40 protein-coding genes and 1 tRNA gene are annotated in these 55,676 nt (G+C 65.6%); 25 read left to right on the top strand and 16 right to left on the bottom strand.

From position 1 onward, the window contains the following. Positions 1–45: 45 nt before the first annotated feature. From ACYQ2W_RS08730 to ACYQ2W_RS08715, 4 genes are all read right to left on the bottom strand, one after another. Positions 46–1,029 (bottom strand): dimethyl sulfoxide reductase anchor subunit family protein, encoded by a 984-nt coding sequence (locus tag ACYQ2W_RS08730; RefSeq protein WP_459865346.1) that lies wholly within the window; start codon positions 1,027–1,029, stop codon positions 46–48. A gap of 247 nt (positions 1,030–1,276) precedes the next feature. Further along, positions 1,277–2,002: a 4Fe-4S dicluster domain-containing protein gene (locus ACYQ2W_RS08725; protein WP_459865344.1), complete on the bottom strand. Its 726-nt coding sequence runs from the start codon at positions 2,000–2,002 to the stop codon at positions 1,277–1,279. Positions 2,003–2,246: 244 nt separating this feature from the next. After that, positions 2,247–5,147, bottom strand: a complete 2,901-nt coding sequence (locus ACYQ2W_RS08720; RefSeq protein WP_459865342.1) for a molybdopterin oxidoreductase family protein — start codon at positions 5,145–5,147, stop codon at positions 2,247–2,249. A 468-nt stretch (positions 5,148–5,615) separates the two neighbouring features. Continuing rightward, complete coding sequence (locus ACYQ2W_RS08715) at positions 5,616–6,419, bottom strand: TatD family hydrolase (protein ID WP_459865340.1); 804 nt, start codon at positions 6,417–6,419, stop codon at positions 5,616–5,618. Between the two features lie 568 nt (positions 6,420–6,987). On the opposite strand from ACYQ2W_RS08715, the gene ACYQ2W_RS08710 reads away from it, so the two are divergent. Next, positions 6,988–7,227, top strand: a complete 240-nt coding sequence (locus ACYQ2W_RS08710) for a hypothetical protein (protein WP_459865338.1) — start codon at positions 6,988–6,990, stop codon at positions 7,225–7,227. A gap of 44 nt (positions 7,228–7,271) precedes the next feature. Here the strand turns inward: ACYQ2W_RS08710 and uvrB are convergent, their stop codons facing one another. Beyond that, entirely contained in the window at positions 7,272–9,290 is a 2,019-nt protein-coding gene (gene uvrB, locus ACYQ2W_RS08705) for an excinuclease ABC subunit UvrB (RefSeq protein ID WP_459865336.1), read from the bottom strand. A gap of 311 nt (positions 9,291–9,601) precedes the next feature. Here uvrB and ACYQ2W_RS08700 point away from each other — a divergent pair, with 311 nt between their 5' ends. From ACYQ2W_RS08700 to ACYQ2W_RS08680, 5 genes are all read left to right on the top strand, one after another. Next, positions 9,602–10,780 carry a pyridoxal phosphate-dependent aminotransferase gene (locus tag ACYQ2W_RS08700; protein ID WP_459865334.1) on the top strand — a complete coding sequence of 393 codons (1,179 nt, stop codon included), beginning with the start codon at positions 9,602–9,604 and terminating at the stop codon, positions 10,778–10,780. Between the two features lie 194 nt (positions 10,781–10,974). Continuing rightward, a complete protein-coding gene (locus ACYQ2W_RS08695; RefSeq protein ID WP_459865332.1) occupies positions 10,975–15,786 on the top strand; it encodes an ATP-binding protein in 4,812 nt (1,603 codons plus the stop codon). 31 nt (positions 15,787–15,817) lie between these two features. Then, on the top strand, positions 15,818–17,566 hold the full coding sequence (locus tag ACYQ2W_RS08690) for a response regulator (protein WP_459865330.1): 1,749 nt from the start codon (positions 15,818–15,820) through the stop codon (positions 17,564–17,566). Between the two features lie 175 nt (positions 17,567–17,741). Beyond that, a tRNA-Asn gene (locus ACYQ2W_RS08685) sits at positions 17,742–17,817 on the top strand. A gap of 213 nt (positions 17,818–18,030) precedes the next feature. Next, the gene (locus ACYQ2W_RS08680) at positions 18,031–19,146 is read left to right on the top strand and encodes a Fic family protein (protein ID WP_459865328.1); all 1,116 of its coding nucleotides are present in this window, start codon (positions 18,031–18,033) and stop codon (positions 19,144–19,146) included. Here ACYQ2W_RS08680 and ACYQ2W_RS08675 read toward each other — a convergent pair. Beyond that, complete coding sequence (locus ACYQ2W_RS08675; RefSeq protein WP_459865326.1) at positions 19,133–19,612, bottom strand: Crp/Fnr family transcriptional regulator; 480 nt, start codon at positions 19,610–19,612, stop codon at positions 19,133–19,135. The two genes, ACYQ2W_RS08680 and ACYQ2W_RS08675, sit on opposite strands and share 14 nt — an antisense overlap. Positions 19,613–19,917: 305 nt before the next feature. On the opposite strand from ACYQ2W_RS08675, the gene ACYQ2W_RS08670 reads away from it, so the two are divergent. Together ACYQ2W_RS08670 and ACYQ2W_RS08665 are read left to right on the top strand one after the other, a co-directional pair. Beyond that, positions 19,918–20,517, top strand: a complete 600-nt coding sequence (locus ACYQ2W_RS08670; RefSeq protein ID WP_459865324.1) for a NapC/NirT family cytochrome c — start codon at positions 19,918–19,920, stop codon at positions 20,515–20,517. Between the two features lie 46 nt (positions 20,518–20,563). Beyond that, the gene (locus ACYQ2W_RS08665; RefSeq protein ID WP_459865322.1) at positions 20,564–21,490 is read left to right on the top strand and encodes an ankyrin repeat domain-containing protein; all 927 of its coding nucleotides are present in this window, start codon (positions 20,564–20,566) and stop codon (positions 21,488–21,490) included. A gap of 214 nt (positions 21,491–21,704) precedes the next feature. On the opposite strand, the gene ACYQ2W_RS08660 is transcribed toward ACYQ2W_RS08665, so the two are convergent. The 9 genes from ACYQ2W_RS08660 to ACYQ2W_RS08620 all read right to left on the bottom strand — a co-directional run bounded on the left by ACYQ2W_RS08660 (position 21,705) and on the right by ACYQ2W_RS08620 (position 35,301). Continuing rightward, complete coding sequence (locus ACYQ2W_RS08660; RefSeq protein ID WP_459865320.1) at positions 21,705–23,351, bottom strand: response regulator; 1,647 nt, start codon at positions 23,349–23,351, stop codon at positions 21,705–21,707. Next, the gene (locus tag ACYQ2W_RS08655) at positions 23,351–23,953 is read right to left on the bottom strand and encodes a chemotaxis protein CheB (RefSeq protein ID WP_459865318.1); all 603 of its coding nucleotides are present in this window, start codon (positions 23,951–23,953) and stop codon (positions 23,351–23,353) included. The genes ACYQ2W_RS08660 and ACYQ2W_RS08655 overlap by 1 nt, the downstream gene beginning before the upstream one ends. Next, complete coding sequence (locus tag ACYQ2W_RS08650; protein WP_459865316.1) at positions 23,950–24,774, bottom strand: CheR family methyltransferase; 825 nt, start codon at positions 24,772–24,774, stop codon at positions 23,950–23,952. The genes ACYQ2W_RS08655 and ACYQ2W_RS08650 overlap by 4 nt, the downstream gene beginning before the upstream one ends. Positions 24,775–24,840: 66 nt before the next feature. Then, positions 24,841–29,340, bottom strand: coding sequence for a response regulator (locus ACYQ2W_RS08645; RefSeq protein WP_459865314.1), 4,500 nt, complete (start codon positions 29,338–29,340; stop codon positions 24,841–24,843). 13 nt (positions 29,341–29,353) lie between these two features. Beyond that, on the bottom strand, positions 29,354–30,313 hold the full coding sequence (locus ACYQ2W_RS08640) for a hypothetical protein (protein WP_459865312.1): 960 nt from the start codon (positions 30,311–30,313) through the stop codon (positions 29,354–29,356). Between the two features lie 36 nt (positions 30,314–30,349). Further along, positions 30,350–32,743 (bottom strand): methyl-accepting chemotaxis protein, encoded by a 2,394-nt coding sequence (locus tag ACYQ2W_RS08635; RefSeq protein ID WP_459865310.1) that lies wholly within the window; start codon positions 32,741–32,743, stop codon positions 30,350–30,352. A 148-nt stretch (positions 32,744–32,891) separates the two neighbouring features. Next, on the bottom strand, positions 32,892–33,797 hold the full coding sequence (gene asd, locus ACYQ2W_RS08630; protein WP_459865308.1) for an archaetidylserine decarboxylase: 906 nt from the start codon (positions 33,795–33,797) through the stop codon (positions 32,892–32,894). 110 nt (positions 33,798–33,907) lie between these two features. Then, on the bottom strand, positions 33,908–34,111 hold the full coding sequence (locus tag ACYQ2W_RS08625) for a PA3496 family putative envelope integrity protein (RefSeq protein ID WP_459865306.1): 204 nt from the start codon (positions 34,109–34,111) through the stop codon (positions 33,908–33,910). Between the two features lie 377 nt (positions 34,112–34,488). Continuing rightward, a complete protein-coding gene (locus tag ACYQ2W_RS08620; RefSeq protein WP_459865304.1) occupies positions 34,489–35,301 on the bottom strand; it encodes a sulfurtransferase in 813 nt (270 codons plus the stop codon). A 385-nt stretch (positions 35,302–35,686) separates the two neighbouring features. On the opposite strand from ACYQ2W_RS08620, the gene ACYQ2W_RS08615 reads away from it, so the two are divergent. The 17 genes from ACYQ2W_RS08615 (at position 35,687) to ACYQ2W_RS08535 (ending at position 54,452) form a co-directional block, all read left to right on the top strand. Continuing rightward, the gene (locus ACYQ2W_RS08615) at positions 35,687–35,935 is read left to right on the top strand and encodes a FitA-like ribbon-helix-helix domain-containing protein (RefSeq protein ID WP_459865302.1); all 249 of its coding nucleotides are present in this window, start codon (positions 35,687–35,689) and stop codon (positions 35,933–35,935) included. After that, the gene (locus ACYQ2W_RS08610; protein WP_459865300.1) at positions 35,932–36,342 is read left to right on the top strand and encodes a type II toxin-antitoxin system VapC family toxin; all 411 of its coding nucleotides are present in this window, start codon (positions 35,932–35,934) and stop codon (positions 36,340–36,342) included. Before ACYQ2W_RS08615 ends, ACYQ2W_RS08610 begins: the two co-directional genes overlap by 4 nt. Before the next feature lie 232 nt (positions 36,343–36,574). Continuing rightward, positions 36,575–37,036 (top strand): rhodanese-like domain-containing protein, encoded by a 462-nt coding sequence (locus tag ACYQ2W_RS08605; RefSeq protein WP_459865298.1) that lies wholly within the window; start codon positions 36,575–36,577, stop codon positions 37,034–37,036. Between the two features lie 386 nt (positions 37,037–37,422). Continuing rightward, entirely contained in the window at positions 37,423–37,851 is a 429-nt protein-coding gene (locus tag ACYQ2W_RS08600; protein WP_459865296.1) for a type IV pilin protein, read from the top strand. 13 nt (positions 37,852–37,864) lie between these two features. Continuing rightward, positions 37,865–38,422, top strand: a complete 558-nt coding sequence (locus tag ACYQ2W_RS08595; RefSeq protein ID WP_459865294.1) for a GspH/FimT family pseudopilin — start codon at positions 37,865–37,867, stop codon at positions 38,420–38,422. Beyond that, positions 38,419–39,051, top strand: a complete 633-nt coding sequence (gene pilV / locus ACYQ2W_RS08590) for a type IV pilus modification protein PilV (RefSeq protein ID WP_459865292.1) — start codon at positions 38,419–38,421, stop codon at positions 39,049–39,051. Before ACYQ2W_RS08595 ends, pilV (ACYQ2W_RS08590) begins: the two co-directional genes overlap by 4 nt. Before the next feature lie 8 nt (positions 39,052–39,059). Next, positions 39,060–39,395, top strand: coding sequence for a PilW family protein (locus tag ACYQ2W_RS08585; RefSeq protein WP_459865290.1), 336 nt, complete (start codon positions 39,060–39,062; stop codon positions 39,393–39,395). An 83-nt stretch (positions 39,396–39,478) separates the two neighbouring features. Beyond that, positions 39,479–40,420 (top strand): PilW family protein, encoded by a 942-nt coding sequence (locus ACYQ2W_RS08580; protein ID WP_459865288.1) that lies wholly within the window; start codon positions 39,479–39,481, stop codon positions 40,418–40,420. A 1-nt stretch (position 40,421) separates the two neighbouring features. Next, on the top strand, positions 40,422–40,889 hold the full coding sequence (locus ACYQ2W_RS08575) for a pilus assembly PilX family protein (RefSeq protein ID WP_459865286.1): 468 nt from the start codon (positions 40,422–40,424) through the stop codon (positions 40,887–40,889). Positions 40,890–40,957: 68 nt separating this feature from the next. Beyond that, on the top strand, positions 40,958–45,325 hold the full coding sequence (locus ACYQ2W_RS08570) for a hypothetical protein (RefSeq protein WP_459865284.1): 4,368 nt from the start codon (positions 40,958–40,960) through the stop codon (positions 45,323–45,325). A gap of 781 nt (positions 45,326–46,106) precedes the next feature. Continuing rightward, complete coding sequence (locus tag ACYQ2W_RS08565) at positions 46,107–46,637, top strand: GspH/FimT family pseudopilin (protein ID WP_459865282.1); 531 nt, start codon at positions 46,107–46,109, stop codon at positions 46,635–46,637. Further along, entirely contained in the window at positions 46,634–47,314 is a 681-nt protein-coding gene (gene pilV, locus ACYQ2W_RS08560) for a type IV pilus modification protein PilV (protein WP_459865280.1), read from the top strand. Before ACYQ2W_RS08565 ends, pilV (ACYQ2W_RS08560) begins: the two co-directional genes overlap by 4 nt. Beyond that, complete coding sequence (locus ACYQ2W_RS08555) at positions 47,311–48,276, top strand: PilW family protein (RefSeq protein WP_459865278.1); 966 nt, start codon at positions 47,311–47,313, stop codon at positions 48,274–48,276. The genes pilV (ACYQ2W_RS08560) and ACYQ2W_RS08555 overlap by 4 nt, the downstream gene beginning before the upstream one ends. A 5-nt stretch (positions 48,277–48,281) precedes the next feature. Continuing rightward, positions 48,282–48,797, top strand: coding sequence for a PilX N-terminal domain-containing pilus assembly protein (locus ACYQ2W_RS08550; protein WP_459865276.1), 516 nt, complete (start codon positions 48,282–48,284; stop codon positions 48,795–48,797). Between the two features lie 38 nt (positions 48,798–48,835). Further along, on the top strand, positions 48,836–53,629 hold the full coding sequence (locus ACYQ2W_RS08545; RefSeq protein ID WP_459865274.1) for a PilC/PilY family type IV pilus protein: 4,794 nt from the start codon (positions 48,836–48,838) through the stop codon (positions 53,627–53,629). 20 nt (positions 53,630–53,649) lie between these two features. Beyond that, entirely contained in the window at positions 53,650–54,135 is a 486-nt protein-coding gene (locus ACYQ2W_RS08540) for a type IV pilin protein (protein ID WP_459865272.1), read from the top strand. Between the two features lie 32 nt (positions 54,136–54,167). Next, positions 54,168–54,452 carry a hypothetical protein gene (locus ACYQ2W_RS08535; protein WP_459865270.1) on the top strand — a complete coding sequence of 95 codons (285 nt, stop codon included), beginning with the start codon at positions 54,168–54,170 and terminating at the stop codon, positions 54,450–54,452. A 322-nt stretch (positions 54,453–54,774) separates the two neighbouring features. Here the strand turns inward: ACYQ2W_RS08535 and dapB are convergent, their stop codons facing one another. Further along, positions 54,775–55,581, bottom strand: coding sequence for a 4-hydroxy-tetrahydrodipicolinate reductase (gene dapB, locus ACYQ2W_RS08530; protein WP_459865268.1), 807 nt, complete (start codon positions 55,579–55,581; stop codon positions 54,775–54,777). Positions 55,582–55,676: the final 95 nt, after the last annotated feature.

Raw genomic sequence — 55,676 nt, 5'->3', positions numbered from 1 at the left:
CCCCTCCCACTCCCGCGGCTCGATCCCCCATAGTCCGACAGGCTCCTAGGCAACCGATTGGTAGTAGAGGTTCTGCGGGTGGCTCGACTGGGCGAAGAAGAACCAGCGTTCGAGCAGCAGCCCGACGTACTGGATGGCGAACGCCGCCAGTGGCAGCACCTCGGAGGAGGCGGCGTAGGAGGCGCCGATCACCGCCAGCGGCAGCGGGAAGACCAGCAGCAGGAACGCCCAGTGGACGGTGCGCAGGGTCGCCGGGGACTTGCCGTGGAAGAATTCGCGGGTGTTGAACGAGCCGCCCATGAAGCCCATCGAGCGCTGGTTGAGCTGCGGGTGACGCATGCCGGTGGCGCTTTGCAGGGTGGAGCGGATGCGGATGCGACGGTTGCGCAGCAGGGAGGCACCGCGGGTGAGGAAGGCGGCGACGGTGAGGATCGCCCCCCAGGCGCCGTAGAAGTGGGTCAGTTCGGAGCCGACATAGGCGGAGAAGGCGGCGGTGAGGATGAAACCGGAGGCTCCGCCGAGCAGCACGTAGTTGGCCACGGTGAGCGCGCAGTACCACTCGGGGATGAACTTGACCCCGGCGTAGACCATGCCGGTGCAGACGAAGAGGACGAACGCCATCAACGTGGCGAGCGCCCCCACCACCAGGGTGAGGCTCACCGGGATGGCATCGGCGCCGACGGTGATCAGCACCGGGTTCCAGTCCATGAAGTGGAGGAGGCCGTAGAGGCCGACCAACCCCATCACCGCGGGCAGCGCGATCACCTCGCGGGAGAGCCAGGAGCTGCGCCAGCGGGTGGCGGCACGCCACGCCCGTTCGGGGTGGCCGAGGTGGAAGAACGAGGCGATCAGCCCGGCGACCAGGAAGGCGAAGGCGATGCCGCTGCCCATCCCGTAGAAGTGCTGGTGGTCCTGCACCGGCAGCAGTTCGACCAGCGAATACAACTCGCCGGTATACAAAGCCAGAAACATGCCCTGCCCGACCCCGATCAGGGTGGTCAGAAAAATCACCGAAAATGCCGGATGCATTTGTCGTTACCTCGTCAGCCGAAATCTCTACCTAAGGGTCCTGGTGACGACGCTCTGCGTCGTCACCGGCCACCTTGGACGCTCTGCGTCCGCAATGCGGCACACGCCTTTGCGCGCGGTGCCTTCGTTGCGCACGACGCAGAGCGTCGGTGAAGACGTTCCCACGCGGAGCGTGGGAACGAGCGTTTTTCTCTGCGCCCTCTGCGTCTCTGCGTTCTCCGCGCTGAACATCGAACGCCAAACAGGACTACCAGGACATCACATCGTCGAGCGTCTGCCCCTCTGCCGCCTCCGGCACCCCCTCCTTCTTCAGCGGGTTGTCGGCGCGCACCAGTTCGTCCTCGTGGATGCGGATCTCGGTCTTGCGTCGCGGCAGGTAGTGGTTGGCCGGATTGGTGCCCCACTCCGGCTGCAACGCGAAGCCGCCCCGCTCGCGGATGGCGAGGGAGGCCTCCGAGTTGGGGTCGTGCACGTCGCCGAAGATGCGCGCGCTGGTCGGGCAGGAGAGCACGCAGGCCGGCTTGCGCTCCTCCTCCGGCAGGTTCCGGTCGTAGATGCGGTCGACGCAGAGGGTGCACTTCTTCATCACCTTCTGTTTCTCGTCGAACTCGCGCATGCCATACGGGCAGGACCAGGAGCAGTATTTGCAGCCGATGCACTTGTCGTAGTCGACCAGCACGATGCCGTCCTCATCGCGCTTGTAGCTGGCGCCGGTGGGGCAGACTGGCACGCACGGCGGGTCCTCGCAGTGCAGGCAGGACTTGGGGAAGTGGATCGTCTCGGTGTCGGGGAACTGGCCGCTCTCGAAGGTCTGCACCCGGTTGTAGAAGGTGCCGGTGGGGTCCTCGTCGTAGGGGTTGAGGTCGGTGAGCGGTCCGGACCAGCCGGAGGTGTTCCACTGCTTGCAGCTGGTCACGCAGGCGTGACAGCCGACACAGACGTTGAGGTCGATGACCAGGGCCAATTGCGTCATGGTCTGTAGTCTCGTTCCAGGGCGGGCGCGGCCCGCCGTGTCAATGTTCGTTCAATCTCAGGAAAGGAAGAGTTAACCGCAGATGAGCGCAGATTTACGCAGATTCAGAAGCGAAAAATCTGCGTTCATCTGCGTTCATCTGCGTTCATCTGCGTTCATCTGCGTTCATCTGCGTTCATCTGCGTTCATCTGCGTTCATCTGCGGTTCGATCTTCTCTTTTTTCATGTGCTGAGTTGACGCGCCTTACGCCTTCTTCTTGAACTTCCCGGCGAAGTACTGCAGCCATTTCGGCCGCTTCCGCGTCATCCCGGGGGCGGCCTTCATCGGCTTGAACTGCGGCCAGCTCTGCTCCGGCTCGCCCTCCTCCGCCTTGTAGATGCGCACCCGCACGTCGTACCAGGCGGCCTGGCCGGTGATCGGGTCGGAGTTGGAGAGGTGGTCGCCCGCCTCGCAGGCCGGCAGCTCCTCGGAGATCACGTGGTTGAGCAGGAAGCCCTTCTGCGACTCGTTGGCCTTCGGGCCGAGGCCCCAGGCGCCGCTCGCCTTGCCCACCGCGTTCCAGGTCCACACCGTGCCCGGCTCGGTCGATTCGCTGTAGCGACACATGCAGCGCACCTTGCCGTGCATCGACTCGACCCACATCCAGTCGCCGTCGCCGATGCCCTGGGCACGCGCGGTCTTCGGATTGACGAAGAGATAGTTGTGGGTGTGGATCTGGCGCAGCCAGGCGTTCTGCGAATCCCACGAGTGGTACATCGCCATGGGGCGCTGGGTCACCGCGTTGAGCGGGTACTTGTGGGTGTCGGTGAGCGCGGACTCCAGCGGCTCGTAATGGAACGGCAGCGGATCGAAGTAGCTCTCGACGCGCTTGCGCAGGTGCTGGGGCGGCTGCTTGCCGTCGCTCTTGCCTTGCGCCGCGAGGCGGAACTTCTGCAACACCTCGGAGTAGATGTGGATGTTGATCGGCTCCACGTACTTGGTCAGGCCGTTGGCCCGCGCCCAGGTGAGGTAGCCCTTGTTCCAGTTGCGCATGTACTGGAACGACTTCGGCAGGTGGTGGTGGTAGTAGGCACCGTTCTGCTCGTACATCTCCCATTGGCGCGGGTTGGGCTCGCCCTTCATGAACTTCTCGCCGCCCTGGCCGCGCCAGCCGGAGAGGAAGCCGATGCCGGAGCCCGGCTCGGTCTCGAAATTGATGATGAAGTCGGGGTAGTCGCGGAACTTGCGCGAGCCGTCGGCCTGCACGAAGGCGGGCAGGCCGAGGCGGCTACCCATCTCGATCAGCACCTCCTGGAACGGCTTGGAGTCGCCCAGCCGCGGCAGGATCGGCAGGCGCACCGAGTCCACCGGGCCGTCGAACTCGGAGATCGGCCGGTCGAGCATCGACATCACGTCGTGGCGTTCCAGATAGCTGGTATCGGGCAGCACCAGGTCGGCGAAGGCGACCATCTCGGAGTGGAAGGCATCGGCGACGATGATGTAGGGGATCTTGTACTCCCCATTCTCGTCCTTGTCCTTCAGCATGTCGCGGACGTCCATGGTGTTCATGGAGGAGTTCCACGCCATGTTGGCCATGAAGATCAGCAGAGTGTCGAGCTGGTAGGGGTCGCCGCGCCAGGCGTTGGTGATGACGTTGTGCATCAGGCCGTGGGCGGAGAGCGGGTGCTCCCAGGAGAAGCCCTTGTCGATGCGCACCGGCTCGCCCTGCTCATCAACGAACAGGTCGTCCGGGTCGGCGGGCCAGCCCAGCGGCATGCCGGCCAGCGGGGTCTCCGGCTGCACGCCTTCGGGGCCCTTCGGGGTCTTCGCGCAGGGCGGGATCGGCCGCGGGAAGGGGGCCTTGTGACGGAAGCCGCCGGGGGTGTCGATGGTGCCGAGGATCGACATCAGGATCGACATCGCGCGGATGGTCTGGAAGCCGTTGGAGTGGGCGGCCAGGCCGCGCATGGCGTGGAAGGCGACCGGCGAGCCCTTGACCGTCTCGTGGTCGTTGTCCCACACGTCGGTCCAGGCGATCGGCAGCTCGATCTTCTGGTCGCGGGCGGTGACGCCCATCTCGTGGGCGAGACGCACGATGGTCTTCGCCGGGATGCCGGTGATCCCCTCGGCCCACTCCGGGGTGTACTGCTGCACCCGCTCCTTGAGCAACTGGAAGGAGGGCTTCACCGGGGTGCCGTCGGCGAGCTTGAACTCGCCCAGCAGGTAGGGGTCGGCGCCGGGAGTGTGGGTGGAGATCGGCTTGTTCAGCTCGCGGTCCCACCACAGCTTGTTCTGCGGGTCGAAGCACCCCTCCTCCGGCGGCACTTCGAAGCGCACGAACATGCCGTGCTCGGAACTCTCCTCATCCATGTTCACCAGCTCGGCGGCGTTGGTGTACTGGGTGAGGAAGTCACGGTCGTAGAGGCCCTGCTTGATCAGCTCGTGGGTCAGCGCCAGGAACAGCGCGCCGTCGGTGCCGGGCTTGATCGGGATCCACTCGTCGGCGATCGCCGAGTAGCCGGTGCGCACCGGGTTGATCGAGATGAAGCGGCCGCCGTCGCGCTTGAACTTGGAGAGCGCGATCTTCATCGGGTTGGAGTGGTGATCCTCGGCGGTGCCAATCATCACGAAGAGCTTGGCGCGATCCAGATCCGGCCCGCCGAACTCCCAGAAGGAGCCGCCGATGGTGTAGATCATGCCGGCGGCCATGTTGACCGAGCAGAAGCCGCCGTGGGCGGCGTAGTTGGGGGTGCCGAACTGCTTGGCGAAGAGCCCGGTGAGCGCCTGCATCTGGTCGCGGCCGGTGAATACGGCGAACTTCTTGGGATCCTCCTTGCGCAGCCTGCCCATCCGCTCCTCCATGATGGAGAAGGCCTCGTCCCAGGAGATCTCCTCGAACTCGGCGTCGCCACGCTCGGCGTTGGCGCGGCGCTTGAGCGGCTTGGTCAGGCGGCCGGGGGAGTACTGCTTCATGATCCCCGAGGAGCCCTTGGCACAGAGCACGCCCTTGTTCAGCGGGTGCTCCGGGTTGCCCTGGATGAAGCGCACCTGGCCGTCGCGCAGATGGACCTTGATGCCACAGCGACAGGCGCACATGTAGCAGGTGGTCTTCTTGATCTCGACCCGTCCCCGGTCGGAATCGGAAACCTTGGTGGGATCTTCCATACCGATACGTACCCGATTTGGCCGGGCGGCCCGCGGGCGGCCCGTCTGTCGTTGGGAGGAGGTCCCCGGGAGTGCGCTGGGCATGGCCCAGTCTCGCCGGGGAGCGCACGAAAGTGAGGCACTATACGGTATAGAAGAATTTTCTAATATTAGTTTTGTTTTATGTGCGGATAAGAAACCTTATCAAGCGTATGGAAATAGGACGTCAGACGTCGGGATGGTGCTGCCGCCAATTTGAACGTCAATCTTTACCCGCATCGATTTCATCCTTCCCAACATCGCTCCCGCTTTCGCAACCCACCGACATCTCTGGAGCCGTGGGTTGGCGCTACCGCGCCGACGCGAACGGGGGCAAAGGCGAGAAACCTCACGCCGAACCCAACCGAACGGTACGATTCACTCGGAAATTCCCCTGCCACCGCGCGCGCCGCTGCCTCCGTTTATGTCGCCGCGGTAGCGGCGACCTACTCAGACCGCTACCGCCTTGCGGAACAACCCGAAGAAATTCTCGGTGGTGCGCTCCGCCACCGCCTCCCAGGCGAGGCCGCGCTGTTCGGCGACGCACTCGGCGACGTGGCGGGTAAAACCGGGCACGTTGGGCTTGCCGCGGTGGGGCACCGGGGTGAGGTAGGGGGCGTCGGTCTCCACCAGGATCCGTTCTGCCGGGCACTTGGCTGCCACCTCGCGCAGGGTCTCGGCGTTGTTGAAGGTGACGATTCCGGAAAAGGAGATGTGGAAGTTGAGGTCGATGGAGCGCTTCGCCTGCTCCCAGTCACCGGAGAAGCAGTGCACCACCCCGCCCACCTCCCCGGCCCCCTCCTCCTCGAGGATGCGGATCGTATCGTCGAAGGCCTCGCGGATGTGGACCACCAGCGGCAGCCCGCTGCACTTGGCGGCGGCGATATGGCGACGGAGGCGATCGCGCTGCCACTCCAGGTCCCCTTCGCTGCGGTAGTAATCGAGACCGGTCTCCCCGATCGCCACCACCCGCGGATCGGCAGCCATCTCCACCAGTTCCTCCACCTCGGGGTCGTGCCCCTTGGTCTCGTTGGGGTGGACGCCGGCGGTAGCGGAGACGCCGAAGCCGGCCTCGGCCATCGCCTCCACCTGGGCGCGCATCTTCGGGTACGCCTTCATGTTGACGGCAACGCAGAGCATGTGGCCGACGCCCAGTTCCCGGGCGTGTTCCATGGCGTTGCCGAGTTCATTGTCGTAGGCCTTGAGATTGAGCTGATCAAGGTGGCAGTGGGAGTCGACGAGATAGAGAGACATGACGTGGATCCATCCTGGTGGTTCTCGGGCGCGCCATTCTACCCCACGCAACGGCGAATGAGACCCCCACGTGCGATTGCGCAGTTCGCGCCCCGCCTACGGAATAGACACATGGGGGAAGGTATTCACCCCCATTACCCTCCTCCACCGCCTGCTCTAACCTTCCTCGGCATGGAACGAGACCGGAGGGAGTCGAACCGCCGTCGCGCGGACAAATAACGAGAAACGATCACTCCGTAGGCGCCATGAACCCATTCACCCGAATCTCCCCGTCCCCCTCCTTCGCCATCCCGCCCACCGACCACCCCGGAGACCGCCGATTCGCCCTCCCCCCCGCTCCCCAGCCACCCTCCGTCGGTGGAGTGGGAACCCGAAGAAGGATCCATATCGGAAAACCGCTCCGGTTCGGGTAACGAATCGCATTAAGCGGGTAGAAGTTATCCGTTAAGATAAAAACCTTAGCATAATCACGCATTTTCCCAATTCACGCCGGCTCCCCGAACGACTAACTTAAGCTAGGGAGAACCCCAGCACCTGCCGAGCGAGACGAGCCCGCGATGTACCGCTTATGAAACATCAATATACCGCCCAGCCCCACCCCGCCCTGCTCGCCTGGCGGCGGAAGGCCTACCGCCCCTCCGTGGCGCTGCCGGCGGTGGGCGCGATCTACCGCGACTGGGAAAACCGCAGCCTGCTGGTGCTGACCCTCCACGGGGATCAGATCCTGATCGAGTACGCCGACGGCGAGACCCGCACCATCGGCATCACCGACTGGCACACCCTCCGCCCGGTCCGCTCGATCTGCTGAGCTTCGGTCTTACCACGAAATCCCTTCCTGGTTGACGACAGCATTCAGGCCCTCTCCGGAACCCCCAGCCCGAAGCGCTCCAGCTTGCGGATCTCGTCGCGCACCTTCGCCGCCTCCTCGAATTCCAGGTTGCGGGCGTGTTCGTACATCGTCTGCTCTAGCTCCTTGAGCTTCTTGCCCACCTGCTCCGGCCCCATGGCGACGTACGGCGCCGACTCCTCAGCCACCTTGGCGTACTGGCGCGGCGACATCGGCGCGCCGGGCACCGCCCCCTCCAGGATGTCGGCGATCCGTTTTTTCACCCCCTTGGGGGTGATGCCATGCTTCTCGTTGAAGGCGACCTGTTTCCGGCGCCGCCGCTCGGTCTCCTCGATCGCCCGCGTCATCGAACCGGTCATGCGGTCGGCATAGAGGATCGCCTTGCCGTTGAGGTTGCGCGCGGCGCGGCCGATGGTCTGGATCAGCGAGCGGTCGGAGCGCAGAAACCCCTCCTTGTCGGCGTCGAGGATCGCCACCAGCGACACCTCCGGCATGTCGAGCCCCTCGCGCAGCAGGTTGATCCCCACCAGCACGTCGAACTCGCCGAGACGCAGGTCGCGGATGATCTCCACCCGCTCCACGGTGTCGATGTCGGAGTGGAGGTAGCGCACCTTCACCCCGTGCTCGTCCAGATACTCGGTGAGGTCCTCGGCCATCCGCTTGGTCAGGGTGGTGACCAGCACCCGCTCGTCGACGTCGACCCGTTTGTGGATCTCGGAGAGCAGGTCGTCCACCTGGGTGCCCACCGGCCGCACCTCGATCTGCGGATCGACCAGCCCGGTGGGACGCACCACCTGCTCCACCACCTGGCCCGCGTGCTCCCCCTCGTAGGGGCCGGGGGTGGCGGAGACGAAGATCCCCTGGGGGGCGAGGCGCTCGAACTCCTCGAACATCAGCGGCCGGTTGTCCAGCGCGGAGGGCAGGCGGAAGCCGTACTCCACCAGGTTCTCCTTGCGCGAGCGGTCACCGCGGTACATGCCGCCGAGCTGGGGCACGGTGACGTGGGACTCGTCGATCACCAGCAGCGAGTTGGCCGGCAGGTAGTCGAACAGCGTCGGCGGCGGCTCCCCGGGGCCGCGGCCGGAGAGGTGGCGGGAGTAGTTCTCGATGCCGTTGCAGTAGCCCAGTTCGAGCAGCATCTCGATGTCGAACTGGGTGCGCTGCTTGAGCCGCTGCTCCTCCACCAGCTTGTCCAGCTCGCGCAGCCGCTCCAGCCGGTCGGCCAGCTCCACCTTGATGTTCTCCACCGCGCCGAGGATCTTCTCGCGCGGCGTGACGTAGTGGGTCTTCGGATAGATGGTCAGCCTCGGCACCTTACGCAGCACCTCGCCGGTCAGCGGATCGAACCAGGAGAGCTGCTCGATCTCCTCGTCGAACAGCTCGACCCGCACCGCCTCGAACTCCGAATCGGCGGGGTGGATGTCGATCACCTCGCCGCGGGCGCGGTAGGTGCCGCGCTTCAGCTCCAGATCGTTGCGGGTGTACTGCAACTCCGCCAACCGGCGCAACAGCTCGCGCTGGTCGATCAGGTCGCCGCGCTTCAGATGGAGCACCATCTTCAGGTAGGACTCCGGATCGCCCAGGCCGTAGATGGAGGAGACGGTGGCGACGATGATCGAGTCGGGCCGTTCGAGCAGCGAGGTGGTGGCGGAGAGCCGCATCTGCTCGATGTGCTCGTTGATCGAGGCGTCCTTCTCGATGAAGGTGTCCGACGACGGGACGTAGGCCTCCGGCTGGTAGTAGTCGTAGTAGGAGACGAAGTACTCCACCGCGTTCTCGGGGAAGAACTCCTTCATCTCGCCGTAGAGCTGGGCGGCCAGGGTCTTGTTGGGGGCGAGGATGATGGTCGGGCGCTGCACCGCCTGGATCACGTTGGCGATGGTGAAGGTCTTGCCCGAACCGGTCACCCCGAGCAGGGTCTGGTGGGCGAGCCCCGCCTCGATCCCCTCGACCAGCTTGCGGATCGCCGCCGGCTGGTCGCCGGCCGGTTTCATCGGGGCATGGAGGGTGAATCGTTTGGCCATGGGAACGGGATTTCGTTAAACGGTGGAGTATACCGCCGATGACTCCACCGCGAAGTGCCGCCATCCGTCCGACGCCACAACCGGGCAGGCGATGGACTCACACGAACAGAACAGGGGATAAACCGCAGATTTCGCAGATGTACGCAGATTTCGGACGCTCGAAAATCTGCGTTCATCGGCGAAATCCGCGGTTAAATTCCTTCCGCCCGCCCCATGGACAGGCTGGCGCACTAACTGCCATAATTATCCGGTTTTCCTATGATTTTCCGTCTTCTTCCGCCGTCCCTCCGACATTGGAGCCACGAACCAGCATGACCGCTTTCTCCCACCGCATCTCCCGCGTCAAGCCCTCCGCCACCCTCGCCGTCACCGCCAAGGCCGCCGAACTGCGCGCCGCCGGCCGCGACATCATCGGCCTGGGGGCCGGCGAGCCCGATTTCGACACCCCCGATCACATCAAGAATGCCGCCATTCGCGCCATTCAGGACGGCTTCACCAAGTACACCGCGGTGGATGGCACCCCCGGTCTCAAGCGGGCGGTGGCCCACAAATTCTCCCGCGACAACCACCTGCACTACGAGCCCAACCAGATCCTGGTCTCCTGCGGTGGCAAGCACAGCATCTACAACCTGGTGCAGGCGATCATCGGTCCCGGCGACAAGGTGGTGATCCCGGCCCCCTACTGGGTCTCCTACCCCGACATCGTGCTGCTCGCCGAAGGGGAGCCGGTGATCATCCCCACCGGCATCGACCAGCAGTTCAAGATCACCCCCGAGCAGTTGGACGCGGCCCTCGACGATCAGGTGAAGCTGTTCTTCCTCAACAGCCCGTCCAACCCCACCGGCGTCGCCTACAGCGAAGCGGAGCTGATGGCGATCGGTGAGGTGCTACGCCGCTACCCCGACGTGCTGATCGCCACCGACGACATCTACGAACACATCATCTGGGACGGCCCCTTCCGCAACATCGTCAACGCCTGTCCCGACCTCTACGAGCGGACCATCGTCCTCAACGGCGTCTCCAAGGCCTATTCGATGACCGGCTGGCGCATCGGCTACGCCGCCGGCCCGGCCGATCTCATCAAGGCGATGAAGAAGATCCAGTCCCAGAGCACCTCCAACCCCACCTCGATCTCCCAGGTGGCGGCGGAGACCGCCCTGAGCGGCGACCAGTCCTTCCTGCCGGAGATGGTGGAGAAGTTCAAGGAGCGCCACGACTACGTGGTCGACGCCCTCAACCAACTCCCCGGAATCAGCTGCCTCCCCTCCCACGGCGCCTTCTACAGCTTCTTCAACGCCCAGCCGGCGATCGATCGCCTGGAGGGGGTGGCCGACGACGTGGAGCTCTCCGCCCACCTGATCGAGAAGGCCGAAGTGGCGCTGGTGCCCGGCTCCGCCTTCGGCGCCCCTGGCTACCTGCGGCTCTCCTTCGCCACCAGCATGGAGAACCTGCGGATCGCGATGGAGCGGTTGGAAGGGGTGCTCAGCTGACCTCGCCGACGGATCGGCGAACCGCGTTCACGACCTTCCAGCGGGACGATGCGGAAAAGGGGCCACGAGAAATCGTGGCCCCTTTTCCGTTGGGGTCGCAGGCTCTTCTATCTGACATCCAATCGTCAACCCCCGTTCACATAGACGCAGTAATTTCAACAAGCAATAACAGGTCGGGATCAGGGATGAGATAAATGATAACTATCGGCAGCTCGGAACGATTCCTGGTTCCAGCGCGTTTGGAAGCGCTACTGACCAGCGTCCATTCCGCGAACCGCGAACAGGAGCTTCTGGACACATTCAGCATTCACGGAGGGGCCTGTTTCGATTTCTCCCTGGTCGAATGGGTTGATCCCGGCACCCTCGTGCAACTCGTTGCCTTGATCGAGGCGATGTTACGGCGGGGACTGCACATCGAAATCCGCCGCCCCTACCCCAAACAGACCGGGAACGAGACGGCGGCGGGCGTGCTCATCCGGCGCGACCGCCGCCGCATCGCCGCCAATACGCTGGTCTATTACGGATTCGAGCAGTCCATCACCCACGAGCACATGACGAAGCTTCGCGGAACCGCGAGATTCGTTGACGAGCAAGCACCGCAAGAGACCGTCGCGCCCGATTTCGACACCCCGGAACAAGAGCTCCCCGCCCCCCTTCAACGCGAGCACCATTTCCCACTCACGTGGCTCCGCATCCGACCGCGTCCCCACCCGGAGATCCGCAACGTCGCGGAAAAAATGTGGACCGGCTTCGTCGCGGCCCTGGGAGAGGAATCCGGCCTCGCCTCGATCTTCAACGTTCACGCGCTGAGCGACGTGGTGATGGAAGAGTTGATCGAGAACGTGCTGGCCCATGCGGACTCCGACGGCTGGGCGCTGGTGGGCGGATGCGTCCATCTTCATCCGGCAACCCTGCGAGAGGAGTGGTTCCTGAGCTGCGACCAGGATTTTCTCAGCTGGTATCGACAAATTGAACAGCCGATGATCGAACTCTACGTCGGCGACTCCGGCATCGGAATCCGCAAAACCCTGGCACAACACCTTCCGATCAGCGAAAGCGAGGACACTCCGGATATTCTGCAACGCGCTTATCGGCGCTATATCCGCCGGGGAGGGCTCGACAAGGACACCACGCAGACCGGGCTCTACCGCGTCGACCGCCTGGCCAACAACCATTCCGGAATGGCGGCCGTGCGCTCGGACGACGGCTACGCGGGATGGGATCACGGAGGCGCCGCGTTCGACGCGCCGGTCGCCGCAAGCGAGACACTGACCCACATTCCGGGGTGTATCCACCGGGTGCGCATCCCGTTGACCCGCGAGGTCTACCGTCAGCGCAAACCGGCGGAGCGCACTCCCAACCCCCCCGCGTTCGAAATCATGGGATTGACACCGAACGGGCAGGGAGCGCTGGACGACGAGGTTCTCCTGGAGATGAAGCAACGCTTCGCGGCGCGCCGTCCGCAAGAGTTCCTCTGCCTGCTGGCCCCCCTGTTGATACAGTTCGAACCGCCGGACTACAAAGTCTTCGCCGAGAACGTCCTCAACCGTCTCGCCGAGGTACCGGACCTCGGCGTCATCGTCGTCTACGGTCTCCCCGGCGGCAAGGACCTGCTCGATAGTCTGATCGCGGCCTCCCAGGTCGAACTCGGTGGCGACGAGCCGCCAACCACCGCCCCCCGGCTCGGCGACCAGGCGTTACCCAAACTCCTGGTCCTCGGCGAGCAGACCCGGGGACGCTGGTACGGTGGCTGCGCCGACGTCTGCCGTATCCTCGACGAGCTGATCTCCTCCGGCCGAAGGTTGGACGATGCCGAACTGAGATCCCTGGTAAGGAGTCGCAAACGGCGCGAAGGCGCCCTCCAGGTCCTGCTGCGCGCCGGCCACCTGGTGGTCGAGGAGCAGGGGGCGTTGCAACTGCGATTCTCTCTCAGTGACCTGTGGCGGGAGGTAGCCCAGGGTCTCGGGCAACGGATCGACGCACTCCTCGAGCAGTGGACCCCGAACAACGCCTTTCGCTCCCCTTCCCTGGTCCTGCTGCGAAAGTGGCTGCGTGTCGAAGATATCCTCCCCGACCCGCTGGAACGGGCCAAGCTATCCCTCGCCCTGGCCCTGAAGGTTCGGGAGCACCCCGCGTTCGGCAAGATTCAGGACCCCTCCGCACTCCTGGTGGACACCGGCACCAGCAACGAGGACTACCACGCCTTCGCCTACGGACTCGGGATCAAGAGCCGGATTGCCATATCGGGAGACGCCGGCGACAGCGACGAAACGCTCCCGAACAACGGACGCCTGGTCGATGCCGGCCAACACCTGGTGGTGTTCAACGAATTCCTCTACTCCGGCGAGACCGTCCAGCGATTCGGGAAACAGGCGCTTCAGGATGGGGCCCACCCGATCCTGATCGCCGCCTACATCGACGCGCGCAAGGAGAAGACCGACAGCATGCGCGTCTTCGGCAGGGAGATCCCCGTGATCAGCCTGCATCAGGTGGATTTGGTACTGGACGAGCCCGACGACAAATCAGCACTCGACATCGCCAACATCAACCCGATCGTCAAGGACACGGAGAGCGAGCTGGCCGACATCGCCTTCGAGCCGACCGATCTCGAACGAACCACCCCGCTCGATGACGTCCTGGTCGATACCGAGGCTCTCCATCTGGGGCATTTCGGTGAGCCGGGTGGGCGGCACTTCACCTTCTTCCTGAACCCTCATCAGCTGATGCGCTCCCCCGTCGTCCGCAGCCGCTACCAGACGGTGATCGAACGGTGGGCCGACGATCTGAGACAGCGCGAACCCGAGGTCTCGGTCTCCCTCCTCTATCCCGAATCGACCCATGAAGCGGCGGTCCAGGCGCTGTGCAACTGGCTACGGACACAGAACCCCGAACTCTTCCCCGCGGAGCCGCTGAAGGTTCCGCGTCAGCGCGTCAACGAACAGTTCAAGCTATTGGCGATGCGCCGAGGGGCACCGCGGCGCCACATCGTGCTGGTCGATTGGGGCGCCGTTACCGGCACCACCCAGAAGCAGATGCTGCGCATCGCCGCGCAGCTGGGGGCGGAACGGGTACTCTCCTGCGTCTACGTCTCCCAGCTCAACCTGGAGGACGAACAGTTTTTCCAAATGGTCTCGACCCTCGACGCCAATCGTACCGCCCTATCCACGCGACCGACTCCCGACCGGCGCGTGGAAGTTCAGGTGCGCATCCTGGAGCGCTTCCAGTTTGGAAAATATTCCAAAGGCTTCTGCCCCGTCTGCACCAATCTGGTCGCCCAGGACCAGCTACGCCGCCGTGGCCATCTGCCTCCGCTGATCAACGACCATCTGGTTGCGGAGCAGGAACGATTGGCGATCCGCAGCCGCATCAACATGGATGCGACCGCGCGCCTCCCCAGACCTGTAGGGGTGGATACCGCGGGCCTCATCTGGATGGTGAAGGTTCGCTCGTATCTGACCGCCTCCGCCGGCTTCACCGAAGCGCGCCAGGAGATGGTCGAGGTATTGACCCAGGTACTCGGCGAATTCGCGGAACAGTCCGAAACGGTCTCTCCGCGGGCGGTTTGGTTGATGCTTCTGTTCGCCTACGAGGGCCATTGGATGCGCCGCCCTCCCCTGCACTTCGAACAGCCGAGGCAGATGCTCAGCGACATCGCCCTGTCGATCATCCGGCACCCGCAAGCCAAGGATCATCAGAAGATACCGGCGATCACCGTGTTACGGAGTGCGGGGAAGCAACGCTTCGCCGAGCATTTCCGCGAACTGTTTGCGCTTTGCCACGACTCCCCCGAGACCTTGGCCCCCCTGCTGACCCACGCCTACTCGTATATCACACGCCCGTACCATCAAGTCCAGGCCATGCTCAAGCCGCTCTATCACAGCTTGGAGAAAACGCTGGGCGCGCTGACCCGGCGCGAACTCTCGGTCACCGAGGAGACGCGCGCCACCCTCGATCGCATGAGGTTGAGCCTGGAGCGACGCATCGAAGTGTTGAATGTGGTCGATCTGACGCCGGTGCAGGCATGGAGCAAGCTACGTAGTCGTTACGAATACCACTACGATCCAGCGGTAGCTCACCGCCGTCTGGCGGACGAGTTCGGCCGTCTGATGGTGCCGGCAAGTCAATTGGAGCGAATGGAGAGGATGATCGACCGCATCGACATCGGCACCCCTCCGCAAGCGGAAGACCTGAAATTCTTCAATGAAACCTACTTCAACGGATTGATTGCCAACTGGGAGTCGTGCCGGAGTTTTCTCGACCGGGAACTGCTGCCGTTGGTGCTGCGTATCGCACCCACCCTGAAAGGCTACGACGCCCGCACCACGTTGACGCCGCAAAACATCAATCGCCTGCTCGAAATCGCAGGGGCCTCGGACATCAGCGAAGAGCTGGAAATCGCCGGCCTGATCGCGGAGTTCGCCGCACAACCGGCTACCAAACTGACTTGGGAGAACTGGCAACGTTTCCGCGAGGAGCACGGCTGGCTCAACGACATGGTATTCCGTTACGACCGGGAGACCGGAGACCAAGCCATGTTGCACGATCTGATTCTATCCGCCCCCCAGGACTTCGGCGAGGTGTTGTCGGGGATCTGGCCACAGTGGAGAGCGCAGTGGGAGAAGGAGATGGAGCGGATCGCCGAAGTTCCCGAGGGACTGGAGGAGATCCTCAAGAGACGCCTGCAGGTCTTCCTACCCTTCAAACTGCTCCAGGACCTGATCTGGCAGATCCTGGGAAACATCCTGAAACACCGGATTCCCGGAGAAATTCCCCATATCTGGCTGACGACGGAGGCCGCAGACGAAGAGACCCAGAAGATCTCGTTCCTCAATACCGGAACAGGCCCCTCCATCAAGAGCGAGAAGGACCAAGGAGGCTACGGGCTCTCCAGCACCAAGGAGCGGCTCAGCGCTTTCGGTGGCGAAATTCGAATCGACGAGGCGCGCAGGCACGGAGAAGAGAACGCCACCTTCCGCGTCGACGTCTATCTCAAGCTGGCCGAATAGAATCCATCAACGGAGGGAGTGGCAAATGCCCATGGAAAAGACCATCCGAATACTGTACGTCGAGGACGACCCTTCCGACCGAGCCTATTTCTCCAACATGCTCCGCGACGCCTTCCGTGGGCTTCAGGATCTGGAACTGGACCTCCAGACCGTAGACAACGTGGACCAGGCCCACGATCTGCTCGACGGCACGGAAGAGAGCCCCATGGAACTCTATCTCGTGGACCTCAATTTCGCCCCTCCGGATCAACCCTATCGCTTGAACGGCCTGCCGTTCATCAACTCGCTTCGCGATCGGTTTGGCAAGGTTGCCATCATCGCGATCTCCAGCATGGATCCCAAAGTTCGGGAAAAAGCGGAAAAAGCGGGCGCGGACGACATACTCAACAAGCCCAAGCTGTGGAGCGACCCCAAGGCGACCCACATCATGCAGCAGGCCGTTCGCGGGGCCTTGGAGAAGCACGGCCTGATCGCACTGGAGCACACCCCGGGCAAAGTTGAAATAGACGAAAAGAACCGCTCCCTGATGGCGGCCCTGAAGCAGGTCGGCCTCTCCACCGTCACCGAAACGGTCACCAAGATCGAGTCCGTGGCCTACTCGCGGATCGAGATCAAGCTGGTTTCCGGCGGCATGTCCGGTGCCCAGACCTTTGCGGTGGAGTGCACCCCAAAAGCCGAGCCCGGCCTGGCGACGCCGACGAAGCACTTCCTGGTCAAGATGGACCGGGACCGCGCCGACTTGACGCGCGAGTGGAAGAACGGCCGGAAGGTCCTGTTGGAGAAGAACTTTCCCACCACCTTCGTACTCCCCCTGCTCGACACCGAGCCGAAGGAGCTGAAGAAGGATGGCTGGGTGGCGGTGGTCGGCAGCTTCGACAGCGACGCTTGCTCCTTCGAGGGGTGGCTGACGGATAACGCGCTCGGCCGTGAGCGGCTGCATTCGGCGCTGGAGCAGTTATGCCTGTTCAACCTGGGCAAGGTCTTCTCCGCCACCGCGACCGACGCCTCCTCCCCGATCGACTGCTATCGGCGCGAACTGCTCAAGGATTCACGAATCGCCCGGGTCCTCGCCGCCCTGAAGGAGCTGGGCGCGCTGATTCCGCTGGCGCTGAAGGAGGAGACCTTCACCAAGGTCGGCGACGCGGTGAAGGGTGCCGTGGATTTCGACGAACGGGTGGTCTTCAACTTCCTGGAGCGGGGCGACCTCGGCGGTATCAGCTTGCGCTCCCTGCCGGACCACACCGTGCTCTGCTACAGCCACGGCGACCTGCATGGCCGCAACATCCTGATCGCCAAGGACGCCCCGCTGCCCCTCTCGCAGCTGATCGACTTCTCCCACACCGGCACGCTGCCGCGTTGCGCCGACCTGTCGATGCTGGCCGCCTCGCTGCTCGCCCGTTGCCTGGATGCCGGCCCCCGCGGCTACCGCTGGGAGTCGATGGCGGACTGGGTGCAGTGCGCCTGCCTGTTCCTGGACGAGAACGCCGACGGCCTCGACGCCCTTTCCGGACTCCCCAATCTGGACGGCAGCGAGAAGGGCCAGGCCAGCGTGCAGACCCTCTGGACCCTCGCCTGGATCGCCCGGCACTGGCGCCAGGTCCTGCCCGAGACCCCGCTGTGGGAACTGACTCTGGCGATGGCCATCCAGTTCCTGCGTCTGAGCTACTTCCAAGACTGCACCGCGCCGAAACGGGTCTTCGGCCTGATCATGGCGAGCATCGCGCTGAAGGCCTGCGTACGCCAATTCGACGCCGGGAATATGGAAGAGATCTCGCCCTGAACGGGGCAAAACGGCCCACGGGAAGGTTTCGGCAAAGCTGTACAGCGACACGACATGACGCCCCGGCCCGTCTCCCCACGCCCCCACGCCCCAAGGTCTCCGGCAAAAAATCACTTTTTTGCCGGACCCTGTTGACCCTGAAGTAACACATGGGTATAGTTTGCGCCCTCACCGATCCCCGGTAGCTCAGTCGGTAGAGCGGGTGACTGTTAATCACTAGGTCGGCGGTTCGAGCCCGTCCCGGGGAGCCATACAAAAAGGGCCCACGAGAAATCGTGGGCCCTTTTCTTTTTTCTACGTCAATCTCGTGACCCACCATCTCCGCGGAGCTGATCCATGGCCCCGCGCTATCCCAACCCCAGGCGACCAGCTCCCTATTCTATAGTTATCGAAACACACGATTTTCGACTTATCGCATGGCACAATAGTCGAGTAATCGATCAACACAATCTTCGAATCGTCCCATGACCAAATCCCCCGACACCCTGCTGGCGGAGTCCCTGAAGCGTGTCCAGGCCAAGGCTCACCTCGGGGTGATACGCTCCAGCGAGATATCGCGGACCGACCGGGAGCGGCTGCTGCGCGGTGGCTGGCTGCGGAACGTGATCAAGGGGTGGTACCTGTTGACCGGACGACCGCTCGCCCAAGCGGACGAGGCGGGCGACACAACCCTCTGGTACTCCCACTTCTGGGACTTCGTGGGAGTCTACCTCTCCGGTCGGTACGACAACGAGTACTGCCTCTCCGCCGAGGCGTCGCTCGATCTCCACACCGGTTCCTCCACCATTCCGGCCCAAGTGGTGGCACTGGTAAAACGCGGCGGCGGCCAGCCACTGTACCTCCCCCACGACACCTCGCTGCTCCCCTACCCCGACCCGAACAATCTGCCGACCCAGTTTGAGACAAAGGCGGGGGTGTCGATCATGACGCTGCCCGAAGCGCTCTGCCGGATCTCCCCGCGCTACTTCATCGCCTCGCCGCTCAACGCCCAACTGGCATTGCGACAGGTCGATGAGAGCGCGCTATCCCTTCTGATCCTGGAACGGGGCTATCAGCGACCGGCAGGCCGGCTGGCGGGGGCGTACCGCGCCATCGGCGAACCGGAGCGTGCGGAACGAATCCTGAAAGACATGACCTCGGTCGGCTATCGGGTCCTCCCGACCGACCCCTTCGAGGGGGTACAGCCGGCGTTGGGAAGCGGCCGGGTCCGATCCCCCTACTCGGCTCGCCTCGAAGCGACATGGGCGTCAATGCGCGACGAAGTGTTGGCGACCCTGCCCGCTCCGCCAGGACTGCCCACGGACAAGGCGGGTTACCTGGCGCGGATCGACGATCTCTACCAGCACGACGCCTACAACTCACTGTCGATCGAGGGCTACCGGGTCACCCCGGAGCTGATCGAGAAGATCGAAAACGGCGAGTGGGATCCGGATCGCGATGCGGGTGACCGGGAAACCCGTGGCGCCCTGGCCGCCAAGGGATACCTGGAATCGTTCCGGCTGGTGAAATCAATCTTGCGAGACGAGATGATGTTCGAATGGCCGCCGGAGAGAAGGCAAGGCCATCTCATACGAGCATGAGATCCAGCTCCTTGTCCTTGGCGCGCAACCGTTCGACGAAATGAAGCGCCAGGTTGCGGTAAACGACCCCCGCCATACGCCCTTCCATCGCCATCAGCTCATCGAAAGCCGCCCCTCCGATCCTCAGTACGCGACTCTCCTCGGTGGTCACCACCGAGCAGGACGCCGCCCGGCCATCCATCAGGGCGTACTCCCCGAACCATTCTCCAGCTTGCATCCGATTCAGGCGCACGGGAGAAGGTCGCTGCTCACGGCGGCCGGGGATCTCCTTCAGCAACAGTGCCTGAAGAGAACCGGTGACGATCATGTAGAGCGCCCTGTCGGCGCATCCCTCGCCAATCACGGTATCCCCAGCACGGAAATCAAGCAGCTCCATCCTGTTGCCGATCCTCTCCAGTTCCGGGGGAGAAAGGCCGCTGAACAGTTTCGCGCTTGCGAGAAAACCCGTGATCTTGTCGATGCTCATCGCCCATCCTCGATAATTTGCCTATGCCGGAATCACAGCATGCACCACTCCCTTTCCCCGAGGAAGAGTCCGCTCGGATATCGCCGCCGCGGCCGCGCCCCTCCCGCCGGAGAGTTCCCCCTACAAAGGAAATCGTTATAATGCGGCCAATAACCCGTATAAGTACGTATGACCCTGCAAAATTGTAAGGTACTGGCCCGAAGAGCCCGCCCTTACGGTCGTACGCGAATTTTCGTTTTCCCAAGAGACGCCGCAATTCCCGCAGGCGTCCGTCCACCACCAAAGACCAATAAAGAGGATGTGAGATGGCCGATTCCACCACTGAGGCGCAGAAAACGGAACGCAGCTGGAAGCAACGACTGTTCTCCCGAGCGGTCCTCATCGGACTGCTGCTGTTCGTCGCCGGCATCATCTTCGCCGGCGGCTTCAACGTCGCCCTGCACCACACCAACGAGATGGCGTTCTGCACCTCCTGCCACTCCATGAAGACCAACTTCGAGGAGTACAAGGAGACCGTCCACTACAAGAACGCCAGCGGCGTGCGTGCGACCTGCGCCGACTGCCACGTGCCCAAGCCCTTCGTCCCCAAGATGATCGCCAAGGTACTCGCCTACAAGGACGTGATGCACGAGCTGCTCGGCACCCTCGACACCCCCGAGAAGTACGAGGCGCACCGCTGGGAGATGGCCAACCGGGTGTGGGACAAGATGCGCGCGACCGACTCCCGTGAGTGCAAGAGCTGCCACGCCTTCGACCAGATGGATCTGAGCGAACAGGGCAAGTCGGGCCGCCGCAAGCACGCCCGCGCCCAGGAGAACGGCGAGCAGTGCATCGATTGCCACGCCGGCATCGCCCACGAACTGCCGGACGAGCCGGAGGATTCGAAGGACAAGTCGGAAGGTTGAGACTTCCCTCTCCTACCATCATTCAGTACCAAGGGAGGCTTACCATATGAACAAAAACATCCGACCGATCCTGGCACTCCTGCTGCTCGGCGCCGGGGTGGTCCACGCCGCGACCCACGCGGAGATCGAACTGCGCCAGGCCGCCCAGGTGGGCGACGTGGAGCACATCGAGCAGTTGCTCGACGGCGGCACCGACATCAACTCCGGCAACAAATTCGGCAAGAACGCACTGATGTTCGCGGTGGAGAGCGAGAGCCTGGAGGCGGTGGTGGCGCTGCTCAACCGCGGCGCCGACGTCAACGGCCGCACGGTGGCCGGCTGCACCGCACTGACCTTCGCCGCCGAGAACGGCCTGCTGGCGATCACCGCCCTGCTCCTGGAGCGCGGCGCCCACCTCGACGACCGCACCCGCAGCGGCTGGGACTCGCTGATGATCGCCTCGCGCCACGGCATCCTGCCGATGGTCGAACAGTTGATCTTCAAGGGCGCCGACCCCAAGGCCGCCGACCGCAAGGGGATGACCGCGTTGATGCAGGCGGCCTATGCCGGCCACCCCGAGGTGGTCGCCTACCTCGCCGACCACGGCTCCGACGTCGACTCCAAGAGCCACAGCGGGATGACCGCCCTGCTGATCGCCGCCGACCGCGGCCATCAGGAGGTGGTTGGCGCGCTGATCGACAAGGGGGCCGACGTCAACGCCCGCGACGGGGATGGCGCCACCGCACTGATCAGCGCCGCCTCCCGCGGCGACCGGACGATGGCCGAGACCCTGCTGGCGGCGGGAGCCGATCCCAACCTCGGCGACGACCAGTTGATCACCCCGCTGATGGAGGCCGCCGCCGACGGCAGCGAAGGGGTGGTCGACGCGCTGCTGGCCCACGGTGCCAAACCGGGGCTGAAGGACAAGAAGGGGCGTACCGCAAAGGATTACCCGGAAAGTGCCGGCCACAAAGCGATCGCCGCGAAGCTGTAAACCACCGGTGAAGTGGGAGGACGGCCCTCCCTCTGGTTACCACGCTCCGCGTGGTAACCCACGGCCTCCATCCAGGAGAGACACGCCTGACCGGACGCTCCGCGTCGAATACCGCGGCGGTGGGTTGTCTCAACGTGGCCGGGACGCAGAGCATTGAGGGCCGCTGGTTACGACGCAGAGCGTCGTAACCAGAACACCAGCCCCCTCCAGGTACTCAGCCCGCGTAGCGGCGCAACGCCTCCAATAGCACCTTCTTCTTGATCGGCTTGGTCAGGTGACCGTCGCAGCCGGCATCCAGGCTCTTCGCCTCGTCCTCCTTCAGGGCGTGGGCGGTCAGTGCCACCACCGCGGTCCGCCCCCGTCCCGTTTCCGCCTCCCACTGGCGAATCTCACGGGTGGAGGTGTAGCCGTCCATCACCGGCATCTGCATGTCCATCAATACCAGGTCGAAGGCCCCCTCCTTGAAGCGCTGCAAACCGACCAGCCCGTTCTCCGCCACCGTCAACCGATGGGGCGTCGATTTGAGGTAGGAGTGGATCAGCAGACTGTTGTCCTCCGAATCCTCCACCAGCAGGATCGACAACGGCCGTTCGTCCGGAGACTCGACAGGCGGCGAGGCGGCGAGCGGCGCAACGGCGATCTCGCCCCGCCGTTCGGCCGGCCGCAGGCGGACGGAGAAGTGGAAGGTGCTCCCGCGGCCGCGCTCGCTCTCCGCCCAGATCTCGCCCTCCATCAGCTCCACCAGCTTGCGCGAGATGGCCAGACCGAGACCGGTACCACCGAACTCGCGCGTGGTGGATGAATCGGCCTGGGTGAAGGGGGCGAAGATACTCTCCAGTTTCCCCTCATCGATGCCGACGCCGGTATCCTCGACGCGAAAGACGAGCACGACATCCTCCCCGCCACCATCCGCCAGGGGCTCCAGCGGAGAGAGCCTCAGGCGCACCTCGCCCTGGCGGGTGAACTTCACCGCGTTGCCGATCAGGTTGACCAACACCTGGCGCAGCCGCGCCGGATCGCCGCGCAGGCAACGGGGAATCCCCGGATCGATTCGATGGGTCAGGGCGAGTCCCTTCTCGCGGGCGCGGAACGCCATGATCTCGGTCACCTCGCGGATCAGCCGCTCGATGTCGAAGTCGGTCTGCTCCAGCAGCACCTCGCCGGCCTCCACCTTGGAGAGGTCGAGGATGTCGTTGATCAACGCCAACAAGGTATTGCCGGCGTTCTGGAACACCTCCACGTAGCGCCGCTGCTCCTCGTCGAGGCGGCTCTCCTCGAGCAGCTCGGCCATGCCGAGGATGGCATTCATCGGGGTGCGGATCTCGTGGCTCATGGTGGCGAGGAACTCGCTCTTCGAGCGGTTCGCCGCCTCCGCCTCCTCGCGCGCGCGGCAGAGCGCCTGCTCCTTCGCCTCCAGCTCGCGCACCTTCGCCTCCAGCTCCTCGCCGCGCCGGCGCAGCAGCTGTTTCTGCCAGTGGAGTTCGAGGAAGACCTGCACCTTGCTCTTGAGGATCTCCGCGTTGAGCGGCTTGAACAGGTAGTCCACGGCGCCGGCGGAGTAGCCGCGAAAGACGTGCTGCTCCTCCTTGCTGATGGCGGTGACGAAGATGATCGGCACCTCCTTGGTGCGCTTCATCCCCTTCATCAGGGCGGCGGTCTCGAAGCCGTCCATCTCCGGCATCTGCACATCCATCAGCACCAGGGCGAACTCCTCCTCGGCCATCAGCACCCCCAACGCCTCATTGCCCGAGGTGGCGGTGAAGATGCGCACGTCATCCCCCTCCAGCAGGCTCTCCAGGGCGAGCAGGTTCTCGCGACGGTCGTCGACCAGCAGGATGTTCGCGAGCGTTCGCCCCTCCATCACCCCTCCCCCGCCGCCCGCAGGCCGCTTCCGCCCACCAGCTCGACCAAACGATCGGCCAGCGCCTCCAGCTCCAGCACCCCGTCCACCTCGGTGGCAGCCAGCGCGGCCAGCGGCATCGAGTCGTAGTCGGCGCTCTGCGGCAACTGCACCAGAGCGACCCCACCGGCCTCCTTGATCCGCTTCAGGCCGCGGGCACCATCGTCGTTGGCGCCGGTCAGCACCATCCCGATCACCGCCCCACCGAAGGCCTCCACCGCGCTGTCGAAGAGCACGTCCACCGACGGCCGGGAGTAGCGCACCGGTCCCTCCAGCGAGAGCGACAGGGTGGCGTCGGCCTCGATCAGCAGGTGGTAGTTGGGTGGCGCCAGATAGGCGGTGCCGGCGATCAGCGCCTCCTTCTCGTCGGCCTGCTTGACCCGCAGGCGGCAGCGGCCGTCGAGGGAGGCGGCAAGGAACTCCCCCCCCTGGGGGTGGAGATGCTGGACGACCACCAGCGGCAGCGGAAAGTCGGCGGGCAGCCGCGGCAGCAGCCGGCCGAGGGCCACCACCCCGCCGGCGGAGACGCCGATCACCACCACCTTGAACCCCCGCCCCTTCATTCTTCCCCCCGCTTGCGATAGATCCGCCGCCGCTTGTCGACGTCCTCGAAGCGCTCGGAGACCAGCGAGTAGCGTACGCTCTCCTTTTCACCGAGGCAGAGGAAGCCGCCCGGGGAGAGGCTGTCGTGGAACAGCCGCAGCACCTGATTCTGCAGCTCCCGGTCGAAGTAGATCATCACGTTGCGGCAGAAGATCACCTGCATCTCGCCGAACACCCCGTCGGTGACCAGGTTGTGATCGGCGAACAGCACGTTCTCCCGCAACTTGGAATCGAGCACCGCGAAGCGGTCGTCGGCGTGGTAGTAGTCGGAGAAGCTGCGCTGGCCGCCGGCACGCTGATAGTTGGCGGTGTAGAGCTTGATCTTGTCGATCGGGTAGACCCCCTCGCGTGCCCTGTGCAGCGCGGTGGGGTCGAGGTCGGTGGCGTAGATCTGCGCCCGCGGGTAGAGCCCCTCCTCGCGCAGCAGGATCGCCATGGAGTAGACCTCCTCGCCGGTGGCGCAGCCGGCGTGCCATACCTTGAAGTGCTCCTGGGCACGTAGCGCCGGCACCAACTGCTCGCGCACCACCCGGTAGAAATCCGGATCGCGGAACATCTCGGTGACATTGATCGATATCTGGTTGAGCACGCGGTCGAATACCGCCGGGTCGTGGAGCAGGGCATGGGTCAGCGCCGAGAAATTCTCCGCCCGCTCGCTGGCCTGGGCCTGGCGCAGCCGGCGCACCAGCGAGGCCTCGGCGTAGTTGCGGAAGTCGTAGCCGTAGCGCCGGTAGATGGCGCGCAGCAACAGCTCCATCTCGATTCTTTCCGCTTCGTTCACGGGATCGCATCCTGCGGCATTGGAGGCCAGCAGCCCCTCTGCCTTTAACCTTTTGCCTTTGACCTTTTACCTGTAGAGCCACACCCGCAGCATCGACAGCAGCTTGCCGACGTCCACCGGTTTGGCCAGATAGTCGCTCGCACCGGCCTCGATGCACTTGGCCTTGTCGCCCTTCATCGCCTTGGCGGTGAGCGCGATGATCGGCAGCTTGCGGAAGCGCTCCTGCTTGCGGATCTCGCGCATCGCCTGGTAGCCGTCCATCTCCGGCATCATGATGTCCATCAGCACCAGATCGGTCTCCGGGTTCTCCTCCAGCTTCTCGATACCCAGCCGGCCGTTGGTGGCGACCACCACCTCCACCTCCTTCTCCTCCAGGGTGGCGGCCAACGCGTAGACGTTGCGCATGTCGTCGTCGACGATCAGGATCTTGCGTCCGCGCAGGATCGACTCCTTGTCGTGGACCTGACGGATCATCTGCTGCTGCTCGGCCGGCAGCCCCGCCTCCACCCGGTGGAGAAACAGCACCGCCTCGTCGAGCAGCCGCTCCGGCGACTGCACCTCCTTGACGATCATGTGGGCGGCCTGGCGGTTGATCACCGCCTCCTCTTCGGCACTGAGGTCGCGGCTGGCATAAAGGATCACCGGCACCTGGGCATAGCCCCCCTCGCCACCCATCCACTCGATCAGCTCCAACACCCCGGCGTTACCGTCGTCGAGGTCGAGGACCACGCAGTCGGGGGTGTCGGCGATCGCCGCCCGCGCCTCCTCCAGCCCCGCTGCCTCACGCACCGTCACCTCATCCCCCTGGCCGAGCAGCTCCACCACCTGCTCACGGTGGGCCGCCGAGCCGCCCACCAGCAATACACTGCGCGGCTGGTGGCTGATGAAGCGCTCCAGGCGGGAGAAGGCCTGGCTCAGCTCGCCGAGGCCGGCCGGCTTGATCAGGAAACCGACCGCCCCCATCCGCCGTGCATCCAGCCCCTGATCGCGCCCGGAGATGAAGTGGACCGGGATGTGGCGGGTCTCCGGGTTGTCCTTCAGCCGCTGCATCACCGTCCAGCCGTCCATGCCGGGCAGGCCGATGTCGAGGACGATGGCGCTCGGCCGGTAGTAGTCGGCCAGGTGGAGTCCGTTCTCGCCGTTGTCGCTGACGATGCCGAGGAAGCCCTTCTCGCGGGCCAGGTCGAGCAGCACCTTGGCGAAGGCGGCGTCATCCTCGATGATCAGCAGCGAGCGCTCATCGGGGGCCAGATCTGCCCGATCGTCGGCGACGAAGGGGCGCGAGGCCGGACCAGACGGCACGGCGGCAGCCGACGGGACCGCCGACGGGGGGGCAGGCTCCGCCGGGGGGGATTCCACCGCGGCGGGCGCGGCCTGCGCGCGGGACGGGATCGACGGAGCAACCGGGGCCGCAGTGGCGCGGCCCGCGGGGGCCGCTCCAGCCGGCCGCTGTCCCGCGACGCCATCGAGACGCAGCGGCAGGTAGAGGGTAAAGGTGCTCCCCTTGCCCTCTCCGCTCTTCAGGTGGAGTTCACCGCCCAGCAGCATCGCCAACTCGCGGGAGATGGAGAGCCCCAGACCGGTGCCGCCGTACTTGCGGCTGGTGGAGCCGTCGGCCTGCTGGAACGCCTCGAAGATCAGCTTCTGCTTCTCGGCGGGGATGCCGATGCCGCTGTCGATCACCTGGAAGGCGACCATCGCCGCCGGATTGCGCCCGCCCATCATGCGGGTGCCGGGGGCCGGCGGCGTGATGCGCACCCGCACGCTGCCCTCGCTGGTGAACTTGAAGGCGTTGGAGAGCAGGTTCTTCAGCACCTGCTCCAGCCGCTGGCGGTCGCTCTGGATGTGATCGGGCAGATCGCCCGCCAGCTCCACCTGGAACTCCAGACCGCGACTCTCGGCGACGTGGAGGAACTTGTGTTGCAGGGTGGCGGCGAGCTCCTCCAGCGGCAGCTCCTCGGGATGCAACTCGATCTTGCCCGCCTCCACCTTGGAGAGGTCGAGAATCTCGTTGATCAGCTCCAGCAGGTCGGAACCGGCGGTGTGGATGGTGCGGGCGAACTCCTGCTGCTTCTCGGTGAGGTTGCCATCCTTGTTCTCCATCAGCAGTTGGGCGAGGATGAGCAGGCTGTTGAGCGGCGTGCGCAGCTCGTGGGACATGTTGGCGAGGAATTCGGACTTGTAGCGGCTGGCCTGGGAGAGTTCGTCGGTCTGCGCCTGCAGCCGCTCCCGGGAGCGCTCCAGCTCCTCGTTCTTGCGCCGGGTCTCCTCCCGCTGCAGCTCCAGCGCCTCGGCCCGCTCTTCCAGCTCCTCGTTGGCCTGACGCAGCTCCTCCTGCTGGGCCTGCAACTCCTCGGACTGGCTCTGGGTCTCTTCCAGCAGCTCCTTCATGCGCACCCGCGCATCCGCGGTGTTGATCGAGATCGCCACCACCTCGGCGGCCACCTCCAGAAACTCCCGCCGGGTCTCGGTGAACGAGCGGAAGCCGCCCAATTCGATCACCCCTCGCACCTCCCCCTCGAACAGGAAGGGGATCACCCGCACCGAAGCCGGCGGCGCCTCGCCGAGCCCCGACTGCACCGTCAGGTACTCCGCCGGCACCGGGCTCAGCTCGATCGCCTGACGCTCCAGCGCCGCCTGGCCCACCAGCCCCTCGCCGAGGGCGAACTGGTTGTCGAGGCTCTTGCGGGAGGAATAGGCATGGCTGGCACTGAGGTGGAGCTTGCCGTCGTGGCCCATCAGGTAGACCGCCCCCACCTGGACCTCCAGGTACGCCACCAGGAAGTCGATCACCTTGCGCGCCAGGGCGATCACGTCCTGATCGCCGCGCACCAGATCGTTGAGCCGCGCCTGACCGTTCTTCAGCCAGTCCTGGCGGGCATTGGTGGCGGTGGCGGCGCGCAGGTTGTCGGTCATCCGCGCCAGGGCGCCACCCAACTCGTCACGCTCGGAGCCCGCCTCCACATCCACCGCATAGTCGCCGTCGGAGATGGCGTTGGCTTGGCGGACCACCCGGCGGAAACGCTCGATCATGCGGTTGACCGAGCGGGCCAGGGGATCCTCGTCGCCCGCCCGCTCCATGGTACGGGAGAAGTCACCTGCGGCCACCGCCTCGGCGATCGCCGCCACCTCGCGCAGGTTGGCGGTCATCCGGTTGATCGACTGGCCGAGGGCATCGCGCTCGCCGCGCACGGCCATGGTACGGCCGTAGTCGCCGTCGGCCACCGCCCCGGCAATGGCGGTGGTCTCGCGCAGGGCGTCCGTCATCCGCTGCAGCGCCAGACCGAGCTGGTCGCGCTCCGAACGCAGCACCACGTCCTGGGAGAAGTCGCCGGCAGCCACCGCATTGGCCTGATCGATGGTCTGGTGGAGGCTGTCGTTGAGGTCCCGCGCCGAGGCCAGCATCTCCCCCACCTCGTCGTCGGCCAGATAGGGGATGCGCTCCTCCACGGTGCGCCCGCGGGAGAGACGGCGCAGCATCGCGGTGGCCGCCTGCAGCGGACCGAGGATGCCGTTGATGGTGCGTCGGCTGACCAGCAGCACCACCAGCAGGGAACCGGCGAGGATGGCGAAGAAGACCACCTCGAAGCGGGAGAGCTCGGCCAGCGCCCGGTCGGCGTCGCGCTGGCTGAGCAGGATCCACTGGTCCTTCTCCTCCAGCCAGGGGATCTCCAGCCGGCGGTAGCTGGAGAAGAGGCCGTCGCGCACCTCCGCCCCCACCGGCGCGGCGCCCATCCGCTGGAACAGCCCCGCCTGGGCAACCGACAGGCTGTTCTCGAAGCCCTCCTCGCCCCCCCACTCCTCCGCCTTGTCGCGGTGATAGAGGTAGTGACCGTGCTCCGCCTCCACCAGGTAGAGGTGGCCGTCCCGCTCCATCGCCCGATCCTCATCGGCGACCCGCTGGATCACCCGGTCGGCGAGCAGCTCGACGGTCAGCAAACCGCGGGCGCGCCCCTCGCTGTCGAGCAGCGGGGTGGCAAAGTGCATGGTGGGGATCCGCTCCCCCTCTGCCCCGGCCCAGTTGCGGCTGAGGCTCGGCGGAAAGGCGAAGATCTGGCCGCGGTACATCTCCTCGACCTTGTTCAACAGCTCGGCGTGGCGGTAGCGCTGCTGGTCGTCCACCGACAGACTGAACGCGTGGTAGAGCTCGCGATTGTAGGCGACCCGGACCAGTGGCACCCCCTGCAGGGAGATCACCGACAGACTGGCGTAGACGCCACGGGACTCGAGGAAGGAGACCAGCGCCTGATCGGCGTTGCTCATCCACTCGCGTTGCTGGCGCTCGTCACCCAGGTCACGCCAGACCAGGAAACGCTGCAGGGCGTGAAATTCGGAGAGGAAACCGAGATCCCGCGGCACCTGGCGGAGCAGATCCAGCAGATCGCCGGAGACCGTCGTCAGGCGCTTGTCCTCGAACTCCAGGGCCTGTTCGGTGAGCAGTCGCGAGGTGGTGTCGTAGCCGTACCAGCCGACCAGCGCCACCGGCAACACCACGGCGAAGAGGAACAGCCCACCCAGTCTGCGGCGCAGCGGCAGGCGGGCGATCCAGTGGAGATAGCGACTCATCGCGACGCCCCCATCAGCGGAAGAAGTTGTTGTTGTCGATCAACCACAGCTTGCGCCGGCACCAGCCGAGCACCTGCTGCACCTCGGCCGGCCGCTTGCCGGTGTAGTGGCGCGCCGGCGGGGTGAAATCGAAGCGCAGACCGAGGTGGGCCTTCACCGTCTGCAACTCGGCAAGGATCAACTGAGTCATCTCGAAGACGTCCTCGGGGTCCTTGCCGGCCCCCTCGAACTCGCTGAAGTCGGTACGCGGAATGTCGGCCATGCGCTGCAAGCGCTGCACCTCGCCAAGCAGCTGATAACCGATCCGGTAGGCGTCGACCGGGGTGGCGCGCTCCTCCTTGGTGGGGGGGACGGTCTCGTCGGTGATGCGCAGGGCGGCGAGAATGGTGTTGATGTCGGCGTAGATACGCATCGTCTCGCCGAACACCTGTGAGGGAACCAGTTCGTCACCGTTGATGTGATCGATTTGGCGGGAGAGCTCGCGCAGCTTATTGTAGACGTCGATCGGCGCCTTCCCCTCGACTGCCGGAGGGGCCGCCGCCGGCTCGTCGATTCCCAGCCGCACGAGCAGCAGATCCAGTTCGGTCCGCACCCGGCGCAACTGCTCGTAGGTGACCAGAGGTTCCACCTCCAGGCGCGGCTCCAGCGCCCCCGCCGCCGCCGTCGGCATCCCCCGCTGTTCGCGCAGGCGATTGAGCTTGAACAAGAGCTCGTAGCTCAGCTGGGCGGTGTGGCGGGGCTTCAACGGCAGCCGCAACGGAGTCCGCTGCCACTCCTCCTCCGTCACCCCGAGGTGCCGCTCCATCAGCTCCAGCCGCTGGCCGATGACCAGCGCCTCGGCATAGACCCGGGAGGGGGTGACCGCGGCCGGATCCGCCGCGACGGCGGGATGGACGGCAAGCCACGACAGCAACACCAGCGACAGCGGCCGCCAGACGGGGCGATCGCCAATGCCCCTCCCGAATATGGCCATCCTCATTCCATCCCCCCCTTCACGACACCTCTCCGATCAAGCGGTGACTTTGAAAAAGTCCACCAGCTCGCGCAACGTTCCCGCCTGCTCCTCCAACCCCTTGGCATTGGCGGCCATCTGCTCCACCATCGCCGCATTCTGCTGGGTCACCTCGTCCATCTGCATCACCGCCTTGTTCACCTGCTGGATGCCCGAGGACTGTTCGGCGGAGGCCGCCGCGATCTCAGCGACGATGTCCGCCACCTGCTTCACCGCCCCCATCAGCCCGTTGAGCGTCTCCCCTGAACGATCGACCAGACGCGAGCCTTCGTCCACCCGCTCCACCGAATCCTTGATCAGCTCGGAGATCTCCTTCGCCGAATCCGCCGAACGCTGTGCCAGCTTGCGCACCTCGGCGGCCACCACCGCGAAGCCGCGTCCCTGATCGCCGGCCCGCGCCGCCTCCACCGCGGCATTCAGCGCCAGCAGATTGGTCTGAAAGGCGATCTCGTCGACCACCCCGATGATCTCGGCGATCTTCTTGCTCGCCACGTTGATCCCGCTCATCGCGCCGATCGCCTGGTTCACCACCGCGCCGCCGTGCTCCGCCTCCTCCCGCGCGCTGGCCGCCAGCTGATTGGCGCGGTGGGCATTGTCGGCGTTCTGCTTCACCGTCGAGGTCAACTCCTCCATGCTTGAGGCGGTCTCCTCCAGCGAGGAGGCCTGCTCCTCGGTGCGCTGGCTCATGTCGGCGTTGCCCGCCGAGATCTCCCGCGAAGCGTCCTCCACCGAGTGGGAACTTTCGCGCACTTCGAGCACCACCGTGCGCAGCCCCTCGACGGTGTTCTTCAACGCGGCGAGCAGCCGTCCCATCTCGTCGACGCGATCGATCTGGATGTCCAGATCCAGATTTCCCTCGGAGATCTCCCGCGTCACCGCCAACGCCTGCGCCAGCGGGCGGGTCACCGATACGGTAATGACGAAGCCGAACACCGTCGCGAGCAGCGCACCGATCGCCACCGCCACCGCCATCTGGGTGTTGAGCAGGGTCGCCGCCTGTTCCGACTCGGCGGCGGCGTTCGCCATGCTCCCCTTGGCCACGCGCTCGACGCCGTCGAGGAGTTCCAGCATGTGCTCACCGACCTCGTCGGCGGCATGATCGAGCCGGCTCTTCTCAGCCTTGATCGCGGCGATCGAATCCAGCACCTGGAACAACGCGTGAGCGCTCTCGCGCAACTCGCCGCCGACGCTCGCCACGATCGCCTCCAGCACGCCGCGCAGGCTCGCATCGCTCACCCCGGCCACCTCCGCGCCGCCAACCGCACCGCCGCGGAGCAGCACGCCGAGGCGATCACCGAGATCGATCTCCGCCGCGGCATAGCGCTTGCCCATCGCCCCCCGGCGTCCCTCGCCCATCTCCTGGGCATACTCCTCGACGGCGATGCGCATCTTCTCAATCGCCGACTCGGCCAGCACCGCACCGTTCAGCCAACCCGGTTCATCGCTCACCAGCCCCAGCTGACCGGAGATCCGCGCCCGCACCCCGGAGCGAAACCCTTCGAGCCGTCCCATGATCCCGCGATAGGCCGTCTCGAAGCGGCCCATCGCCTGGTCGCGCACGCCCTCCAGACGCAACTGCTCGCCCATTTTCGCGTGCAGGGAGACGATCTTCGGCAGGAACTCGCGGTTGTGAAAGCCGTCCGCCTCCTCCACCACCTTGCGCAACGCCTCGTCCCTGGCGGCGAAGATCTCCCCCTTGGGGGTCTTGGCGCCTTGGAGGATCGCCCCGCCATAGGTATCGAAATCGGCGGCGAAGCCGGCGTGCTCCTTCCACACCGCCTCGAGCTCCGCGGGGTCCCCGACGGCGAGGATCTCCATGATCATCTGCATGTCGCGCGCCACCGCGATCTTCATCTCCTTGGACGCCTCCACCAGCCCCGCGGCGCGGCCGATCTTGCCGGTATTCTCATGCATGTCGCCCACCCCGGCATAGCCGAGGTAGCCGACCACCGCCACCAGCAGCGTGACCAACGCCCCATAGCCGATGATTTTCGTCTTGATGGTCAGACGCTTGAAAATCCCCGCCCAGCCCACGACGCCGGCGTTGATCTTCATCTCCACGTCGTTGAGATGCCCCACCACCTCGCGGGAGAGCGGATCGACCTTGCGGAACTCCTGCTCCGCCTCCGCCATATTGCCGGCGTTGGCAAGCTGGATGACGCGGCGCACCGTCGCGTGCATCTCGGCGTGGGGCTGCTCGATCTCCTTGAATTCCGGCAGGTTGCCGTATTCGGAAATCCCCTCCGCGTAATACCACCTCCCGAGGGAACACTCCTTGTGAGAGACCGCTTGGTCTTCACTGAGCGTGGAACGCCCGTCGAGAAAGGCGCGCAGGACGCTCTTCCACTCCAGGTGTTTCTTGCGCGCAAGGGAAAGGTCGACTTTTGCCATGATAGGTCCCCCTATTTGGTATCGATGACGGCGGCTTGGCAGTCTCTATTGGCAGTCTCTATGTTACGCCCGACAACCCTTTTCCTTGACAAAAAATCCTTATGAAAAACAGCGAATTCATGCTGCGACACGCGTTCTGGCGGGATCGTCAGCGCGCCGCCGGAAGTTCGATCGAACCCAGCGCCTGCCCCATGCGCAGCCCCCCCCCCGCGGCGAGCCTCTCGTCCCACTCCAGGCGATCCCGGCCGAACAGCAGGATCACCGTCGAACCCATGTTGAAGCGCCCCAGCTCCTCCCCTCGCACCAACCGCGGCGCCTCGTCGGCGGGATACCCCCAAGCGCTCACCCGGCTGCCGGCCGGCGGCGTCACTTCCCCCGCCCACACCGTCTCGATGCTGCCGACAAAGATCGCCCCGACCATCACCACCGCCATCGGTCCGGCAGCGGTATCGAACAGCGCCACCACCCGCTCGTTGCGGGCGAACAGTCCCGGTATCACCCGCGTGGTGGCGGGATTGACGCTGAACAGCCGGCCCGGCACATGGACCATCCCGGTAAGCCGGCCGGCCAGAGGCATGTGGATGCGGTGGTAGTCCCGCGGCGACAGGTAGATCGTGGCGAAGGCCCCGTCGCGGAACGGCGCCGCCCGCGCCGGGTCGCCACCGAGCAGCGTGGTGAGGTCGAACCGGCGCCCCTTGGCCTGGAAGATGTCGCCGCCACGGATCGCCCCCAACTGACTGACCGTGCCATCCACCGGCGAGACCACCACCGCCTCCCCACCGGCCAGCGGCCGGGCCCCCTCGCGCAGGGCGCGGGTGAAGAAGGCGTTGAAGTGGGGGTAGGCGAGCGGATCGGGCTGCGCCGCCTCGCTCAAATCGATGCCGAAGCGACGGACGAACCAGCGGGTGAACGGATTCTTGAGGCGCGGACAGCAACAGCGGGTCGCCGCATGCATCATCCGCGAAAGGGGGTGGTGGGGATAGAGGTATTGAGGCAGAGCCTTGAGATAATCGACAAGCACCGGGCCCGCGGGGGCGGAAACATGAGGGTCCATGTAATCCTTGTAATCGTCGTGGCGACAGGCAAAGAGCGCACCATACCCGTGCCCCGGCAGACTGTCAAAACGAAGAGAGGCGCTTGCCGCGCCCCTCCTCGTCAACCCCGTCAGTCGTCCCAGTCGTCGTCGGAGAAAACATCCCGAAGCTGCCGCCTCAACCGCCGCTCCTCCAGGATCTCCTCCAGCGTCCGGCGACTGTTGCGCCGATCGCCACCTTCGCTCTCCTTGCGGGCGAGCGACTCGCTGATCAGGAGGTCGTCGGCCACGAAGTCGCCGCTGTCCGGATCGTCGTCACGAACCATTCCAACCATCTCGAAATCACCTCTCTCAAGGCGGGCCGAAATCGCCGCTGTCGCGGTGAAAATTAGATCAAAAGCGCGCCTTTTTCCACTCTTTTTTTTCGCCCTGGCGGGACGCAAAAAAAGCGTGGGAAAAGGCGCGTATTTATATGAAAAATCAATTGGTAAGAAGAGCGATCGGAGGCGCGGAAATGCGGCGGTGAACGCCCGGTTTGGGCAGATACCAATCGTAGGGCGGATTAGCGACAGCGTAATCCGCCGAGAACGAAGGCACCATCGGCGGAAATCACTCCGGACGGAATGAATCATGCGATGGTTGAAACGCCCATCGGAAGCCGATACAACGCCCCCCGCCCACCCCCCCGTTTCCCGCCCCGCAGAAGCGGCACTCAACGTTCGATTGGCGCATCCATATTGTTGCCCCAATCCGCCCAGGCGCCGGCGTAGCCGCGCAGACGGGGATAACCGAGGGACTTCAGCGCCATGTAGGTGTGGGAGGAACGGTGATGGGTCTGACAGTAGACGATCACCTCCTTGTCGGGCGTCACCCCCGCCCCCTCGAACAGCGCCCGCAGCGTCTCCTCCGGCTTCAGCCGCAGATTGCGGTTGGTGTCCATCGCCTCCATCCAGTCGATGTTGACCGCACCGGGAATGTGACCGCCACGCAGGGCATAACGCACCCGCCCGCGATACTCCTCCGGCGAACGGGCGTCGAGCAGCACCACGTCGGGATCGTGCAACCGCTCCAGGACGTAACCCATGTCGGCCACCCGCTCCTCGCCGTAGACCACCTCCAGCTCACGCACCTCCCTCCCCACCGCGTGTCCATCCATCGGATGCTGTTCGGTGGACCAGGAGGCGATCCCCCCGTTGAGCAGCGAGGCCCGCGAATGGCCGATCACGTCCAGCGTCCACAGCAATCGCCCCGCTTTGCCGCCCCCCTCGTCGTCGTAGGCCACCACCCGACTCTCCGGGGTCAACCCGATCCCCCCCAACACCTCCGCCAACCGTTCCTCAGCGGGCAACTCCCCGGTGGCCGGCTGGATGCCGGAGACCAGTGCCCCATAATCCAGATGGATCGCGCCGGGGATATGGAAACGCGCATAGAGGTCTGCACGGCAGAGGTCGACGATCAACAGCCCCTCCTCCCCGAGGCGGCGTTCCAATGCATCGGGCTCGATGATCAGCGGCAGGTCGGACATGGGATATCCCCTCGGCAGAGAAAATCGATACCGTCTGAATTGGGGCGGCAGGGCTTTAAGGCAAGTCGTACGTCCCGCCACCGCACCGGACATGGTTAGGGTCACAGCAGGCGGGAGACAGCAGCACGCCTTGCGAAGGGTGCTTGTTGCCATAGACATGACCGAAGAATTACCGGGATTACAACTGCGCTTCCCTCTTCGTGACGTTCAAGCGCCCGCTCCAACTCCATGCCGTAGCAAAAATTCGAGTTAATAAAATCAATACTGACTAACAACAGAATGATATCCGTTCAGTGGATCATTCCGCCGATCGAAAGCGCCTTGCGGCATCACAATTCATGCACTACGGTGAAAGCCACATGAACAGACACCAAGCAGCCGCGCCATGATGTCCACGCTCCAGATCCGAAATCTCCCGGAGGATGTCTACCAAGCCCTCTCCCTGCGTGCCGAGCGGGAGCACCGCAGTCTCGCCCAGCAGGCCATCGTCGAACTGAGAAAGATTCCGGAGTTGGAGTCTCGCGCGCGCCGCCTGCGCACTCTGGAAAAAATCCGTGGGGAGATTGAAGAAGTTGGGGCACGGGGTCCGAGTCGCTCCCCGGAGGAGCTGATCCGGGAAGATCGCGAGCGATGAGCGTCCGTCTTGTCCTTGACGCATCGGCGGCCATCCATGTCGTCATGCGCACGCCACAGGCGGCCCAACTCGCGACTCTCCTCGCCGGTTCGGCCACGGTGGTCGCCCCTACCCTCTATTGCAGCGAGTGCGCGAACACGCTGGGGAAGTACGTCGCCCACGCCGAGCTGCCGAAACCGCTTGCCCTGGAGCGCCTTGAGGAGGCACTCAGCTTGGTGGACCACCTGGAGGCGGATCAGGGCCTCGCCAGCGAGGCCCTGGCTGCTGCGGCGGCCGTCAACCATCCGGCCTATGACCTCTTTTATCTCGTCCTGGCCCGAAGGTACGGCGCAACGCTGGCCACTCGAGACAAGCGGTTGGAGAAGGCGGGACGGTCGCTTGGAATCGAGGTCGTCTACCCGGAATAGGCGTGTTCGTGCGGCAAGCAGTTCCGTTTGATACGGCGCCCGCGGGGCGCCCTATGAGACACGGTATCTCGGCAGATACTCCTGCTTTCGTCTCCTTCGTGCCCTTCGTGTCGAAAATTCTTCTACCTCGGCGAGCGGCACAACGCCGTTTCACTACCGTGCAAAATGGTCAACCATTAGCACCCCCTGATATACTCCCCACCCTGCCCATCCCAAGCCCGGAGTAAACCCCATGAAAACCTTCAACAAACTGGTCGAGGAGTGCCTCAAGGAGGGGGTCAACGAGCTTTTCCCTTGGGATTTGACCGAGTTCCTGGAGGCCCACCCCGAGACCCTGCTGGTGGACATCCGCGAGCCCTACGAATACAACGCCATGCACATGGCCGGGGCGATCAACGTCCCCCGCGGCATCCTCGAGAGCGCCTGCGAGTTCAACTACGAGGAGACCGTGCCGGCGCTCGCCGACGCCCGCGACCAACCGGTGGTGCTGCTCTGCCGCTCCGGCAACCGCACCGTGCTCGCCGCCTCGGTGATGCAGCGCATGGGCTACCGCCAGGTCTACTCCCTGAAGACCGGCCTGCGTGGCTGGAACGACTTCGAACAACCCCTGGTGGACCACCACGGTCAGGCCGTCGATATCGATACCGCCGACGACTACTTCACCACCCACCTGCGTCCCGAGCAGGCCCGCTGAGCGGGGCGGCGAGGCCTCCCCGCCGCCCGCCACCCATCGGCCGACCGCCGCCATCGGTCGGCACTCATCCCTCCCTCGGCGACGACGCCAAATCCCACCGGTCCACGCATTTCCCTGCCGAAATCCAGATCTATCCACACCGCCAGGAAGAATCGAGCGGACGGAGTCGGGACGCCGTCCCACCACACCCTTCCATCCCGCCCTACCGGCCATCCCCCGTTTCCGCTCCACCCATCCGCCAACCGCTACACCTCTCCCCATAAGAGGTATACTTTGCATTACTAAGGATTTTCCTTAGTCATGACAAGGCTAATCCTGTGCGTTTAACGGCATATCGCTTATGCCGCAGACCACCTCAACCCGCATGGAACAGTAGAGACGAGACCATGATCCCGAACCGCGGCCACCGGGGCTTCACCCTCATCGAACTGCTGATCGTCACTGCCATCATCGGCATCCTCGCCTCCATCGGCTACCCCGCGTACCGGGATAGCGTGCGCAAGGCCCACCGCTCCGATGCCCAGCAGTTGATGGTGATGATCGCCAACCGCGAGGAGCAGTACATCCTCGATGCCCGCAGCTACAGCGCCGATCCCACCGTCCTCGGCATCGCCAAGGACCAGTGGGAGTGCACCGGTGACGACCCCGCTCGCTGTTTCAACGACTACTACACCGTCACCATCACCGTCGACAACGCCGCCACCCCGCCCACCTGGTCGGTGAGCGCGGTGGCCGCCGGCAGCCAGGCGGTGGACGGCGACCTCTCCTTCAACAGCACCGGGGCGAAGACCCACGGCAGCGAAGACCACTGGTAGGAGGCACCCCGCCATGTTGCAGCACCGCTCCCCCAACACCCCGCCCCGCCTCGCCCACCGCGCCGGCTTCACCCTGGTCGAGCTGATCGCCGCGGTGGCGATCATCGCCATCACCCTCTCCTTCGCCGTCCCGGCAGGGCGCAACATGGTGATCAACCAGCGGCTGAAGAGCGCCGCCTCCGACCTCCATTTCAGCCTCATCTTCGCCCGTAGCGAGGCGATCAAGCGCCACGCGGTGGTCACCGTCAGCGCCGCCTCCGGCGGCTGGGAGAACGGGTGGACGATCACCGACGACAACGGCAACACGCTGCGTTCCCACGAGGGCTTCGAGGGCGTCGCCGACAACGACGCAGCCGCCTTCGCCGCCACCCGCGCCGACCAGCTGGCCCCGACGAGCGTCGCCTTCAGCGGCAGCGGACGGCTCAGCGGTTCGGCCAACGAGGTGCAGTTCTTCCCAGCCAGCAGCGTGGTCACCACCCCCGCCATGCGCTGCGTCGCGGTGAGCCTGAGTGGTCACCCACGCACCGAGGTCGACGCCGACCACGACAGCAGCAACGGATGCAACGGATGACCCTTCCCGCCGCCAGCCTGGCGCACCGGCGAGGCGTACCCCGCCAACCCGGCTTCACCGTGGTCGAGATCCTGGTCGCCCTGGTGATCACCATCGCCGGCCTGCTCGGCATCGCCGCCCTGCAGACCCAGCTCCACGTCTCCGAGCTGGAGTCGCTGCAGCGGGCCCAGGCGCTGACCCTGCTCACCGACATCACCGACCGGCTCAACGCCAACCGCGCCACCGCCTCGTGCTTCGCCATCACCACCGACGACACCACCGGCACCCCCTACCTGGGCACGCTCGGCGCCGGTCACCTCAGCACCCCCACCTGCGCGGTCAGCAACAGCGCCAACAACGCCCAGGCGGTGGCCACCCTCAACGCCGTCGACGCCCTGCTGCGGGGCGCCGCGGCGACCAGCGCCGCCGACGCCGAGATCGGCGCGATGATCGGCGCGCGGGCCTGCATCAGCTACGACCCTGCCACCGTGGTGAGCGGCCAGGCCGGCACCGGCCTCTATACCATCACCGTCAGCTGGCAGGGGATGAGCGACACCTTCGCCCCAGCCGTCAGTTGCGCCAACGGCCTCTACGGCGCCGAGACCAAGCGGCGCGCGGTCTCCACTACCGTGCGCCTCGCCACCCTGTGAACGGATCGATGAACGGACACCCCCGCCATCCCGCCGGCTTCACCCTCACCGAGATCCTGGTCGCCCTGGCCATCGGTTCACTGGTGCTGCTCGGCATCACTTCGCTATTCGTCAACTCCAGCGACTCCAACCGCAAGCTGAGCCTCGCCGGCGAGCTGATCGAGAACGGCCGCTTCGCCCTCGACCTGCTGTTCGACGACGTCCGCCACGCCGGCTTCTATGGCCCGCTCTCCAACGCCCTGCCGACCCCGGGAAGCCTGCCCGACCCCTGCGACGCCTCCGCGCCGGCGCCATCCAGAACGCACTCTCCCTCTACATCCAGGGCTACCGCGCGCCGAACCTGAGCAGCCGCCCCGATCTCACCAGCACCAGCTGCGCCTCCACCCTGCTCCCCCCAAGCAACCTGAAGCCGGGCTCCGACATCCTGGTGGTGCGCCGCGTCGACACCGGTGGCCTCAATCCGCGGACCTTCGGCTTCGACGTGCAGAACGAGATCAACACCAACGGCCCCAGTTACGCCGAGATCAACGGCTGGGCCAAACGCCACCTGCGCACCGACGCCTTTGCGGTGGACGACACCGGCAGCTACCACGCGGTCAACCCGGTCGCCGGACTCGTCTACATGCAGCTCTTGCCGAGCGGTGCCTTCACCGTGCGCACCGCCACCCAGGACGTGGAGATGGCCACCTTCACCAACCTCATGGTCACCACCCCGGCCTCCGTCGACCCGTCGACCCAGACGTGGACCCAGGTGGACAACAACACTTCCCCGGGCAGCAGTGACCCGGGCGAGAGCCGCCGGGTGATCATCAACATCTACTTCATCGCCCCGTGCAGCCAGGGCAGCGGCGTCAACGACATCTGCGTCGACGGCGACGACGACATCCCGACCCTCAAGCGGCTCTTCCTCACCCGCAGCACCTCGATCGCCGAAGGCGCCGATCCGCTCCCTACCTTCGAGCTGGAGCGGCTCGCCGAGGGGGTGGAGTACATGAAGGTGGAGTACGGGCTCGACACCGTCCCCCCCGGTCCCACCCCCCACTCGCTGACCGGATTCATCGGCGACGGGGTGCCCGACCGCTACCTGCCCAACGCCTCCAGCGCCGCGCTGCCGACCCTCACCCAGTGGCAGGACGTGGTCGCCGCGCGCCTCTACCTGCTGGTCCGCTCGGCGGCGCAGATCGTCGACCACACCGACAGCACCACCTTCACCCTCGGCACCTACAGCGCCGACAACGACACCGTCGTCCCCCGGGCCGACCAGGATGGCGACCCCTCCAACGACCACTACAAGCGCCAGCTGTTCACCTCGGAGGTGCGTCTCAACAACGTGGCGGGACGGCGCGAGCGACCGGCGGGGACCGAGTGACATGAACCACCACCAGCGTGCGCGAAACGACCACATTCCCGCCCGGCAAGCCGCGCAGCGCGGCGCCGTGCTGATCTTCAGCCTGATCCTGCTGCTGATGATGACCACCTTCGTCGTCTCCTCGGTCAACATCTCCAACCTCGGGCTGATCGTGGTCAAGAACGCCCAGGTCGAACAGCAGTTGGAGGCGGCCGCCCAGCAGAACATCGAAGAGGCGATCAGCCTCCCCGGCACCTTCAATTCGCCCAGCGACCCGGCCCAGGTCACCGTCGACGGCTATCTGGTCGATCGCGCCCGGCCACGCTGTCTGCTCCGACAGACCGCCGCCGGCTACAGCGCCACCATCGAACTCGCCCCCGAAGACAACCTGTGGGAGATCGTGGTCGCCGCCGAGGATCCGGCCAGCGGCGCCACCGTCGCCCTCCACCAGGGGGTGAAGATCCGCCAACTGCAAGGCCATTGCGATTGACCGCACCCGCGCCGCCCGGCGAACCCACCCCGGCGAGGCGCAGTAGACCGAATACGCAGGAGAGCCCCATGAAACCGAACCGCCTCACCCGTCGCCTGCTGCTCGCCGCCACCCTGCTGCTCGCCGTCCTGCCGGCGATGGCCGCCTTCGACCCGGTCAACGACGACACCGACATCTTCCTGGCCAATCCGAACCTCGCCTCCGACCGGCCCAACATCCTGATCCTGCTCGACAACACCGCCAACTGGAGCCGCAACGTCGCCGGCCAGAAGATCTTCGTCAACGAGAAGTCGGCGCTGATCGACGTCATCGCCGGCCTCACCGACCAGTTCAACCTCGGCGTCATGATGTACCCCGAGACCGGCGCGGGGAATGACAACATCGACGGCGGCTACGTGCGCTTCGCCGTGCGCCAGATGAACACCGTCAACAAAAACGTCCTCTCCTCGGTGGTCGACGGCTTCGACATCCTCGGCGACAAGGGCAACAACAACACCGTCGCCCTGATGATGATGGAGGCCTACCTCTACTACGCCGGCAAGCCCTCCCACGCCAGCTACGGCAAGGAGAAGACCGACTTCGCGGACAACCCGAACAATCCCGCCTCCTCCAGTAGCCTCGGCGGCTACGCCCTGGAGTCGAGCCCCACCAGCGCCTCGCTGTTCAACTCGCCGATCGTCAACGCCTGCCAGAAGAACTTCGTCATCATCATCAGCAACGGCCAGGCCAACGAAAACGCCGCCTCCCTCGCCGATTCGGAGAGCATGCTCGGCACCCTCACCGGCACCTCCCCGCCCAACCTCATCGCCATCGACCCCAACGGCCAGCAGGGCAACTGGGCCGACGAGTGGGCCCGCTACATGGCCCAGAACGACGTCAACGACGCGGTCAACGGCGAGCAGAACGTCTACACCTACGTGGTCGAGGTGGACCCGGTCACCACCGGCCAGGGTCCCGACATGACCGAGCTAATGAAGAGCACCGCCGCCAACGGCGACGGCAAGTACTTCGCCGTGACCAGCCAGAACGGCGGCCAGTCCATCGTCACCGCGCTGAACCAGATCTTCCAGGAGATCCAGGCGGTCAACAGCGTCTTCGCCGCCACCACCCTGCCGGTCTCGGTCAACGTCCGCGGCACCAACCTCAACCAGGTCTACATCGGCGTATTCCGCCCCGACGCCACCAAATCCCCGCGCTGGTACGGCAACCTCAAGTGCTACAAGCTCGACTACCAGAACGACGAGCTGCTGATGGTCGACGCCAACGGGCAGCCGGCGCAAAACGAGTTCAGCGGCTTCGTCAACCCCGGCTCGCCCAGCTTCTGGACCACCTCGTCGAGCTTCTGGGATTTTCGCACCGCCGAGGAGAACGGCCCCGGTGGCGCCTCCGACCTGCCCGACGGCGATCTGGTGGAAAAGGGCGGCGTCGCCCAGATGCTGCGGCTCGACTTCGCCGCCAGCCACACCGCGCGCAAGCTCTACACCTGCACCGACTACAACACCACCACCGGCAACACCGCCGACCCCTGCGACAGCGGCGACCCGCTCTCCGACTACCTCTTCACCACCGACAACGGCGACATCGACGCCCTCTCCCTCGGCCTCGGCAGCAAGGAGGTATCGATCCTCAGCGCCGAAGAGACGCAGCCGATCACCCGGCTCTCCGATCTCAACCCGGTGGAGTCGCTGACCACCGCCGGCAGCGGCGTGGCCGTCACCGAGCTGCTCACGGCGCTCACCGACAGCAGCAGCGTGCTCACCCTCAACGCCACCGCGACCCTCGACCTGACCGCCCTCGACAACCACTGGAGCAGTCAGGCGGTAACCCTCGACTACGTCGGCAACGACAAGCGCCACGGTATCGCCACCGCCGTCGCCGGCACCCTGGGCGTCGTCAACGGCCAGTCGGTGACCATCAGCGGCGCCAGCGACGCCGACTTCAACAGCACCTTCGTGGTCTACAACGCCACCGACACCAGCTTCGAATTCAGCACCTCCGCCGGCCACAACCTGGCCCATGGCGACGGCGGCACGGCGATTACCAGCAGCGCCTCGGTCACCGCCACCACCGACGGCGACCACGGCTTCAGCGACGGCCAGAGCGTCACCATCGCCGGCGTCACCCCCAGCGCCTTCAACGGCAACTGGACGATCACCGCCGCCAGCGGCAACCACTTCCGCTTCAACACCGTCTCCGCCCTCGGCCAGGCCGACGTCACCAGCGCCACGGTGCGCGGCGGCACCGCCACCGCCACCGCCACCCTGCCCGGCGGCCACGGCCTCAGCGGCACCACCGTCACCATCACCGGCGCCACCCCGAGCGACTACAACGGCACCAAGACCGTTACCTGGATCGACGCCAACCACTTCACCTACAGCGTGCCCGCCGGCCTCGCCGCCGCCACCGGCACCATCAGCGCCGCCACCGGCACCCCGTGGGCGCGGGCGCTGGCCCCCGGCCACGGCCTGGCGACCGGCAACCTGGCGACCATCACCGGCGCCAACCCCACCGAATACAACGGCACCTTCGAGGTCCGCTTGGTCATCGGCGACTACTTCTGGTACAACGCCGGCAGCGCGCTGAGCGACAACACCTCCGGCACGGTGAAGGTGGCCGGCGGCACCTCCAACACCGCCACCGCCACCCTCCCCGGCCACGGCTTCGGCAGCCCCGGCGACGTGGTCAGCGTGGAGATCGCCGGCGCCACCCCGAGCGACTACAACGGCACCCACGACGTCACCATCGTCGACGCCGACAGCTTCCAGTACACCCTGGCCACCGCCCCGGTGGCCGCCTCCGGCGAGCTCACCGCCCGCCTCACCACCCCCACCGCGGTGGCCTACCTGCCGGCCCACGGCTACACCAGCGGCGAGACGGTGGAGATCCGTGGCGCCGACCCCGACGGTTTTAACGGTAGTTACACCGTTACCACGATCGACGCCGACCACTTCACCTACCCGCTCACCGCCACCCTCAACGCGGTCTCCGGCGGCAGCCCGACCGCGGTGCAGCCCGGCACCACCGCCCGCGCCCGGGCAGTCAACCACGGCTTCGCCAACGGCGACTCGGTGACCATCAGCAACGCCACTCCGAGCGGTTTCAACGGCACCCACTCGGTCACCCGGGTGGACAGCGACAACTTCACCTACAGCCTGGGTGCGGCCGCCGGCATCGCCGCCGGCACGAACAGTCAGCCGATCGTCGCCGAACTCTCCGGCGGCGGCGGCGGTAGCGCCGCGGAGGTGGCCTCACTGGTCAACTGGGTACGCAGCGAGGACAACGCCGAGGACGAGAACGGCAACGGCAGCGCCACCGACGTGCGCGCCTCGGTCCACGGCGACGTGCTCCACGCCCGCCCCGCGGTGGTCAACTACAACCGTTTCGAAGACGACAACGACGTCTACGTCTTCTTATGGCGCCAACGACGGCATCTTCCACGCGGTCAAGGGGGGCTTCGACAGCCAGATCGGCGACCCCCTGCCGGGCCACGAGGTGTGGGGCTTCATCCCCGAGGAGTTCTTCGACCGCCTGCAGCGGCTGCGCGACGACGAGCCGCTGATCAGCTCCACCAGCAAGAAGCCCTACTTCGCCGACGGCTCCATCGGCATCTATGTCTACGATGCCAACAACGACGGCAAGCTGGTCGCCGCCGACGGCGACAAGGTCTACCTCTATATCTCGATGCGCCGCGGCGGGCGCTTCATCTACGCCCTCGACGCCAGCGACCCGGAGGAGCCGAAGATCCTCTGGAAGCGCAGCAACCGGGACACCGGCCTCGGCGAACTGGGCCAGACCTGGTCGGTGCCCAAGGTGGTCACCAACCTGCGCTACCCCGACCCGGCCAATCCCACCCCGGTACTCTTCTTCGGCGGCGGCTACGACCCACTCGTGGAGGACCGCCCCCCCGCCGACGCCAGCGACACCGGACGCTCCATGGGGCGCGCCATCTTCGCCCTCAACGCCCTCACCGGCGACCTGATCTGGTCGGCCGACCACAGCACGGTCAACGGCATGGACTACGCCATCCCCAGCGACGTCACCGTGATCCGCAGCCGCGACAACAGCGCCTACACCGACCGTCTCTACGTGGGCGACACCGGCGGCAACGTCTGGCGCGTCGACGTCGGCAACGCCGACCCCGCCAACTGGGCGGTGAGCCTGCTCGCCACCGTCCGCGGCGACGCCCCCGGCGGACTGCGCAAGTTCCTCTATCCGCCGGACGTGGTCTACGACGAACACGGCTTCGATGCGGTGCTGATCGGCAGCGGCGACCGCGAACACCCGTTCGACACCAGCGTGGTCAACCGGATGTACATGTTCAAGGACACCGCCATCACCGAGACCGCCTTCGACAACGGCGAGCGCATCCAGTCGGTGATTCTCGAGAGCGACCTGATCGACGCCACCAACAACTGCATCCAGGAGTGCTCCAGTGACACCCAGACCGCGGCGGTGAACGACCTGGCGAGCCACGCCGGGTGGTACGTCACCCTGGGCGAGGGAGAGAAGGTAGTGAGCAACGCGGTCACCCTCAACCGGGTCACCTTCTTCAACACCAACCAACCGGGCGCCGCGGTGGCCGACTCCGGCCTCTGCGTCAGCGACCTCGGCATCGCCCGCCAGTACCAGGTCTACTACGACGACGCCACCTCGGTGCGCGGAGAGAGCGCCACCACCCGTGCGGAGATCCACCCCGGCGGCGGCTACCTCCCCTCGCCGGTGCCGGTGGTGGTGCAGATCGACGGCGAGATCCACGAAGCGGTGATCTCCGGCGTGCGCGTCGACGAACCGCCGGGCACCTCGCTGAACCGCCGCCTGCGCCGCTTCTGGTACAAGGAGATGCCGTAGTCGCGCCCCCCGGGGGCCCTGCAAGGCGGGCGCCGTGTCAAACAGATCTGCCACCGATGCGGACATCCTTCGGAGCAGCCGGGTGTGCCGACGATAGGCGGCACACCGGTCGGAGAGGGCAGTGCGCCTCGTACCTTGACACACCCTTCGGTCGCCGCGCCTTCTCCGCCCCCCTCCACTCTCCCGGTCCCTCCAGCTAAGGAATATCCTTATCTATCAAGAGAAAAAACCCCATCGCCCCCAAGCCAAATTCTCGCTACCGTCTCCTACCGTCCAAGCAGCCCGTCCGCTCATCGGAGATTCTCTCCCTGCCCATCAATCCTGCATTAAAGTAGGCAGCAGGAGAACCGATTGACCCGAATCCCAACCATGAACCGAATCGCCCGCGGCTTCACCCTCATCGAACTGGTGGTCACCCTGGCCCTGGTGGCAATGATCGCCGCCTTCGGCGTGCCGATGTTCGAGCGGCTGATCGTCAACAACCGGCTCACCGCCCAGGCCAACGACTTCCTCTCCACCCTGCTCTTCGCCCGCACCGAGGCGGTCAAGCGCGGCGTGACCATCACCGTGTGCAAGAGCGGTGACGGCGCCAGTTGCACCACCAACGGCGGCTGGGATCAGGGCTGGATCGCCTTCACCGACAGCAACGGGCTCGCCAACGCGGTGGTGGACAGCAACGAAACCATCGTGCGCACCGGTAACGCGCTGCCCACGGTCTACTCCCTGACCGGCACCACCAACGTCCAGAACTCCATCTCCTACCTCCCCACCGGTCGCACCCAGACCGTCGGCGGGAACACCCAGAACGGCACCCTCACCCTCAGCCACAATCTGCTCTCCAACTTCCAGCGGCAGATTACCCTCAGCCGCACCGGCCGCGCCGAGGTACGCAGCCAATGAGCCGCCGCCCCGCCAACCGCTCCCGCGGTTTCACCCTGCTCGAGGTGCTGGTGGCACTGCTGGTCCTCTCGGTGGGACTGCTCGGTTTGGCCAACCTGCAGATCCTCGGCCTGCGCTCCACCCAAGGGGCGTTCCTGCGCTCCCAGGCGACCCTGCTCGCCGAGGAGCTGGCGGAGAAGATGCGGGCCACAGTCAACGACAGCACCGCCTTCGTCGATGCCAACAGCAACGGCGACAACGACACCGACGATGCCTACTCGGTCGCCAGCCCCTACGCCAATGCCACCAGCGGCAACGCCGACAGCTGGAACGTCAACTGCGCCGTCCCCCCCGCGCCCTTCTGCAGCGACCGCGTCGGTCTTCCCGCCGGCACCTGCACCCCGGTGCAGATGGCGCAGTTCGATTTCTACATCCTGAGCTGCGGCTTCGGCGGCAACGGCGGAGTCAGCGCGATCCCCAACGGTCGCGCCTACGTCTCGTGCAACGACGCCGACGCCGCCGCCATTCCGGCCAACCCGGCGGCCAACCTGTGCAACATCGATCCCCCGGCACCCGGGCAAGCGGACGGCATCTGCACCGACGGCTCCAACCAGACCATCATCATCTGCTGGAGCGAAATCGACCCCACCACCGGCCGCAACAGCACGGCCGCCGTACAGTACACGGTCGTCCCATGAGTCGTTCCATCAGCAGCCGCCACACCCTCGCCCGATCCGGCTTCGGCCTGGTGGAGCTGCTGGTCGCCCTGGCGGTCAGCGCACTGCTCATCGCCGGCGTGCTGGAGATCTTCCTCGGCACGCGCCAGTCCTACCGCCTGGTCTCCGCCCAGTCCCAGGTCCAGGAGAGCGGTCGCTTCGCCGCCGCCTTCCTAAACCGCGACCTGCGCGTCACCGGCTACCCGTTCAACGATCCGTACCTGGCGCCACAGGCCATCTACACCGTCGGCGCACTGACCGCCGACGGCGGCGGCAACGCCAGCGACACGGTGACGGTGATGTACCAGACCAACCCGCTGGGCCCCGCGACCACCCTCATCCCGACCACCGACTGCCTGGGCAACAGCACCGATTACAACGGTGACGGCAATGCCGACTATCCGCCGTCCGGCTACATTCCCCCAGGCGGGGGGGTCTACGCCGGCAACCCCTTCTACGCCAAGAACCGCTACCTGGTGCTGCCCAGCGGCAATCTGGCCTGCATCCCCTACGACGTCTCCGACAACCCCCAATTCGAAGGGAGCTGCACCCTCTCCGCGCTCACCGCGAATCCGATCACCGTCGCCGACTGCGAAGAGCACATCCTGGTCGGCGGCATCGACAACATGCAGATCCTCTACGGCGTCGATACCGATATCGATCTCACCGCCCTGCGTCCCAGCACCGCGCCCTTCGACGGCGTCGCCGACCTCTACCAGAATGCCACCGCAGTGACTACCGCGGGCGACTGGTCGAAGGTGGTCAGCCTGCGCATCGAGCTGCTGGTCAATTCCGGCGACAGCGACGGCCTCGACACCAACGACACCACCACCACCTACACCCTGCTCGACGCCCCGGCGATCGGCCCGTTCAACGACCGGCTGAGCCGCAGCATCTTCTCCACCACCGTGATCCTGCGTAATCGCTCCCCCATCGCGAGGTAACGCACATGCTTCACTGTGACACACCGACCACCGGCATTCCGCGCCGCCCGCCGCCCCCTTGGAAACCCTCGCGCGGGGAACGCGGCGCGGCACTGATCATCTCCCTGATCATCCTGCTGGTGCTCACCGTCATGGGCGTGAGCGGCATCCGCAACGCCACCCTCGGGGAGAGCATGGCCTTCAACGCCCAGGCGAAGTCGATCACCTTCCAGGCCTCCGAGACCGCCCTCGACGGGGCGATCGTCAACCAGAACGCGCTCCTCGGCCAAGCCCTCGGCAACGGCGTGATCGGCACCAACGCCACCGCCGACTACTCCGCCCTGGTCACCCCGCCGGGACAGGCGCAGACGGTCACCGCCGGTGTCGTCGCCACCTACACCGGACGGTCCATCGGCTTTGGCTTCGACTACGGCACGCCGATGAACAATTTCACCGTCCGCGGGACGGCCAACCTGGCGTCGGCCTCCGCTCAATCGATCCACCTGCTGGGCGTCCAGCGGCAGGCCGCAGGAACCAATTGAATCAACGCGGGGCCCCAGCGCCCCGGACGAGGTGTGTCATGGACCAACTGAAGAAACTCTCCCTCGCCATCTGCGCCGCACTGCTCGCCATGCCTCCGGCCCTGCAGGCGGAAGACTCCGAGATCTTCTTTGGCGGCGCCACCTCCGGCGAGGAGGTGATCCGCCCCAACGTGCTGTTCATCATGGACACCTCGGGGAGCATGGGCACCACCGTCAGCGGCACCGGCAAGAGCCGCATGGAGAACATGAAGGAGGCGCTGCACACCATCCTCGACTCCACCAGCAGCATCAACGTCGGTCTGATGCGCTTCCACAGCCGCGACGGCAGCAACACCGACGGCGGTCCGATCCTCTTCCCGGTGGCCAACATAGACGGCGACGCCTGCGACTACGAGGAGTGCACCGAAAACGGCACCGGCGGCGAGGTACTCTCGCAGATCAACGCCTCCGCGGACGACGCCGAGCAGTTCACCGCCGACAACGCGGTGAGCCTCGACAGCGGCCACCTGGAGCTGATCGACGACCCCAGCCTGGCAACCGGCGAGGAGACCATCGAGCGCTACGTGCTGGAGGAGACCGACGACGCCGAGGCCGACCCCAACCGCATCTACAGCATCGACGACGACGACCTGGACGTCGGCAACTACACGGTACTGTTCCGCTTCCCCAACGTCGACATCCCGGCCGATGCCCCGATCAGCGCCGCCGAGATCGAATTGTCCACCTACGGCAGCCACAGCGGCAGCGCCCCCAACGCCAACATCCGCGTCGAGCTGCCCAGCGACGGCAATGCCGATCCGTTCTACAGCAACGAGTACATCTCCAGCCGCACCTGGTGGAGCACCAGCGTGTTGTGGGATCCGATTCCGGTGCTCGCCGCGGGCATCCGGGTACAGACCCCCGACCTCTCCACCCTGGTGGAGGAGGCGGTGAAGTCCTCCAACCACTGGAGCGCCGGCAACGCCCTGGCCTTCCATTTTTCCGACAACAACAACGGCTACCAGGAGATGGCGAGCTACCGGGTCTCCACCGCGTCCATGTGGGACGACCCCGCCGTCTGCCCGCTGCTGCGCGTCACCTATGGCGCCGGCAGCGGCCTCGCCGACACCCGCCAGCAGGTCGGCCTGCGCTTCACCGACGTCGGCGTCCCCCAGGGCGCCAAGGTTACCGGCGCGCACCTCGAATTCACCGCCTCCTCCAGCACCAGCGGCGCCTACAACCTGACCGTCCGGGGCGAGGCCAGCGACGACGCCCAGACCTATACCGACACCGCCAACGACATCGGCGCGCGCACCGGCACCGGCGCCACGGTGAGCTGGAACAACGTCGAGGAGTGGACCGCCGGCAACAGCTACCAGAGCCCCGACCTCAGCACCATCGTCCAGGAGATCGTCAACCGCTCCACCTGGTGCGGCGGCAACGCCATGGCCTTCACCGTCAGCGGCCTCGACAACCTCAACCGACGCATCGCCCACTCCTTCGACGGCGCCCCAGAGCTGGCACCGATCCTGCGCGTCACCTACGACCAGCCCGACGGCGGCTACGCCCCCGGCGAGGGCTGTATCAAGCAGACCCTGGTGAGCCAGATCACCACCGGCAACGACGACGCCGAGGAGAACGTCTCCAGCGGCTCGGTAGGCCTCGGCAGTAGCGACCTGGAGCTGGTCCACGACGGCTCCACCGAACAGGTGGTCGGCCTGCTCTTCCAGGCCCTGCCCATCCCCCAGGGAGCCTCGATTCTGGAATCCGACGTGACCTTCGAGATCGACGAGCAGAAGAGCGGCAACCTGAGCCTGCTCATCTCCGCCGAGAACAGCGACAGCGCCAACGCCTTCAGCACCTCGAGCCACGACCTGAGCAACCGTACACGCACCAGCGCCAACGTCACCTGGACCAACCCCGACGCCGCCGCGGTGAACGCCACCATCACCACCCCCGACCTCTCCGCGGTGATCGGCGAGGTGATCGCCCGCCCCGGCTGGAACACCGGCAACAATCTGGCGCTGCTCATCGAGCAGGGATCCGGCACCGACACCCGCACCGTCGAGTCGTTCAACGGCGAGGCCGGCGCTGCCGCCAAGCTGCGGGTGCGCTACCAGTGGAACATGGGCGACCAGACCGGGCCCGCCTACACAGTGAAGCAGGCGCTCAAGCGTCAGGTCGACGACTTCGTCGCCAACGGCAACACGCCGATCGTCGAGACCCTCTACGAGGCGGCCCGCTACTTCCGCGGCGAGGATGTCTACTTCGGCAAGACCCGCGGCTTCGGCCCCACCATCGACTCCGGCGAGAGCGGCTCCTCGGCCGAGCACAGCCGCCTCAGCCACCCCGCCTCCTACACCGGCGGCAGCGGCGTGGTGCGCCCCGCCGGCTGCACCACCGACAACCCCAGCAGCAGCGACTGCCGCACCGAGTTCATCGACGGCACCCCCACCTACAAGAGCCCCATCAGCAAGAGCTGCCAGGCCAACTACATCGTCCTGCTCTCCGACGGCGAACCCAACGCGATGGACGAGGCGACCGTCATCGAGTCGACCCTAGGCCACGCGTGTAGCGGCAGCAGCGGCGCCAAGTGCGGCGTCGACCTCGCCGGCTTCCTGTACAACCAGGACCAGCGCGACGACCTCCAGGACACCCAACGGGTCCGCACCTATACCATCGGCTTCAACATCTCCGGCGCCACCTTCCTGCAGGACCTCGCCACCGCCGGCGGCGGCACCGGCGCGGGCACCGATGACAGCGGCTTCTACGAGGCGCAGAATGCCGAGGACCTGGCCGCCGTCTTCCACGAGATCTTCGGTCAGATCCTGGAGAAGAACACCACCTACACCGCTCCGGCGGTGTCGGTGAACTCCTTCAACCGCCTGACCCACCGCGACGAACTCTACTTCGCGCTGTTCCGCCCGTCGGGCGACGCCAAGTGGGTCGGCAACATCAAGCGCTACAAACTGGGCGGCACCAGCGACGACCCGCAAATCGTCGACGTCTCCAACCAGAACGCCATCGACAGCAATACCGGCTTCTTCCGGGCCGGCGCCACCAGCTGGTGGAGCCAGTCGCCGGACGGCGACAACGTCGGCCGCGGCGGCGCCGCCGAGCAGTTGGGCACCAACCGCCACATCTACACCTACACCAGCGCCGCGGCACCCAGCAACGTCAACCTCACCACCTATCCCCTCAGCGAGAACAACGCCGCCATCACCAAGACCCTGCTCGACATCGCCGACCAGGACGACGCCTACCGCACCAACCTGCTCAAGTGGGCCCGCGGCCTCGACGTCCTCGACATCGACGGCGACCAGAACACAACCGAATCGCGGCAACAGATGGGTGACCCGCTGCACAGCAAGCCACGCCTGATCACCTATGGCGGCACCGAAGCAAACCCCGACATCACCCTCTACGTCACCACCAACGAGGGCTACCTCCACGCCATCAACGTCGAGACCGGCCAGGAGCTCTTCTCCTTCGTGCCCAAGGAGCTGCTCGCCAACCTCGACACCTTCTACACCAACCCCGGCGGCGACCACATCTACGGCCTCGACGGCCCGGTCTCCACCTGGTACCTCGACGCCAACCACAATGGGCGCATCGTCGATGACGCCGACAATGTCGAGAGCGGCGATCACGTCTACCTCTATTTCGGTATGCGCCGCGGAGGGCGCAACTACTACGCTCTCGACGTCAGCAACCGCGCCGCACCGCTCCTCAAGTGGATGATCCAGGGCGGCAGCGGCGACTTCACCGAACTGGGCCAGAGCTGGTCGCAGCCGAAGATCGGCGAGGTCATGCTCAACGGCGTGACCAAACAGGTGCTGATCTTCGGTGGCGGCTACGATACCAACCAGGACAGCAACACCCTGCCCGAGGACGATGCCATCGGCCGCGCCGTCTACATGGTCGATGCCGAGACCGGACAACGCCTGTGGTGGGCCGGCCCCAGCGGCAGCGGCGCCGATCTCGAGCTGAGCGAACTGACTAGCGCCGTGCCCAGCGACATCACCGCCGTCGATCTCGATCTCGACGGCTACCTCGATCGTCTCTATTTCGGCGACATGCGCGCACGCATCTGGCGCGTCGACTTCGACAACACCGGCAATACCGGTGCGGGCAACCTCGCCACCGGCGGCGTATTCGCCTCCCTCGGCGGCTCCACCGCCGCCGACAACCGCCGCTTCTACTACCCGGTCAACGCCGCGCCGATCAACGATGCCGGCCACTACTTCATCTCCCTGGCCATCGGCTCCGGCTACCGCTCCCACCCCCTCGACCAAGCGATCCACGACCGCTTCTACATGGTTCGCGACGAGCAGATTGGAAAAGGGCCCAAGACCTGGCTCGGCTACACCCCGATCACCGAGGCCGACCTCTACGACGCCACCGACGACGTCATCACCAACGGCACCACGGCACAACGTGAAGCGGCGATCAACAGTCTCGACGCCGCCGCCGGCTGGAAGATCGAGCTGCGCAAGAGCAACGGCACCTACGAGGGAGAGAAGGTGGTCTCCGCCTCCACCACCTTCGCCGACGTCATCCTGTTCAACACCTTCAAGCCCACCCGCGACGTGACCGACAGCTGTCTCGCCGACGTCGGCACCGCCACCTCCTATGCGGTCAGCGCAATCAGCGGCTCCGCCTACTTCAACCGCGACGACGACCCGAACACCCTGGAGCGCGCCAAGATACTTGACTACCCCGGACTTCCCCCGGAGCCGGTGCCGGTGCTCACCGAGAACGGCGTGGTCATCGTCATCGGCCCCAAGACACCGAAAGACCTCAATTTCGCCCCCCCCACTGCCCAAAAACTCTTCTGGCGCGAGATCCAGTAACCCCAACGAGGAGAGAACCGATGCCCCCCCACCGCCCGCAGCGCCGACCGACCCGCCACCGGCACCTCGCCGGCTTCACCCTGATCGAGCTGATGATCGCGGTGATGGTCGTCGGCATCCTCGGCGCCATCGCCTACCCCGCCTATCTCGACAGCGCGCGCAAGAGCCGCCGCGCCGACGCAAAGACAGCGCTGACCAGCGTGGCCAACGCCCTGGAGCGCTTCCGCGCCAACAACAACGGCAGCTATACCGGTGCCACCATCGTCGCCGTCTACGGCCAGGCCAACAGCACCCAGGGCTACTACACCCTCTCCTTCGCCGACTCCGACGGTGACAACAGTACCGCCGACGAACCCAACACCGATCGATACCTCCTGGCGGCCACCGCCACCGGCACTCAGGCCGAAGACACCGACTGCGAGACGCTGCTGCTGGGGCAGGACGGCGCGCAGTCGGCGCTGGACGCCAACGGCAATCCCGTCTCCGCCAACGTCCGCTGTTGGTAGCCGGCCCACGCATCCTAAAGGAGCCCCCCGCCATGAAGCGTCCCTCTCTTCCCCTCCGGACCCTCGCAGGCCTCCTGGTGGGCCTCCTCTCGGTCGGCGCCAGCGCCGATTTGGACCCCCGCCTGCGCGGCTGCTACGACACCTTCCTCCAGTGCATCGACGCAATCCCCGAACAGGGCAGCGACGGACGCTACCCGGTCGCCCGGGAAAAACGCTGCGAGCTCGCCTACCGGAACTGCAAGATCCAGCTCGGCTTCCCCGCCGACGCCGGTCTGCCACGACCGCAGAACGACACCCGACTGCCCGACTACGACTGACCGGCGGCAAACCGGCGACCGGCGGCCGCGCGCAGTCGCCACCCCAAACTACACTTCGGAACAGGGATGGAACCCGATAGACCGCAGGAGCAGCCGTCGTGGCCAGGGAAGGCCGCCTCTCCTTTTTCAGGTCAAAGGTGAAGGGCAATAGGTCAAAGGGAGGATCGGTCGTGCCAATCCCCCTCTTCACTCCCCCTCCCGGCCGATGAGACGTTGATGAACGGGTGAAGTCGACCGAGATCCCTTTGAGCTATTGCCTTTGACCCGAAAAAAAACCCGAAGGATCGCTCCCCCGGGCCCTTCAGCTTCCGAACACGATAGCTCAGCCGTTCAGACCCAGCACATCCTGCATGTCGTAGAGGCCGCTCTCCCGCCCCATGATCCAGGCGGCGGCCCGCGCCGCGCCCTTGGCGAAGGTCATCCGCGAACTGGCCTTGTGGGTGATCTCCACCCGCTCGCCGAGCCCGGCGAACATCACCGTATGCTCACCGACGATGTCACCGGCGCGGATCGTCTCGAAGCCGATGGTGGCCCGCTCCCGCTCCCCGGTCTGCCCCTCGCGACCGTAGACCGCGCACGCCTTGAGATCCCGCCCGAGGGCCTCGGCCACCACCTCGCCCATGCGCAGGGCGGTCCCCGACGGGGCGTCCAGCTTGTGACGGTGGTGGGCCTCGATGATCTCGATGTCCACCTCATCACCGAGCACCCGGGCGGCCATGTCGAGCAGTTTCAGACAGAGGTTGACGCCGACGCTCATGTTGGGAGCGAAGACGATGCCGATCTCCCCCGCCGCATCCGTCAACAGCGCCTTCTGCTCGTCGTTGAAGCCGGTGGTGCCGATCACCATGCGTTTGCCGTGGGCGCGGCAGACCGCCAGATGGGCGAGGGTCGCCGCCGGTCCGGTGAAGTCGATCACCACGTCGAAGTCGTCCACCACGGTCGCCAGGTCGTCGACCAGCGCCACGCCGAGGACGCCGACCCCGGCCAGCTCGCCCACGTCGCTCCCCAGCAGCGAGGAACCGGCCCGCTCGGTGGCCGCGCTCACCGCCATCCCCTCAACGGCGCTCACCGCCTCCACCAGCACCCGCCCCATGCGCCCACCGGCGCCCACGATCGCAACTCGCGTCATCAGTTACAGCCTCATCGAAAATGGATTTCACGCAGAGCGCGCAGAGTAGCGCAGAGGGCGCGGAGATGAAAACTTCGATCCCCGCCCCCGCCTCC

The sequence above is a fragment of the Endothiovibrio diazotrophicus genome (assembly GCF_054657215.1).
Note: the sequence above shows the minus strand (reverse complement) of the source record. Positions and strands in the feature narration are given on the sequence as shown.

Excerpts from the sequence above, each read along its gene's own strand:
- ACYQ2W_RS08730 (WP_459865346.1), bottom strand. The coding sequence starts at position 1,029 with ATGCATCCGGCATTTTCGGTGATTTTTCTGACCACCCTGATCGGGGTC.
- ACYQ2W_RS08725 (WP_459865344.1), bottom strand. The coding sequence starts at position 2,002 with ATGACGCAATTGGCCCTGGTCATCGACCTCAACGTCTGTGTCGGCTGT.
- ACYQ2W_RS08720 (WP_459865342.1), bottom strand. The coding sequence starts at position 5,147 with ATGGAAGATCCCACCAAGGTTTCCGATTCCGACCGGGGACGGGTCGAG.
- ACYQ2W_RS08715 (WP_459865340.1), bottom strand. The coding sequence starts at position 6,419 with ATGTCTCTCTATCTCGTCGACTCCCACTGCCACCTTGATCAGCTCAAT.
- ACYQ2W_RS08710 (WP_459865338.1), top strand. The coding sequence starts at position 6,988 with ATGAAACATCAATATACCGCCCAGCCCCACCCCGCCCTGCTCGCCTGG.
- uvrB (WP_459865336.1), bottom strand. The coding sequence starts at position 9,290 with ATGGCCAAACGATTCACCCTCCATGCCCCGATGAAACCGGCCGGCGAC.
- ACYQ2W_RS08700 (WP_459865334.1), top strand. The coding sequence starts at position 9,602 with ATGACCGCTTTCTCCCACCGCATCTCCCGCGTCAAGCCCTCCGCCACC.
- ACYQ2W_RS08695 (WP_459865332.1), top strand. The coding sequence starts at position 10,975 with ATGATAACTATCGGCAGCTCGGAACGATTCCTGGTTCCAGCGCGTTTG.
- ACYQ2W_RS08690 (WP_459865330.1), top strand. The coding sequence starts at position 15,818 with ATGGAAAAGACCATCCGAATACTGTACGTCGAGGACGACCCTTCCGAC.
- ACYQ2W_RS08680 (WP_459865328.1), top strand. The coding sequence starts at position 18,031 with ATGACCAAATCCCCCGACACCCTGCTGGCGGAGTCCCTGAAGCGTGTC.
- ACYQ2W_RS08675 (WP_459865326.1), bottom strand. The coding sequence starts at position 19,612 with ATGAGCATCGACAAGATCACGGGTTTTCTCGCAAGCGCGAAACTGTTC.
- ACYQ2W_RS08670 (WP_459865324.1), top strand. The coding sequence starts at position 19,918 with ATGGCCGATTCCACCACTGAGGCGCAGAAAACGGAACGCAGCTGGAAG.
- ACYQ2W_RS08665 (WP_459865322.1), top strand. The coding sequence starts at position 20,564 with ATGAACAAAAACATCCGACCGATCCTGGCACTCCTGCTGCTCGGCGCC.
- ACYQ2W_RS08660 (WP_459865320.1), bottom strand. The coding sequence starts at position 23,351 with ATGGAGGGGCGAACGCTCGCGAACATCCTGCTGGTCGACGACCGTCGC.
- ACYQ2W_RS08655 (WP_459865318.1), bottom strand. The coding sequence starts at position 23,953 with ATGAAGGGGCGGGGGTTCAAGGTGGTGGTGATCGGCGTCTCCGCCGGC.
- ACYQ2W_RS08645 (WP_459865314.1), bottom strand. The coding sequence starts at position 29,340 with ATGAGTCGCTATCTCCACTGGATCGCCCGCCTGCCGCTGCGCCGCAGA.
- ACYQ2W_RS08640 (WP_459865312.1), bottom strand. The coding sequence starts at position 30,313 with ATGGCCATATTCGGGAGGGGCATTGGCGATCGCCCCGTCTGGCGGCCG.
- ACYQ2W_RS08635 (WP_459865310.1), bottom strand. The coding sequence starts at position 32,743 with ATGGCAAAAGTCGACCTTTCCCTTGCGCGCAAGAAACACCTGGAGTGG.
- asd (WP_459865308.1), bottom strand. The coding sequence starts at position 33,797 with ATGGACCCTCATGTTTCCGCCCCCGCGGGCCCGGTGCTTGTCGATTAT.
- ACYQ2W_RS08625 (WP_459865306.1), bottom strand. The coding sequence starts at position 34,111 with ATGGTTGGAATGGTTCGTGACGACGATCCGGACAGCGGCGACTTCGTG.
- ACYQ2W_RS08620 (WP_459865304.1), bottom strand. The coding sequence starts at position 35,301 with ATGTCCGACCTGCCGCTGATCATCGAGCCCGATGCATTGGAACGCCGC.
- ACYQ2W_RS08615 (WP_459865302.1), top strand. The coding sequence starts at position 35,687 with ATGATGTCCACGCTCCAGATCCGAAATCTCCCGGAGGATGTCTACCAA.
- ACYQ2W_RS08610 (WP_459865300.1), top strand. The coding sequence starts at position 35,932 with ATGAGCGTCCGTCTTGTCCTTGACGCATCGGCGGCCATCCATGTCGTC.
- ACYQ2W_RS08605 (WP_459865298.1), top strand. The coding sequence starts at position 36,575 with ATGAAAACCTTCAACAAACTGGTCGAGGAGTGCCTCAAGGAGGGGGTC.
- ACYQ2W_RS08600 (WP_459865296.1), top strand. The coding sequence starts at position 37,423 with ATGATCCCGAACCGCGGCCACCGGGGCTTCACCCTCATCGAACTGCTG.
- ACYQ2W_RS08595 (WP_459865294.1), top strand. The coding sequence starts at position 37,865 with ATGTTGCAGCACCGCTCCCCCAACACCCCGCCCCGCCTCGCCCACCGC.
- pilV (WP_459865292.1), top strand. The coding sequence starts at position 38,419 with ATGACCCTTCCCGCCGCCAGCCTGGCGCACCGGCGAGGCGTACCCCGC.
- ACYQ2W_RS08585 (WP_459865290.1), top strand. The coding sequence starts at position 39,060 with ATGAACGGACACCCCCGCCATCCCGCCGGCTTCACCCTCACCGAGATC.
- ACYQ2W_RS08575 (WP_459865286.1), top strand. The coding sequence starts at position 40,422 with ATGAACCACCACCAGCGTGCGCGAAACGACCACATTCCCGCCCGGCAA.
- ACYQ2W_RS08570 (WP_459865284.1), top strand. The coding sequence starts at position 40,958 with ATGAAACCGAACCGCCTCACCCGTCGCCTGCTGCTCGCCGCCACCCTG.
- ACYQ2W_RS08565 (WP_459865282.1), top strand. The coding sequence starts at position 46,107 with ATGAACCGAATCGCCCGCGGCTTCACCCTCATCGAACTGGTGGTCACC.
- pilV (WP_459865280.1), top strand. The coding sequence starts at position 46,634 with ATGAGCCGCCGCCCCGCCAACCGCTCCCGCGGTTTCACCCTGCTCGAG.
- ACYQ2W_RS08555 (WP_459865278.1), top strand. The coding sequence starts at position 47,311 with ATGAGTCGTTCCATCAGCAGCCGCCACACCCTCGCCCGATCCGGCTTC.
- ACYQ2W_RS08550 (WP_459865276.1), top strand. The coding sequence starts at position 48,282 with ATGCTTCACTGTGACACACCGACCACCGGCATTCCGCGCCGCCCGCCG.
- ACYQ2W_RS08545 (WP_459865274.1), top strand. The coding sequence starts at position 48,836 with ATGGACCAACTGAAGAAACTCTCCCTCGCCATCTGCGCCGCACTGCTC.
- ACYQ2W_RS08540 (WP_459865272.1), top strand. The coding sequence starts at position 53,650 with ATGCCCCCCCACCGCCCGCAGCGCCGACCGACCCGCCACCGGCACCTC.
- ACYQ2W_RS08535 (WP_459865270.1), top strand. The coding sequence starts at position 54,168 with ATGAAGCGTCCCTCTCTTCCCCTCCGGACCCTCGCAGGCCTCCTGGTG.
- dapB (WP_459865268.1), bottom strand. The coding sequence starts at position 55,581 with ATGACGCGAGTTGCGATCGTGGGCGCCGGTGGGCGCATGGGGCGGGTG.